Source organism: Oceanibaculum pacificum (genome assembly GCF_001618175.1).
GTDB lineage: Bacteria > Pseudomonadota > Alphaproteobacteria > Oceanibaculales > Oceanibaculaceae > Oceanibaculum > Oceanibaculum pacificum.
Window position 1 is genome coordinate 1 of the sequence record NZ_LPXN01000095.1, and the last position, 47,873, is coordinate 47,873.

Consider the following 47,873-nt stretch of genomic DNA (forward strand, 5'->3'; position numbering starts at 1 on the left):
GCCCGGCGTTTGCTTTTGAAGGCTGTCAGGAGCGCGTGGCCAGGGCGGCCAGAAGGGTGCGCGCGGTTTCCGTCGAGGAAGCCGGGTTCTGCCCGGTGATCAGGCGTCCGTCGGTGACGGTGTGAACGCCCCAATCCTTGACCTTCGAGAAGATGGCGCCCTGGTCGACCAGTTCGTTCTCGACCAGGAACGGCACCACCTGGGCGAGGCCGACGCCTTCTTCCTCGCTATTCGTGAAGCCCGTGACGCGCCGGCCCTGGACGAAGGGCGTGCCGTCGGGATTCTTGACCCGGTGCAGGACACCCGGCGCGTGACAGACAAAAGCGATGGTCTTGCCGGCCGCCCAGAAGGCCTCGATCAGGGCGATGGAGGCCGGATGCTCGGCTAAATCCCACATCGGGCCGTGGCCGCCGGGGTAGAAGACCGTGTCGAAATCCCTCTGGTCGATGCTGTCCAGCCGCACCGTATCGGCGAGCTGCGCGTTCGCCGCCGGGTCGGCGACGAAGCGCCGCGTCGCATCCGTCTGGAAACCGGGCTCGTCGCTCTTGGGGTCGAGCGGCGGCCGACCGCCCAAGGGCGAGGCCAGCGTGATCTCGGCGCCCGCATCCTTGAAGACATAGTAGGGGGCGGCCAGCTCCTCCAGCCAGAAACCCGTCTTCCTGCCGGTATCGCCCAGCGTGTCGTGCGAGGTGAGAACGATGAGAACCTTCATGGGTTTAACTCCTTTAAAAGCTGCCGGGCTCCCGTGGCCCCGCTGATGAAAGGAATATGGCGGGCCTACAGATATTTAAAAAATTTACTTCTAGAACATCAGATATTCAGGTTATCAATATATTATGAAGTATGACCTGAACCTGTTTCCGGCCTTCATGGCGCTGATGGAGGAGCGCAACGTGACGCGCGCGGCCGACCGGTTGGGAATTACCCAGCCGGCGCTGTCGAACGCGCTGAACCGTCTTCGCGAGACGTTTCGCGATCCGCTCTTCATCCGGCAGAGATACGGCATCGCGCCGACGGAATTCGCGGAGGGCATCGCCCCCACAATCGCTGCCGCCTTGCAGCAGTTCGACGATCTGGTCCTGCCGCAGCAGGAGTTCCGGCCCGAGCAGGCGGACCGCCTGTTCACGATTGCGCCGAACAGCTATGTCGAGCTCGTTCTGATGCCGCTTCTGGTGGCCCGGATTCGCGAGCAGGCGCCGGGCATACGCTTGCGGATGACCCCGTTCGGCAGCGATCTGACCGAGGCGGGCGTGATGTCCGGCATGACCGCGCTGGCGCTCGGCCGCATGGTCGATCCGCCGGACAATGTCGTTGTGCAGCATTTGATGGACGAAGGCCTGGCCTGCGTGGTGCGCGCCGACCATCCGGATATCCGGGACAGCATCGACCGCGCGCAGTATGAACGCCTGAAGCACGTGAACGTGCTGCCGCCGGGCCGGTTGCGCGCCGGCCTGTTCCAGGCGCTGGACCGGCAGGGGATACGGCGCGAGGTGGCTGTGTCGGTAACCCATTTCCTGGCCGTGCCGGAGATGATCGCCGTCACCGATTATTGCGCCACGCTGCCGCGCCTGATCTGCCACGGGCTGCGGCGCGACCCGCGTTTCAAGGTTCTGCCGGCGCCCGTCGATCTCGGCACCTTCCCGGTCGAGATGGCCTGGCATGTGCGGTATCGTCAGGATGCCGCGCATCGCTGGCTTCGATCCGTCGTCGCGGATATCGGGAAGGAGCTTCTACAGCGGAGCCTCGAACCATGACAGAAACGATCAACAAGGATTGATGCCATGCCGACCTTCAAGATCGCAATCGTCGGGTTCGGGGGCGTGGGACGCGCCACGGCTGGCCTGCTGCTGTCCCGGCGCGCGCGCTATCGCCAGATCTACGGCGCGGATGTTCGTCTGGTCGCGGTCTGCGGATCGCGGGCCGGGGTTGCGGATGCCGGCGGGCTGGAGTCAGACCGTCTGACCGCGCTGGAGGCGGGGTTGTCGGGAGCGGGCTTTGTGGAGGCAAGCGGCGCGGATATCCTGATCGAAGCGGGGCCGAGCGACTTCCGCACCGGCGGGCCGGGGCTTGCCTATATCCAGTCATCCCTGTCGCGCGGCTGCGACACCATCGTCATCTCGAAGGGTGCGCTGGTTCATAGCGGTCGCCAATTGCGCGCCACCGCGCAGCAGTCGGGCGCGATCCTGAAGCTCAGCGGTGCCGCCGCCGCCGCCCTGCCGACGCTCGACCTTATCGATCACAGCCTGAAGGGCGCCGGGGTGATCAGCCTTGAGGGCAGTCTGAACGCGACGGCGAACTACCTGCTCGACGCCATGACGGCGAAGGGGCTCGGCTTCGACGCGGCGCTGCGGGAGGCGCAGGCCGGGGGCTTCGCCGAAGCCGATCCGCGCAACGATACGGAAGGCTGGGATACCGCCTGCAAGCTGTTGCTGATCGCCAATTTCGGCCTCGGCACCGATATGACGATGGATGATCTGACCGTCGAGGGCCTGCATTCTGTCACGCCCGACCGTATTGAGGCCTGGCGCGCGGAAGGCGTCGTGCCGAAGCTTATCGGCAGCCTTACCCGCGAAAATGGCGGATTCCGCGCCAGCGTCGGCATCAGGACCTATCCGCTCACCGATCCCTTCGCGCAGGTGCGGGGAAAGGCCAAGGCGATCCGCATCACCACCGATGCGATGGGGGAGACGATGGCGATCGCCCACGGGGCGGAGCCTCTGGCCACGGCGGCCGCCGCGCTTAAGGATCTCGAACATATCCTCGCTGTCAGGACGGCCTGAGCGGTAGTTCGGCCGGGTGGTCAGCCGAACATGTCCAGCGTCAGCCCGGCGTACCAGCCGGCCGAGTCTTCGTAATTGGCGCGGCGCGTCGCGGCGCTGTCCTCCAGGGTGGAGATGTCGCTGGCGACCTGCTCGATCTTGTCCGGCCCCGGCCGATACGCGCCGCCGACGAAGACGCTGTCGTTGGCGGCGATGAGGCTCCAGCACCGGTTCAGATAGGCGGCCTCACCGTCGGTCCCGCCCAACAGCTCGTGACCGATGATGGCGGCCACTCTTTGCGCCTGGCTATTGGCGGCGAAAGCGGATTTCGGCATGTCGCCGGCGATGGCCGCATCGCCCAGCACGAATACCGCCGGGTCGGCCCGTGACTGCATGGTGAGCGGGTCTATCGGGCAATAGAGGTGGTCCCCCGCCAGCCCGGCCTCGATGGCGATGCGTCCGGCGGTCTGGCGCGGGATGACATTGACGAGATCGGCGTTCCGATAGGTCTCGAACCCGGTTTCGACCGTCATGGAGGACGGATCGACAGTCTGGATACCGGCATGGATGGCCGGCGGCATCCATTCGATCATGCCGGGATAATGCTTCTCCCAGCCTTGCTGGAACAAGGGCTGCTTGGAGAATCTGTCCTTCGGATCGAGAATCACGATGCGGGCCCGGCTGCGCCCGGTCGCTGTCAGCGCATGCGCCATCATCGATACCCGCTCATAGGGGCCAGGCGGGCAGCGATACGGATCCGGCGGGGCGATCACCAGGATCAGGCCGCCATCCGGCACCGCGTCGAGCTGGCGCTTCAGAATCTCGGTCTGGCGGCCGGCCTTCCAGGCATGCGGCATTCGTTCCTCGGCCTCGCGCGACCAGCCGGGCACCGAGCCATAGTCGAGGTCGATCCCCGGCGACAGCACCAGCCGGTCATAGGAAAGCACGCTGCCGCCGGCGAGGGTCACCCGCCGCTGCGCCAAATCGACGGCGCGCGCGGCGTCCCTGGCCAATGTCACGCCCGGCAGCTTCGCAATCGCCCCATAATCATGGCGCAGAACGTCCAGCGGCTGGAATCCGCCTAGAAACAGGTTGGAATAGAAGCAGGAGGTATAGGTGGCCTGCGGCTCGACCAAAATGATGTCCAGCGCATCGTTGCCCCGCTCGACCAGCCGCCGCAGCACCGACGCCCCGCCGGCGCCGCCGCCGACGATCACCACCTTCGGCCTAGCCTGCCCGATGGCGGGCATCGGCAAGCCGCCCGCAGCGGCGGAGAGGCCGGCGGCCCCGGCGAGGAAGTGCCTGCGCGTCAACATGGAAACCTCCCTTATCTGCGGATGGCGGGCGTTTCGATGGCGACGCCCTGCGCGCGCTTCGCCAGATACAGCTCCAGGGCGAGATAGTCGGGCGAGCCGTAGTCGAACTGCACGGCCCGCACCCCGAACGAGCAGGATCGCAGCCGGCGCTGCAGGGAGCCGAGCGATTGCCATTCCAGGCGGTAGGCCGGATAGCCGTTGCCAAGCCCATGGCTGATCGTGTCGCCGCGCAGCGACCGTCCGGCATTGTCGTCGTGGCACTGGGCGCAGGATAGGTTTAACTGGCCTTGCCGGCGATGGAAGAACGCTTCGCCGGCCGCGTAGAACGGCGCCGCCGCGCCGCCTGTCTCGACGTCCATCGGCAGACCGAGCGATTGCCGGGCGACATAGGCGGTCAGGCCCAGCAGCGGATCGGACTCATAAGGGTACGGCTCGGCTTTCTGATGCCGGGTCCGGCAGAGATTGATCCGATCTTCCAGGTTAAGCAGCGCGCCGCTTGTCGCATCGACGGCCGGGTAGCGCGTCGCGATGCCCCGCATGCTTGTCGTCGCGTCGCCATGGCAGGAGGCGCAGCTCGCGCCGGTCGCCCCTTGCGGGCTCTGCCACAGGCGCGCGCCCTCATCGACCCACAGCATGCCGGGATTGGCCGCCTCATCCGCCTGCCGGGCCTGCAAATCCTCGCTGAGGAAACCGGTGCCGGAAGGCAGTGGATCGGCATGTGTGGGCAGGGGCGTGATCAGGGGCGTGATCAGGGAGGCGATCATAACCATCAAAGCGAGGGCGCGACCGCGACTCATCCCGTGACCGTCAGGCTCTTGCGGACCGTGACGACCTCGCCGCGATCATCCTCCCAGGTGAACACCAGCTCGCCGGTTCGGGTGGCCACCGTGCTGAAGGCGATGAAAGGATTGGCGGCGACTCCCTGGGTCAAATCCATGCGGAACACCTCCTCGCCATCATAGGCGACGGAGAAGCGCCGCACGATATGCCGGGGAATCGGCTGCCCGCGCGAATCCACGCGGTAGCCGGTTTCCATCGGGTGCCGGATCAGGGCCTTGATTTCCAGTATCTCGCCCTGCCGGGCTTCGGCGGGCATCGAGACCCGTGCCGGGGGAAGCGCCATGGGTCTTCTCCTATCCGCCGTCGATGCAGGCGGCGATGGTGACGATCACCGTCTTGCTGTCCCGCCAGAATGAGCCGTCGCTCATCTCCACGAGGGCCGTGACCTGTTGCGAGGCGCCCAGGCGAATATTCGTCGAGACTTTCGCCACGCCGGCGCGTGGGCCGAGATGCCAGGTCAGCAGATGCGCGATCGGATTTTGTTCCGAAAGAAGATGGACCGCTTTGACGTGATCGCCGGCGGTCATCGGGCTGTCGACGGAGACGGTGGTATAGACCGACAGCCCGTTCTCGGCGACCGACGGGATTGTCAGCGTCACCCGCCCGTCCTGGATCGCGGCCCCCTTGGTGAGGGCGGCCGCCGCCTCGTCGCGCATCTGCGGCGTCGCCTGTCCCAGGCGCGGCAGCAGGGCCATGCCACCGGCCAGACCGGCTCCGACGATGATCTGTCTGCGTGTCGGCATGGGTCAATCCGTCAGGGTTCTGAGATAGGCCACCATATCCTCGATCTCCTGGGCGTCGAGCGCCGGCCTGTCCCGGTATGCCGGGTCCACGTCGCGCAGGCCCTCGATGCGATAATAGGGCGGCATGATCGTGCGCGGGCTGATCCGGCTCTGATCGATCAGCCGCAACCTTATCTGTCCCGCGTCGAGCCTCGATCCGACGCCGGCCAGGGGCGGGCCAAGCTCGCCCTGGAACGGTTCGCCCGCGACCGGGGCCGAATGGCAGATCAGGCAATTGCCGCGCCGCCGGTCGAGCACAATGTCCCTTCCGCGCCTGGGATCGCCGCTCAGCCCGCCGAGTGGAGCGGGAACCGAATCGTTGCGCACAGTATAGGGCAACAACTCCGCCCCCGAAGCGTTCTGGCTGCCCAGCGCGGCAAGCAGCCAGAACGCACCGGAAAGAAGTTTGCCGCCCAGCCTCACGCCGCGCCCAGGTCGTGCTTCGTCAGCGGCAGGTCGCGGATGCGCTTGCCGGTGGCCGCGAAGATCGCGTTCAGCACCGCCGGCGCCGCCACCGCGATGGTCGGCTCGCCAACCCCGCCCCAGAAACCGCCGGAGGGCATGATGATGGTCTCGACCTCGGGCATCTCGGCGATCAGCATGACCTGGTAGCTGTCGAAATTCTGCTGCTCGATCCGGCCGTCCGCCACCGTGCACTCGCCATACAGCATCGCCGACAGGCCATAGACGAAGGAGCCTTCGACCTGGGCCTCGACCTGCTGCGGGTTCACCACGTACCCGCAATCGGTGGCCGCCACGATTCGGTGGATTTTCACCTGTCCGTTGGTCACCGATACCTCGGCGCAGGCCGCGGTATGGCTGCCGAAGGCAGTGCAGTGCGCCAGCCCCCGGAAGATACCGTCGGCTGCCGGCTTGCCCCATCCGGCCCTCTCGGCGACGGCGCGCAGCACCGCCGCGTTCTTCGGATGGTTGCCCATCAGCTTCAGGCGAAACTCCAGCGGATCCTTGCCGGCGGCGTGCGCCAGCTCGTCCATGAAGCACTCGGTGTAGATGGTGTTCTGGTTGGCGTTGACGCCGCGCCAGAAGCCCGGCGGGACATGGGGGTTGCGCATCGCATGGTCGACCAGCAGGTTGGGAAAGCTGTAGCCGATGGAATGCTCGCCCTGCGGCAGGTAGCACTGGAAGGCGACCATGTCGGCGCCGTTGCTGAGGCGCTGTGGCATGACGCCGGCCAGGATCGACTGGCCGGCGATGCGGACGCGAAAGGCGGTCACGTCGCCATTTGCATCCAACCCGGCGGTCAGCTTTGCCTGGGTGATCGGGTGGTACATGCCATGCGTCATGTCCTCCTCGCGCGACCAGAGCAGCTTGACCGGCGTGCCGGGAAATTCCCGGGCGATCCCGACCGCCTGGCGGACGTAATCGTGGAAAGCGCCGCGCCGGCCGAAGCCGCCGCCGAGATGCAGCTTATGCACGTCGCATTGCTGCAGCGGCAGACCGGCCGCCTCGGCCGCGGCCGCCAGGGCCGCTTCGCCATTCTGGGTCGGGCACCAGACCTCGCAGCGATCCTCGGTCCAGACCGCCGTGGCGTTCATCGGCTCCATGGTCGCATGGTTCTGGTAGGGGTAGGAATACACCGCCTCGACAGTGCGCTCCGCCTTCGCGAGAGCGGCCTCGGCGTCGCCGTTGCTGTTGCCGACGAACGCCTGCTTGGCGGTCAGCCCTTCCTCGATGAAGGCGGCGATCGATGCGCTGGAGACCTTGGCGTGCTCGCCCTCGTCCCAGACGATGGGCAGGGCGTCGAGCGCGGTTTTCGCCTGCCACCAATGGTCGGCGACCACGGCCACTGCATTGTCGTCCACCCGCACGATCTTCTTCACGCCGGGCATCGAGGCGACGGCGGCCTCGTCGAAGGAGCGGAGCGTGCCGCCGAACACCGGGCACTGCCGGATCGCGGCGTTCAGCATGCCGGGAAGCTTCAGGTCAGCGCCGTAGACCTGTTTGCCGGTGACCTTCTCGGCGGTATCCAGCCGCTTCACGGACTGACCGACGATGCTCCAGTCCTTCGGGTCCTTCAACTGCACGCCGGTCGGAACCTCCAAGCGGGAGGCGGCCTCTGCAACCTTGCCGAAAGTCGTGCTGCGGCCCGATGCGGCATGGGTGATCACGCCCTTGCTGGCCCGGCACTGGCCCGGCGGCACGCCCCATTCCCTGGCGGCCGCCAGGATCAGCATTTCGCGGGCCGTGGCGCCGCCCATGCGCACATACTCATGGGATTCGCGGATGCCGCGACTGCCGCCCGTGGAATAGCTCTGCCAGACCCGGCCCCGTTCGAGGTTGGTCGCTGGCGTCGGGTACTCGGTGGTCACGTTCGCCCAGTCGCATTCCAGCTCCTCCGCGACCAGCTGGGCGAGGCCGGTAAGGCTGCCTTGCCCCATCTCAGAGCGGGCGATGCGGATGATTACCTGCTCGTCCGGCCGCACCACCACCCAGGCGTTGATCTCTTCCGGATAGCCGGCCTGGGCGTGCGCGCGCCCGGTCAGGAACGGAACCTGGAAACCCAGGGCAAGCCCCGCGGTCGCGCTGCCGATCATGAAGCCGCGCCGGGTCACATCGATTGTCATGGTCATCGTGCGCTCCCTCCTCACGCCTTTTCGTTGGCGGCCTGATGGATACCGGCACGGACGCGCCGGTAGGTGCCACAGCGGCAGATGTTGGTGATCTCGGCGTCGATGTCCGCGTCGCTCGGCTGCGGGTTGCGCTCCAGCAGCGCCGCCGCGGCCATGATCATCCCGGTCTGGCAATAGCCGCATTGCGGCACGTCCAGATCGACCCAGGCCTTCTGCAGCGGGTGGCTGCCATCCTCTGACAGGCCTTCGATGGTCACGATTCGGTCGGTCTCGGTGATCGCGTCGAGCGGGAAGACGCAGGAGCGCTGCGCCTCGCCATTCACGTGAACGGTGCAGGCGCCGCACAGGGCGACGCCGCAGCCATATTTGGCGCCGGTCAGCTCAAGATGCTCGCGAAGCACCCAGAGCAGCGGGGTCGATCCGTCGGCATCGACCTCGACGGTCTTTCCATTGACGTTGATCCTGGCCATGAACCACACCTCATCTCTTATAGAAGCTATAAGAACCTTTCTAAGGGAGAGGTGTCGTCAAACTTTGTCTCGCGCATTGCGCTTTGTCGCGGATCATCGCGAACCGCCCCCATGACACATTCTGATACAGATAGGCCCCGCAACCCAGCTTAGGATTGCGACGCCACCCGTGCCGGCGGACCCTGAATCGTTGCCACCGCCGGCGTGCCGGCGGCGGCCGGCATGGTCCCGGAAGCGGGGGCCTGCGGCAGGCGGATGGCGGCGCGGAATCCGCCGCCGGGACGGTTCTCCAGAACCACATCGCCGCCATGGCTGCGCGCGATGGTGCGCGCCACGGAAAGGCCGAGGCCGACGCCGCCGGTCTCCCGGCTGCGCGATTCCTCCAGGCGAAAGAAGGGGGCGAACACCCGCTCGAAATCGGCGGCGGGAATGCCGCTGCCATCGTCGTCGACCGCGATCTCGATATGCTCCTCGCTGACCGCCATCGCCACGCGCGCGCGTTCGCCATAGCGTATGGCGTTCTCGATCAGGTTGCGTATCGCCCGGCGCAGCGATGCCGGCCGGCAGCGATACGGTATCCGGTCGCTATCGGCGAACGTCACGTCCCAGTCGAGATCGGCGAGGTCGCTGCACAGGCTCTCGGTCAGCGCGGCGAGATCGACCAGCCGGGTTTCCTCGCCGCCGGCCTCCTCGCGGGCGAAGGCCAGCGTCGCCTCGGTCATTGCCTGCATCTCGTCGAGCGTGGCGAGAATCTTGTCGCGCATCTCAAGGTCGGTGATGAACTCGGCCCGCAGCCTCAGCGAGGTAATGGGCGTGCGCAAGTCATGGCCGATGGCGGCCAGCATGCCGGTGCGGTCATTGACGAAGCGGCGAAGCCGTTCCTGCATGCGGTTGAACGCCTCGGTCGTGCGGCGGATATCCTCGGGCCCGTCCTCCGGCAGCCGGGCCGACGCTTCGCCCCGGCCGAACGCCTCGGCCGCCTGGGCCAGGCGGTTCATCGGCCGGCCGATCCGCCGCGCGGCAAGGATCGCGATCAGCGACACCAGCGCGGCGGAAATCGCCAGGGACAGGGCCGACTGCGACATCCATACCGGCTTCTGGCTTTTCGCCATCGCCGCGTTCAGCCAGGTCCCGCCGTCAAGCTGGACGACAAGCCCGACCCCGAAGGCGTTATCCAGCCGCACAAAGCGCGCCGAACGATCGAGCGGCCATTCATTGTCCGACAGCGAATCCCAGCAGCTATCGGACTTGGCCGAGCATTCCTGCCGATCCGCCAGGGCGACGGCGATGGCCTCGGAGATCGGCTCCTTCTCCGGATCGCGGTCCTTCAGGCGGCGCCATGCCGATTGTTTCCAGGCCGTCACATCCTCGGGCATCCGGTCGGTAACCCAGAAACGGGAATAGATGGTGTCGACCGCTTTCAGCACGTCGGCATGGTAGGCCGGCGGCGTGGTCTCCAGCAGCCGGGCCGCCGAGGCGCTGCGGACCAGGAATTCTTCCTTCAGCGTGTCGCGCAGCGTCTGGCCATGCTCGTCGTAATAGACCAGGAAGCTGATGCCCTGCGACAGGATCAGGGCGACCAGCATGAACCCGACCAGCTGGCCGGCAAGGCTGCGATTCCAGATGCTGCGCTCCCAGAGCAGCCGCATCACAGCGTCACCTCCGCGGCGAAGCTGTAGCCGCCGCCCCAATGGGTCTTGATCAGCATGGGATTGCGGGGATCGGTCTCGATCTTCCGCCGCAGCCGGCTAACCTGATTGTCGATGCTGCGGTCATAGACGTCGGCGGCGCGGCCGACAGTGAGATCGAGCAGCTGGTCGCGCGTCAGCACGATGCCGGGATGATCGATCAGGACAGACAGCAGCCGGAATTCAGCGGTGCTCAGCGGCACGGCCACGCCGTCGCCGCTCAGCAGTTCCCGGCGCCCGACATCCAATGTCCAGCGGTCGAACTTGATCGTCTTGCTGCGCGGTCCCGCCTGGCGCGGCGGCAGGCTGTTGGCGCGGCGCAGCACCGCCTTGATGCGGGCCAGCAATTCCCGGGGATTGAAGGGTTTGGTGATGTAATCGTCGGCGCCCATTTCCAGGCCGACGATGCGGTCGGTATCCTCGGCGACCGCGGTTAGCAGGATGACGGGCAGGTTGGTGGTCGACCGCAGATCCCGGCACACCGACAGACCGTCCTCGCTGGGCATCATGATGTCGAGTACGACCAGGTCGAGGGCGCTGCGCTGCAAAAGCCGGCGCAAGGATGCGGCGCTGTCGGCGGTGCTGACACGATAGCCATGCTGGCCGAGATAGCGCGCGACCAATTCGCGGATATCGGCATGATCGTCGACGATGGCGATGTGCGGTGTCGGTTCCATGGGATTTGCCTTTATCGGTTCGATACCATGACACATGCTCCCGCAGCCCCGGAAATCCGCACCGCTCGATCGTCTTTTTTGCATCAAATTGTGTCAGCCGGCGCGCTTGCGACATTTCGCGATGATTCTCCGCCGGAGCGGACAAATTTCTGCGACAGCTCGCTGTCAGCCTCTCTGGGCTGCTAGCGCCGTCTACGGGCCTGTAGCGTCTTCTCCATCCCTGTGCGCCTCCCCGGTTGCGATAAATCACGCCAAACAGCGCATCATCACGAAGAAGCCAAAGAAGGATGAGTCCCGATGCCCTTTGACCGCGTTGCGGCGCTTGTCGTGACTGTCTTGGCGACGGCTGTTTCCCCGTCGGCATTTGCCCAGGACGCCGCCGAGGGCGAGCGGCAATTCCGGACCCGGTGCGCAAGCTGCCACAGCACGGAGGCGGGCCAGAACCGCGTCGGTCCGCATTTATCCGGCATTCTCGGCCGCACCGCCGGCGCGGTGGAAGGGGCGCGTTATTCCGCGGCGATGAAAAGCTCCGGCATCGTCTGGGACGCGCAGCAGATCGACGCCTATCTCGCGAACCCGCGCCAACTTGTCCCCGGCACCAGCATGCCGGTCGGCTTGCCGAACGCCGGCCAGCGCGCGCAGGTGATCGAGTATCTGCGCAGCTTGTCCGGCGGCAACGGGTAATTCGCCGAATGCCGCCATCGCCCTCGCGCGTTGCTCCCGTCGCCGAAACTTCTCCGACGCCCAGGGAGGCAACCCTATCGGTCTTCGATGCCGTAATGATCATGGTCGGGCTGGTCATCGGGATCGGTATCTTCCGAACCCCGTCCCTGGTGGCGGCGAGCGTCGACAGCGAGATCGCCTTCGTCGCCGTCTGGGTGGCGGGCGGCATCGTCACGCTGATCGGCGCGCTGTGCTATGCGGAGCTTTCGGCCGCGCAGCCGGATGCCGGCGGCGAATATCATTTCCTGTCGCGTGCCTATGGCAAGCCAACGGCCATGCTGTTCGGCTGGGCGCGCGGCTCGGTGATCCAGACCGGCGCCATCGCCGGCGTGGCCTTCGTGCTGGGCGATTACGCCGCGCAGATCCTTCCGCTCGGCCCTTACGGGCCGGCGCTTTACGCCGCCATCGCGATCATCGTCTTCACCGGCGTCAACGTCATCGGCACGGTCCAGGGCAAGAAGCTGCAGATGGCGATGACCTGCATCGAGGTCGGCGCCATCGCCGCCATCATCGCCTTTGGCCTGCTCGGCTCGCCGGATGCGCCGCCGGCGGCCCCGGCCATTCCCCAGGGCACCGCCGCGCTCGGCATGGCGATGATCTTCGTGCTGCTGACCTATGGCGGCTGGAACGAGGCGGCCTATCTGACCGGCGAATTGAAGGACGCCCCGCGCAATATCGCCAAGGTGCTGGTGCTGGGAACGGTGATCCTGGTCGCGCTCTATCTGCTGGCGAATATAGCGTTGCTGGCGATTCTGGGCCTCGACGGGCTGCGCAATTCGGACGCCGTCGCCGCCGACATGATGCACCGGGTCGCCGGGCCGGCCGGCGCCACGCTGGTCAGCATCGCTATCCTCGTCGCCGCCGTCTCGACGCTGAACGCCACGATCTTCACCGGCGCGCGCGTCTATTACGCGATGGCGCGCGACCTCACGCTGCTGCCCAGCGTCGGCGTCTGGAACGAGCGCGGCAAGACACCTGCCAACGGCCTTATCCTGCAGGCCATCGTGGCGCTGATCCTGGTGGCGATCGGCGCGGCGACGCGCGATGGCTTCAAGGCCATGGTCGATTATACCGCGCCGGTCTTCTGGGGCTTCCTGCTGCTCACCGGCATCGCGCTGTTCGTGCTGCGCATCCGTGAACCGGACCGCGTGTTGCCCTTCAAGGTGCCGTTCTATCCGTTGACGCCGATCCTGTTCTGCCTGACCTGCGCCTACATGCTGCATGCCAGCATCGCCTATACCGGCGTTGCGGCGCTGGTCGGCCTTGCCGTGCTTGTCGCCGGCGCGCCGTTGCTGCTGTTCCGTCGCAAGCCGCCGCCGGACGCCAAGATGGCCTCCACGGCGGCGATAGCCGATGTGTCCGATTGACGATCCTTTCCAACAGGAGATTCGCCATGAGAAGCTTTCGCACATTCACCCTGGCCTGCGCTGTTTCCGTGTTGGCCCTGAACGGCGCGCTGGCGCAGAGCGCCCCGGCGACCTCCGCCGCCCCCGCCGCTGCCGAGTACAGCCCGTCATCCGGCCAGGCCGGCAAGGATGTGGTGTGGGTGCCGACGCCGCAGGCGCTGGTCAACCGCATGCTCGACATGGCCAAGCTGACGAAGGAGGATTACCTGATCGACCTCGGCTCCGGCGACGGGCGCACGGTCATCACCGCCGCCAAGCGCGGCGTTCGGGCCCATGGCATCGAATATAATCCCGACATGGTGGCGCTGGCGCAGCGCGCCGCCAAGGCCGAGGGCGTCGCCGCGACCGCGACCTTCGAGCAGGCCGACATCTTCGAGACCGATTTCTCCGACGCCACGGTCGTCACGCTTTTCCTGCTGGATACGTTGAATGTGAAACTGCGCCCCACACTGCTGGACATGAAGCCCGGCACCCGGGTGGTCTCCAACACCTTCGACATGGATGACTGGCAACCCGACGAGCGGATTGACGCCGGCGGCGACTGTTCGTCCTGGTGCACGGCCTATAAATGGGTGATCCCGGCCAAGGTCGGCGGGGAGTGGCGTCTGGGCGACGGCAGCCTGACGCTCACCCAGACCTTCCAGATGCTTTCCGGCGCGTTGACCCGCAACGGCAAGTCGCTACCGATCAGCGACGCCAAGATGGATGGCGACCGCATCGCCTTCACCGCCGGCGGCCAGCGCTATTCGGGCCAGGTGACCCAGGCGGGCATGAGCGGGCGGGTCGAGGGCGGCGGCGCCTGGCGCGCAACGCGGTCAAACTGAGCCAATTGATGGATCAGGTGCCGCTCTCCAGCCGGAAGACCAGGGCCTGGGCCGTCCCGTCCGCCGCGCGGATGCGGAGGTCGCCGCCCGCCTGGCCTTCGGCCGCGAAGGTCTCTTCGCGCGCCACGGCATGGCGGATGCCGTCCGGCGTCGCGATGGCGAGATCGCCTTGGAGGCAATGGATCAGCGTAACGCCGACGCCGAGGGCCAGGGGGCTCTCGGCGTCGGTGAAAGCGGCTGTCGACACGGCGTAATCCAGCCCGTCGGCGACCATGACGTTGATCACCGACGCTGTGTCGCCGAGCAGGCGGCAATAGGCCGGCCAGCCGCCGGAGAAGCGGCATGGCCGATATTGCTCGACCCTGGCGGCGGGGGCATGCCCGCCGAATTCAAGCTGGAACGGTCCGCCGGCCAGAAGCGTGATGGTGCGGTCGTAGCCCTGATAGTCGGAGAAATCGCAGCTCTGCCGTATCTTGGTCGTCGACAGCCGCCAGAGCAGCGCCCCGGCCTCATGGCGGGCGATTATTTCCCGGCTGACATCGATGCCGTTGCCCCAGGGCACTTCCCGGCCCGTGGCGTCGAGGACGGAAAATTTCATCGCCATTGGGTCCGTGGTCATGCAGCGGCCGCCTTGTCCTTGAGCCGGAAAATGAAAGTCTCGCACAGGGCGATCAGGTGAGTTTGTCCTGCGTTCGGGTGTCGAAATCGCTGGAATCGTGGCGCTCGTGCAACTGGCTCGACGGATCGCCCGAGGTGCGATTCACCTTGCGGCCGCGCGTGACGGCGGGGCGCGCGAAAATCTGATCGGCCCAGCGGACGACGTTCGTATACTCCTGCACCGCGAGGAAGTCCGCCGCACCATACAGCCAGCCCTTCACGAGACCGCCATACCAGGGCCAGATCGCCATGTCGGCGATGGTGTATTGATCGCCCGCGATGAATTCATTGTCGGCCAGACGGCGGTTGAGCACGTCGAGCTGACGCTTCGCCTCCATGGCGTAGCGGTTGATCGGGTATTCGAACTTGACCGGCGCATAGGCGTAGAAATGGCCGAAGCCGCCGCCCAGGAAGGGCGCGGAGCCCATCTGCCAGAACAGCCATGACAGCGTCTCGGCCCGCGCCGCCGGCTCCGTCGGCAGGAACGCGCCGAATTTTTCGGCCAGATGCATCAGGATCGCGCCGGATTCGAACAGCCGGATCGGCGTCGGGCCGCTGCGGTCCAGCAGCGCGGGAATCTTCGAGTTCGGATTGATCTCGACAAAGCCTGAGCCGAACTGCTCGCCATCGCCGATCTTGATCAGCCAGGCGTCGTATTCCGCTTCCTTATGGCCGGCCGCCAGCAGCTCCTCGAACAGGATGGTCACCTTCTGCCCGTTCGGCGTGCCGAGCGAGTAGAGTTGGAAAGGGTGCTTGCCGACGGGAAGCGCATGCTCATGCGTGGCGCCGGCGATGGGCCGGTTGATATTGGCGAAGGCGCCGCCGCTCGCCTTGTCCCACGTCCAGACTTTGGGCGGAAGATAATCGGTATTGTCGGTCATAGAATCCTCTTCGGGTTTGGGTCAGGCGGCAGGCGGAAAATTCGACGGGAACAGCGCGCGCTTGGTGTCCTCGTCCGTGGTTCGCTTGAAGGGATGGTCCTTGCCCACCGCGCGCGCCCGGGACACCGCCGGCCGGGCGTCCACCGTCTCGAACAGGCGCTTCAGGTTCGGGAAGGGTGCTAGCGGGTCTTCGGCGCCCTTGCGCACCCGAGAGGCGCGGTCGAGCCAGCCCCAGGCGGAAATATCGGCGATCGTGTAGGTCTCGCCGACGATATAGGTCCGGCCCTCCAGATGGTCGTTGAGCACCTGATAGTGGCGCTCGGCCTCACGACGATAGCGGTTCACGGCGTATTCCAGGCCTTCCGGCGCAGCGAATTGAAAATGTACGGCCTGACCCGAGAACGGGCCGAGGCCGGAGGCGATAAACAACAGCCAGGAGAGCAATTCCGGCCGATCCTCGGGCACGCCAAGCAACGTGCCGGTCTTCTCGGCAAGATAGAGCAGGATGGCGGTCGAATCGAAGACCCGCATCTCCCGGCCCCCGGGGCCATCGGTGTCGACGATGGCCGGCACCTTGCCGTTGGGATTTATCGCTCGAAAGGACGGTGCGTGCTGCTCTCCCTTGCTGGTGTCAACGGGGATGGCCTCGTAAGGCATGCCTGCCTCTTCCAGAAACAGCGCGATCTTAGCCGGGTTCGGCGTCGGGTGGAAATAGAAGCGGATCATGAATCTCTCCGTTGGGCTTGGGGCGGATTGGCGATGTCGGAAGCGGGCCGGCGGGACGCCAGCAGAACGCCGACGACGATGATCGCGATCGCGGCGCATTCGACTCCGGACGGGATTTCGCCGAGAACGGGCACGGCGAGGAGCGAGGCGACGGCGGGCAGGAGCGCGATGATCGCCGTGGCGGCGGAGGAGCCGAGCAGCGAGACGGCGCGGTTGAAGGTGAAGATCGCGACGCCGCTCATCAGGACGCCTTGATAGACCGATTGCAGGGCGATTTCGCTTGCCGAGGCCTGGCTCAGGCGGCTGAGGCCCAGAAGGAGATAGGCGGGCAGGAAGATCGTGGCCGACCAGAAACAGATCAGCGCGGCGGATTCAATCGGCGTCAGCCCGCTCTTCCGGAAGAGCAGTGTGTAGACCGCCCACATCGCCGCGGCAGCGGCGAGCGCGCCAAGCCCCGCCGCGCTGGGCGGTCCATGGGCAGCGGCTCCCGCCAGTATCAGCAGGCACAGCCCGGCAAAGATGGCGGCATATCCGGCCCAGCGGTGCGGACCCTGGCGCTCTCCCAGGAAGGCCCAGGCGAAGATGCCGGCGAATAGCGGCATCAGGGTCGGCGCGATGGATGCGGCTTGCGCCGCCGAGGTCAGGCTTAGGCCCAGGGCGACGAGCAGCACGAAAGGCGTGCCCCAAAGCAGGGCGAACGCCAGGCCCTCGCGCCAGGCGGCGGGGGGAAGGGTGGCGCGCCGCCGAATCAGGACTGGGGCGAGCAGTATAGCGCCGATCCCGAAGCGCAGCGCCGTGATATCCCAGATGCGCAGCTCGCGCGTTACGCTGAAGCGTGTAATGACGAACCAGCCGGCGAATATGAGGACGGCGAGGGCCGCCCATAACAGGCCGGCGAAACGTTTGCGGGGACTGGCGAGCGCTGCGCCGGTGGAACCGGCCAGCTCCTGGTCGAGGCCCATGATGGACTTTCCTTCGGGCGCATGCGGGCGATTCGGGGGCTCGCCTTGCGTTTTAGTGCATTCGTTCTAAAATGCACGGCGCCGCGTTTGATGACAAGATGATTTCCTGGCGCGGACTAAAGGGAGCAGGGATGGCGAGGCCACGGGAATTTGACGAGGACGCCGTGCTTGATGCGGCGGTGCAATGCTTCTGGAGCCGCGGCTACGAGGCAACGTCGATCCGTGAGCTAATCGAGAAGACAGGGCTGACCGGCGCAAGCCTCTACAATGCGTTCGGGGACAAGAGCGCCTTTTATCAGCGTGCCCTGGACCATTATGTGGAAGGCAGCATCAGTGCGCGCATCCGGCGTTGCGAGGCGATGGGGCCTCGCGAATCGATCGAGGCGTTTTTCGCGGAGATCGTGAAGCGATCGCTGGATGACACGGAGCGCAAGGGCTGCATGCTGGTGAACGCCGCGCTGGATGTCGCCCCCCACGATCCGGCGTTTCAGAAGGTCGTCGCCGGCGTGCTGTCGAGCATCGAAGCGTTCTTTCTGCGCCGGATCAGCCAAGGCCAGGCGGATGGCACGGTCACCCTATCGCACAGGGCCGAGGATTTGGCGCGCCATTTGCTGGGCGTGCTGATGGGGGTTCGTGTGCTGGCGCGGGTGCGGCCGGACCGGGCGCTTCTGGAAGGGGCGGTGAAGCCCGCGCTCGCGCTCCTGGCCGCCGACCAGTAACTCTCCTTCCGGCGTGATCATCGAGGTCGCCGGGCCAGCCTCACCCTCATTCCGCCGTCATCAGCCGGTAGCCGACGCCGATCTCGTTCACGATCAGCTTCGGCTCGGCGGCATCGTCGCCCAGCTTCTGGCGCAGATGGCCGATATAGACGCGCAGATATTGCGTGTCGTGCAGATGCGCCGGTCCCCAGACCTCGCGCAGCAGATGGTCGTGCGTCAGCACCCGGCCGGCATGGATGACCAGCAGGCGCAACAGGTCGAATTCCTTGCGGCTCAGCTTCACCGGCGCGCCGGCCAGCGTGACCCGGTGGGCCGCCAGATCGACTTCCAGATCGCCGATCCTGTGCAGCGCCTGGGCGGCCCCTTCCTCGGCCGGGCGGCTGCGCAGCGCGGCGCGCAACCGGGCCATGAACTCGGCGATGCCGAAGGGCTTGGTCATATAATCATTGGCGCCGCTATCCAGCGCGGCCACCTTCTCCGCCTCCGCCGCGCGCACCGACAGCACGATGATCGGCACCGGCGACCAGTCGCGGATGCGCCTTACCACCTGCTGCCCGTCGAGGTCCGGCAGGCCCAGATCGAGCACCACCAGATCGGGCGTCCGGGTGGCGCAGAGATCGATGCCCTGCTTGCCGGTCGCCGCCTCGATCACCTCGAAACCGTTCGCCTCCAGGCTGATGCGCAGGAATTTCCGGATCTGCGGCTCGTCGTCGATGACGAGGATACGGGCGATGCCGCTCATGGGGTGTCTCCCGCCTCGGCCGGCGCGGCGGGGACGGCCGGGCAAGGCAGCGTCACGACAATCGACGCGCCGCCGTCCGGCCCGTCCTCGACCCGGATCGAGCCGCCATGCGCCGCGACGATGCCGCGGCAGATGGCGAGGCCGAGGCCGGTGCCCGCTTTCTCCCGGTCGCCGCCGCGAACCCGGTAGAACATGTCGAACACCGCGGCGCGGTCAGCCGGCGGAATGCCGGGGCCACGATCCGAGACGCGAAGCTCCACCATCCCGTCCGATGGCCGGGCGGCTATCGTTATCGGCGTGCCGGGCGGCGCGTATTTAGCGGCATTGTCGAGCAGATTGGCCATCACCTGTTCCAGCAGCACGGCATCGGCGTGAAGCAGCGGCAAATCCTCCGCCAGCTCGACGGAAAGCCGAAAGGCGGCCAGCGGTTTCTTCAGCCGCTGGCGCGCCCGGCCGATCACATCGCGCAGATCGATCCAATCGCGCTTCGGCGTCAAGGCCCCATAGCCGAGGCGCGTCATATCCAGCAGATTCTGCACGAAACGATTCAGCCGCTCGGCCTCGTCCTGGATGGTTTCCAGCAATTCCGCGCGCTGCGCCGGCGGGATGCGGTCGCCATAGCTTTGCAGGCTGCCGGCCGAACCGAGGATGGAGACCAGCGGCGTGCGCAGATCGTGCGAGATGGAGGAGAGCAGGGCGGCGCGCAGGCTCTCGGTCTCGGTCAGCAGCCGCTTCTCCTCGATGTCGCGGGCGAGATTGGTGCGCTCCACCGCCAAGGCCGCCTGATCGACGACGGCGGAGAGCAGCCGGCGCTGCGCCATCGTCAGCGGCCGGGTTCGATCCGCGAAGCAGACGCCGACCAGCCCGACCGGCCCGTTCGGCGTGTCCATCGGCAGGAACAGCCAGTCCGAGCCGGGCAGGGTTTCCGAGGCCCAGCCCGCCGGCTTGTCATGCTGCCAGGCCCATTCCGCCGCCGCCCAATTGGCGGTGGTCAGATGATCCTCCGGGGGAAAGCCGGCGGCGATCTCCAGCCCGCCGGCCTTCGCCTCCCTGGGCAGCAGGATCACCGCCTGGCATTGCAGCGTGTTGGCGACATGCGAGACCACGGCCCAGGCGACATCGTCGATTTCCGCGGCACTCGCCACCCGCCGGCTGAACTCGTACAGATTGGCGATGCGCCGCGCGGTCTGGCGCGTATGGTCGGCCCGCTCGCGCAGCCGACCGGCGAGATTGCCGGTCAGCGTGGCGATCACCAGAAAGAAGAAGATCGTCAGCAGATCCTCGGTCTGATGGACCGCGAATGTGTGATAGGGGACGGTGAAGAAGAAATTATAGGCGAAGAAGCTGAGCAGGCTGGCGAGGATCGACGGCCAGAGCCCCAGCCGGATCGCCACCACCAGCACGCCGGTCAGGAAGATCAGCGACAGGTTCGGCACATCGAGGAAGAAGTCGGCCACGAAGGCAAGCGCGGTGGACAGCGCCACCGCGCCGGCCACCAGCAGCCCGTCGCGCAGGCTTATCGGGCGCTGAGTCTCGTCCGCGCGGATTGTCGGCGGGCTCGGTGCCTCCATGCTGTCCGCCGCAACGATGGTGACGTCGTAATGCCCCGCGCGGCGCGCCAGCCGCTCCGTGATCGAGGCGCGCAGCCGGGGCAGCAGGTGGGGGAGCCGGCGAGCGCGCGGCCGGCCGACCATCAGCCTCGTGACGTTGCGGCCGGCGGCGTAATCCAGAATCTCGTCGACCGTGTCGGCGGCCGAGGGCAGCGTCACCGCCTCGCCGCCAAGCTGCTCGGCGAGCTGCAGGGCCGCCGCCGCCTGGTCACGGCCCCGTTCGCTGGCCGATTCGGCGCGCAGCACATGCAGGGCGATCCAGGGCATGCGCTGGCGGTCGGCGGCGCGCTTGGCGGCGCGCACCAGCGATTCCGCCCCCGGCCCGTCGCCGACGCAGGCCAGCAGCCGGTCGCTGGCCGGCCAGGGGCCGGGGATCGCATGGGCGCGCATATAGCTGATCATCTGCGAATCGACGCGCTCCGCCGCCGCCCGCAGCGCCAGCTCGCGCAGCGCGGTCAGGTTGCCCCGGCTGAAGAAATGGTTCACCGCCCGGTGCGCCTGGTCGCGCAGATAGACCTTGCCGGCGCGCAGCCGCTGGATCAGCTCATCCGGCGGCAGGTCGATCAGCTCGATCTCGTCGGCCAGTTCCAGCACGCTGTCGGGCAGCGTCTCGCGCACCCGGATGCGGGTGATGCGGGCGACGATGTCGTTCAGGCTTTCCAGATGCTGCACGTTCAGCGTGGTCATCACGTCGATGCCGGCATCCAGCAGTTCCTCGACATCCTGGAAGCGCTTCTCGTGCCGGCTGCCGGGCACGTTGGTGTGCGCCAGCTCGTCCACCAGCACCAATGCCGGGCGGCGCGCCAGCACGGCGTCGAGGTCGAGTTCGGACAGCAGCCGGCCGCGATAGCTGAGCAGCTGGCGCGGAATCGCCTCCAGCCCGCGCATCAGCGCCTCGGTCTCCAGCCGCCCGTGGCTCTCGACGATGCCGATGACGATGTCGGCCCCTTCCTTGCGGCGGCGCTGGGCGTCTTCCAGCATGGCGTAGGTCTTGCCGACGCCGGGGGCCGCGCCGAGGAAGATCTTCAGCCGCCCGCGATGCTCGCGGGCGGCTTGTTCCAGCAGGGCCTCGGGTTGCGGGCGGTCTTCGCCTTCCATGGATCGCCTTATGGTTTCGTCTGGTCGAGCGCCAGGTTCAGCAGCAGCACATTCACCCGCGGCTCCCCGATGAAGCCCAGGATACGCTGCTCGGTGCGGGACTGCACCAGGGCGCGCACGGTCTGTTCCGGCAGGCCGCGGGCCTGGGCGACGCGCGGAATTTGCGCCCGCGCCGCCGCCGGCGAGACATGCGGGTCGAGCCCGCTGCCCGAGGCGGTGACCAGATCGACCGGCACCGCGCCCTCGATCCCGGCGGCCGCGACGCGCGCGCCGACGGCCTCGATCAGCGCGCCGGAAGTGACGCCCAGATTGGACGCGCCGGACAGCGCGGCGTCATAGCCCTCGCCGGCCAGCGAGGGGCGGGGATGGAAGTAACCGGGTTCGCTAAAGCCCTGGGCGATCAGGCTGGAGCCGATCACCGTGCCCTCCCTGTCGATCAGGCTGCCGGCGGCCTGGGCGGGAAACACCGCCTGGGCCAGGCCGGTCATCGCCAGCGGATAGGCCAGGCCGGTCAGCAGCGTCATCACGAATGTCAGCACCAGGGCCGGGCGGATAAGGTTGGACATGGGTTCTCTCCCTCTCAGAGCAGGCCGACGGCGTTGATCAGCAGATCGATGGCCTTGATGCCGACGAACGGCACGACCAGCCCGCCCAGGCCATAGACGGCCAGGTTGCGGCGCAGCAGGGCGGCGGCGCCGGACGGGGCGTATGTCACGCCGCGCAGGGCCAGCGGGATCAGAGCGACGATGATCAGCGCGTTGAAGATCACCGCCGACAGGATGGCGCTGCCCGGACTGCCGAGACCCATCACGTTCAGCGCCTGAAGCTGCGGGTAGATGCCGACGAACAGCGCCGGGATGATGGCGAAATACTTGGCGACATCGTTGGCGATGGAAAAGGTGGTCAGCGCCCCCCGGCTGATCAGCATCTGCTTGCCGACCATGACCACCTCGATCAGCTTGGTCGGATCGCTGTCCAGATCGATCAGATTGCCGGCCTCCTTCGCCGCCGGGGTGCCGTCATTCATCGCCACGCCGATATCGGCCTGGGCCAAGGCGGGGGCGTCGTTCGAGCCGTCGCCGCACATGGCGACCAGCCGTCCGTCCGCCTGTTCCTGGCGGATCAGCTCCAGCTTCTTCTCCGGCGTGGCCTCGGCCAGGAAATCATCGACGCCGGCCTCGGCGGCGATGGCGGCGGCGGTCAGCGGGTTATCGCCGGTGACCATGATCGTGCGGATGCCCATCGCCCGCAGTTCGGCGAAGCGCTCGCGGATGCCCGGCTTGATGACGTCCTTCAGATGGATCACGCCGGCCGGCTTGCGGTCGACCGAAACCACCAGCGGCGTGCCGCCGGACCGGGCGATATGCTCGACCGCCGCCGCCAGATCGCGCGGGGTTCTGGCCTTCGCCTCCTCGCCCAAGGCATCGGCCAGCACCGCGTCGGCGGCGCCCTTGCGGATGCGCCGCCCTATGCGCCACCCGTCCGGCAGATCGACGCCGCTCATCCGGGTCTGGGCGGTGAAGGGCACGAATTTGGCGTCCGGGCCGGCGGCCAGGTTAAGCGCGTATTTGCGCCGCGCCAGCTCGACGATGGAGCGGCCTTCCGCCGTCTCGTCGGCCAGCGAGGCCAGCAGGGCCATTTCCGCCAGCGCCCGCTCCGAGATGCCGGCGACCGGAATGAAGCCATCGGCCATGCGGTTGCCGAAGGTGATGGTGCCGGTCTTGTCCAGCAGCAGCACATCGACATCGCCCGCCGCCTCGACCGCGCGGCCCGACTTGGCGATGACGTTGGCCTTCGCCAGCCGGTCCATGCCGGCGATGCCGATGGCCGACAGCAACCCGCCGATGGTGGTTGGGATCAGCGTGACCAGCAGCGCCACCAGGAAGACGACCGGGATCAGCGCGCCGGAATAATGCGCGAAGAATTCCAGGCTGCCGACGACGATCAGGAAGATCAGCGACATGCCGACCAGGAGGATGGTCAGCGCGATCTCGTTCGGCGTCTTCTGCCGCTGCGCGCCCTCGACTAGGCCGATCATGCGGTCGAGGAAGCTTTCGCCCGGCTTCTGCGTCACGCGAACCACGATCCAGTCGGAGACGACCCGGGTGCCGCCGGTGACGGCCGAGCGGTCGCCGCCGCTCTCGCGAATGACCGGCGCGCTCTCGCCGGTGATGGCGCTCTCATCCACCGAGGCGATGCCGACAACCACCTCGCCGTCGGCCGGCACGATGTCGCCGGCCTCGACGAGCAGTAAATCGCCCTGCGCCAGCGCGCGGCTGGAAACCTCCTGGTAGGCGCGGCTTTCGGTATCGCGCACGCGCTTCGCCAGGGTCTCGCGCTGGGTGGCGCGCAGCGAATCGGCGCGGGCCTTGCCCCTGCCTTCCGCCACTGCCTCGGCGAAATTGGCGAACAGCACCGTCAGCCACAGCCACAGCGTCAGCAGGGCGATCAGGACGGTGTTCTCCGTGCCGCCCTGCATGCCGCCCTGGGCGATATCCGCGCCGAGCAGCAGGGTGGACAGGCCGGCGACGACGCCGGTGACGAACATCACCGGATTGCGGATCAGCACGCGCGGGTCCAGCTTGGCCAGCGCGGCCAGGCTGGCGTTGCGGATGAGCGTCGCATCCAGCAACGCCTCCTTCTTGGCGGTCATGGCGCGGTTCCTTAGCCGAAGATGGCGCGGGCCACGCCCGGCATGGTGTCCGCCGCCGAGAGCAGGCGGATGGCGATGATTGCCAGCAGGATCGTCCCGGCGCCCAGTACGGCGCCCAGGCCGTATCCGACGCGGCGCAGGACCGCGCCGAGACGCGGCAGGGTGACGGAGGGGGTTGGGAAATGATGACCGGTGACGGACATCTCTGGTCTCCTTGGGTTAAAAGCGGGTGCCGGCCAGCATCGCCAGATGCTCGGCCACCGGGCCGAGGGCGAGGACCGGGAAGAAGGTCAGGCCGCCGACGATCAGGATCGTGCCGACCAAAAGGCCGACGAACAGCGGACCGTGGGTCGGAAAGCTGCCGGCCGAGGGCGGCGCGATCTTCTTCGCCGCCAGGCTGCCGGCAATCGCCAGCATCGCGGCGATGAAGGCGTAGCGGCCGAGGATCATCGCCAGGCCCAGCATCACATTCTGGTAGGGCGTGTCGGCCCCGTAGCCGGCGAAGGCGGAGCCGTTATTGCCGGTGGCCGAGGAGTAGGCATAGAGGATCTCGCTCAGCCCGTGCGGCCCGGCATCCTGCACCGAGGCCAGCGCCACCGGCAGCACGGCGGCCAGCGCGCCGAAGCCCAGAATGCCGACCGGCATGGACAGCATGCCCAGCACCGCCAGCTTCACCTCGCGCGCCTCGATCTTCTTGCCGAGATATTCCGGCGTGCGGCCGACCATCAGCCCGGCGATGAACACCGCCAGCACGACGAACAGCAGCATGCCGTACAGCCCCGCGCCGACGCCGCCATAGATGATCTCGCCCAGCTGGATGTTCAGCAGCAGCACCAGCCCGCCTAGCGGCGTGAAGCTGTCATGCATGGCGTTGACCGAGCCGTTCGAGGCCGCCGTGGTGGAAACCGCCCAGAGCACGGAATTGACGACGCCGAAGCGGGTTTCCTTGCCCTCCATATTGCCGGCCGCCTGATCCACCGGCAGCGACGCCAGCAGCGGATTGCCCTGCATCTCGGCCCAGTAGGTCACGGCAAGGCCGGCCAGGAACAGCACGCCCATCGCGGCGAAGATCGCCCAGCCCTGCCGCTTGTCGCCGACCATGTGGCCGTAGGTGAGCGCCAGGCCGGCGGGGATCGCCAGAATCGCCACCATCTGGATCAGGTTGGAGATCGGTGTCGGATTCTCGTAAGGATGGGCGGAGTTCACGCTGAAGAAACCGCCGCCATTGGTGCCGAGCTGCTTGATGGCGATCTGAGAGGCTGCCGGCCCCTGCGCCAGAATCTGCTGCGCGCCCTCAACGGTCGAGGCATCGACATAGGCGGCGAGGTTCTGCGGCACGCCCTGCCAGACCAGCGCCAGCGCCACCAGGATCGACAGCGGCAACAGGATGTAAAGTACGCCGCGCGTCAGATCGACGGTGAAGTTGCCAAGCGTCCGGGCCTGCCGGCGGGCGATGCCGCGGGTGATCGCCACGGCGACGGCGATGCCGGTGGCGGCGCTGACGAAATTCTGCACCGTCAGCCCGGCCATCTGGCTGAAATAGCTCAGCGTCGATTCGCCGCCATAGGCCTGCCAGTTGGTGTTGGTGACGAAACTGACCGCCGTGTTGAAGGCCAGGTCCCAGTCCAGCGCGGTCATGCCGGCGGGGTTCCAGGGCAGCCAGTGCTGGGTCAGCAAGAGTGTGAACAGCAGCGCGAAGCCGGTCAGGTTGAACAGCAGCACGGCGCCGAGATAGCGGCCCCAGGATTGTTCCTCGGAGGCATCCGTGCCGCAGGCGGCGTAGATTGCGCGCTCGGCCGGGGCCAGAAAGGCGACGCGCCCCTCGAATACCTTCGCCATATAGGCGCCGAGAAACGGAGCGAGGGCCAGGATCAGCGCCAGGAACAGCAGGATCTGCAGCAGGTCGGTGGGAGACATGATGCTGCAGCCTCCCTAGAAGCGCTCTGGGCGCATCAGCGCGTACAGCAGATAGGCCAGCAACCCGGTCAGGATCGCCGCGCCGGCCAGAAATTCGAGAAGCATGGTTCGACTCCGCTGTGAAATGTCAGCGGTGCGAATGTCGGCCCTAAGGCCGTAAAGCTTCGATGCGGGATTCGGCCGGCGCGTGTAAAAACGGCGTAAACGCGCCGGCGGCGGCGCTAATAGCCGGCGGCGCGGTCGACCAGGTTTGGGATCGGCTCTCCCCGGCGCGCGCGCCGCAGCCCGTCCATGACGATACGGGCGGCGGTTTCCGGCACCGTCATGCTGGCGACATGCGGTGTTATGGTCACGCCGGGATGGGTCCAGAAGGGATGGCCGGGCGGCAGCGGCTCCTCCGCGACCACATCCAGCACGGCATGGCCGAGCCGCCCTGACTCCAGCGCGGCGATCAGCTCGGCCTCCCGCACCAGACCGCCGCGCCCGGCATTCACCAGCGACGCCCCTTCCGGCAGGGTGGCGAACAGGGCGGCATTCAGGATGCCCGCCGTGTCCGGCGTCAGCGGCAGCAGGCTGACCAGTATGTCCGAGCGGGCCGCGATCTCCGCCAGGCCCGCCGCGCCATGCAGGCAGGCAATGCCGTCCGCCTGCTTCGGCCGGCGCGACCAGCCCAGCACCGGGAAGCCGACCTGCCGCAGCAGCGCGCCCGCGGCCAGCCCCAGCACCCCCAGCCCCAGTATGCCGACCGTGCGCTGCGGCGGGTCGCGGCGCGTCAGCCCGCGCCAGAGCTGCTGGCGCTGCTGGGCGGCATAGCGGTGGAAGTCGCGGTGCAGGAACATCGTCGCTGCCAGCACATATTCCGCCATGCTGCGGGTCAGCGTTTCGTCCACCAGCCGCATCAGGGGCAGGCTTGCCGGCACTGCCTCCGGATGTTTCAGGAAAGCATCGACGCCGGCCCCTGTGGTCGCCAGGAACCGCAGATTGGGGAACATGTCCAGCGGCACGGGCAGCGGCGACATGGCGACGACGATCTCGATATCGGCAAGATTGCCGGCCTGCGGCCAGAGATGCACGATTTCGCCGGAAGCCTGGGCCAGCGCCGCCGCCCAGCGGGCCTGCCGGTCGGCCTGGCAATGCAGCAGGATCGCCATGGAGCAGCCTCCTCAGTCGCGATGCACGCGGGGCATGCGGCCGCTCATCATCAGCAGGATGTCGCTGCCGTTGGTCGCCTGCCAGCCGGCCAGGTCGCCCAGCGTGATGGCATGATTGCCGGCGCGGCCCAGGATCACCACCTCGTCGCCGACGCGCGGGTTCGGCACCTCCGAGAGGTCGAGCACCGCATGTTCGGAGGAGACGCCCAGCACCGGGGCGACGCGGCCATTGACCAGCATATGGGCGGTCCGCCCGGCGATGGGCGCGCGGTTGCCGTCGGCCCGGCCGAACGGCACGACGCCGGTGGCGCCGGTGACTTTGAAGGCGTGCTTGCCGTGCAGGCCGGGCGTCTTGTCCGCCGCATCGGGCGAGACATGGATCAGCCGCGAGCGGACGGATTTCAGCACCGGCTGCATGACGGACGGGTCGACCATGTCGGCCGGCAGCGGCGATTTGCCGTAGAGCAGCCCGCCGGGGGCCACCGCGTTGCAGCGGTCCTCGATGCCGGCCAGGATGCCGGCGCTGGAACGGGCCTGGGTGACCGGGATGGCGAGGCCTTCGGCACGCAGGGAATCGACGAAATCGTCGAACAGGTGGGTGCGGGCCTGCGCCCACTCGCGTTCCTCGGCATTGGTGAAGGGCAGGTGGGTGTATAGCCCTTCCAGCACGATGTTGGGCAGCGCCGTCACGGCATGGATGAAGGGCCGCGCATCCTTCAGCGCCATGCCCAGCCGGCCCAGGCCGCAATCCAGCTTGATGTAGATCTTGGTCGGTTCGCTGGCGGTGGCCGAGATTGCCTGCGCCAGTTCGATATTATGCACCGTCGGGATCAGCCGCTGCTCCAGCAGATCCGGCACGCCGCCGGGCAAAGTGCCGCCGAACATGACGATCTCGCAGTCCAGCCCGGCCCGGCGGATTGCCAGCGCATCCTCGAAGGAGCCGGTGGTCAGCGCCGGCGCGCCCAGCGCCAGCAGCCGCTTCGACACCGCCTCAATGCCGAGGCCATAGGCATTGCCCTTGACCGAGGCGATGACCCGGGTGCCGGGCGGCAGCAGGCCCTTCAGATAGCGGTAATTCGCGTCGAGCGCGGCGAGGTCGATTTCCATGAAAGTCGGGCGCGTGGGGGTCGGGGCGGTCGCGGTCATCGTCGGGTTCCTGAGCGGGAGAGGCGGGGTGGGGCGCATATCTCGCAAATGCGAAATTTAGCGTTGACGGGCAGCATGTCATCGCTAATGTATGGAGACCAGACAATTATTGTCTATAAAGCAGTCAATAAGGCGTAAGCCACAGCGAATAGGGGACTTTACGGATGAAGGTTGCCATTCTCGGCGCCGGCAATGTCGCGCTCGCGACCGCCTATTATCTCGCCAGCACCGGCCATTCAGTGCAGCTATGGTCGCCCTTTCCGGAAGAGCGCGCGGCCCTGTCCGGCGGCCTGCTGACGGCCGAGGGCGTGCTGTCCGGCACGGCGGATATTGTCGTGGCGGCGCAGGCGGAGAGCTGTGTGGCGGATGCCGGCCTGATCGTGATCGCCGCCCCGGCCTTCGGCCACGAGCCGCTGATGGCGGCCATCGCCCCGCATGTGACGGCGGCGCAAACCGTGCTGATCCACCCGGTGACCGGCCTCAGCTCGCTGCTGCTCTCGCGCCTGATGGCGGAGCGTGGCGTGGCCCCCACCATCGTCGACGCCTCGACCAGCCTGTTCACCACCCGCCGCATCACGGCGAATTCGGTGCGCATCCTGAAGGTGAAGGACGTGATCGAGATCGCGGCCATTCCGGCGGCGCGGGGGCCGCAGGCCCTGGCTCTGCTGGAGGGGCTGTTCGGCAAGCGGTTCCGGCTGGAGCCGAACGCGTTGACCGTCTCGCTGAACAACCACAACCCGGTCTATCACGTGCCGCCGCTGCTGTGTAACCTCAGCCGCGCGGAACTCCAGGAAGACTGGATGATCTGGAAGGGCATCACCCCCGGCGTCGCCCGGCTGGTGAAGCTGGTCGATGACGAGCGGCTGGCGGTGGTGCGCCGCTACGGCACCAAGGAAGTTTCGGTCGCCGATTATTTCCGCCAGGCGCATGGCGCCATCGGCGCCGATCTGCCGGCGATCTTTCTGTCGGTGGCGGAGAAGCTGAAGGGCCCGATCGGCCCGCAGAGCTTCGAGCACCGATTCATGACCGAGGACGTGCCCTACGCGCTGGTCTTCTTCCTGTCGCTGGGCGAGGCCGCCGGCATCGACATGCCGATCACCCGCAATTTTATCGAGCTGACCTCGGCGCTGTACGAGCGCGACTTCATGGCCGAGGGGCATACGCTGGACCGCCTGGGCCTTGGCGGGCTGACGCCGGACGCCATCGTCGCGCGCAGCATGAGCGGCTTTTCGGCTCCCCTGGCGGCGGAGTAAGCCGATGACCGCAAGCAATCTCGCCACCGCCGCGTCGCCGGTCTCGCTGGCCAGCAAGCGCCCCGCCGCCGCCATCAAGATGCGCGGCGTGGTGAAGCGCTTCGGCGCGCTGGAAGTGCTGCGCGGCATCGACCTCACCATCGAGCGTGGCGAGGTGGTGGTGCTGTGCGGGCCCAGCGGATCGGGCAAGAGCACGCTGCTGCGCTGTATCAACGGGCTGGAGGCCATCGCGCTGGGCGAGGTGATCGTCGAGGGCGAGCATGTGCGCTCCAAGGGCTCGAAGCTGGATACGCTCAATCCCCGCATCGGCATGGTGTTCCAGGCCTTCAACCTGTTCCCCCACCTCACCATCCTGCAGAACCTGATTCTGGCGCCGACCATGGTGCTGAAGGTGCCGCGCGCCGAGGCCATCGAGCGCGCCCGCGCGCTGCTGGCGCGCGTCGGCATCGAGCAGAAGGCCGACGCCTTCCCCGACATGCTGTCCGGCGGCCAGCAGCAGCGCGCCGCCATCGCCCGGGCGCTGGCGATGAATCCGGAGCTGATGCTGTTCGACGAGCCGACCTCGGCGCTCGATCCGGAGATGATTCACGAAGTTCTCGATGTGATGCGCGACCTCGCCCATGAAGGCATGACCATGGTGATCGTCACGCACGAGATGGGCTTCGCCCGCGAGGTCGCCAGCCGCGTCGTCTTCATGGACGAAGGGCTGATCGTCGAGCAGGCGAAGCCGGATGCGTTCTTCTCGAAACCCCGGGAAGAACGGACCAAGCAATTCATCGGGAAGATTCTAGCCCGTTGAAAAAGAACAAGAAAAACACCCGTCAATCAACAACAAGCACGATGAACAGGAGGCCATGATGATACGCAAATTACCCTTTGCCGCGGCACTGCTGGGGGCGGTTCTCTTCACCGGCGCCGCCATGGCGCAGAGCATGATCGAGGAGGTCAAGGAGCGCGGCGTGATCCGCGTCGGCGTGAAGAACGACGCGCCCTATCTGGGCTTCACCGACGATAAGGGGCAGTTGGACGGCTTCGAGATCGACCTGGCCAAGGACATCGCGAAACGGCTGGGCGTGAAGATCGAGTTCGAGCCGGTGAAGGCCTCGAACCGCGTGCAGCTGCTGCAACAAAAGCGCATCGATCTGATCATCGCCACGGTCAGCCATTACCGCAACCGCGACAAGGTGGTCGATTTCACCATCCCCTACCTCTACACGCCGCAGACTTTGCTGGTGAAGAAGGGTAGCGGCATCAAGACCGTGGCCGATCTTGAGGGCAAGCGCGTCGGCCTCGACGCCGGTTCGGGCAGCGTGAAGAAGCTGCCGCTGGTGCAGCCCAAGGTGACGATCCAGACCTACCAGAACTGGCCGGAAGCCTTCTTTGCCCTGCAGCGCGGCCTGGTCGACGCGGTGGCGACCGACAACATCCTGCTGGCCGGCCTGCGCGCCGCAGCCCCCAATCCGGAGGAGTTCGAGCTGCTCGGCAAGGCGGGCTTCTATGGCGGCGGCTTCTACGCGGCGGCGGTGCGCGAGGATGATTCCAAGTCCCGCGACGCCATCAACTTCCTGCTGCAGGATCAGTGGCGCGACGGCACCTGGATGACGCTGTTCAACAAATGGCTGGGCAGCGAGTCGAAGCTGAAGATGACCCTGGCCGATTTCGGCGACTTCACCGTGCCCGACTGGGACGATTGACCATGCGGCGGCCGGGGCTTCGCGCCCCGGCTATCCGCCCTTGCCCTTTCGGCTGGAGATAGGCCGTGAATACCGATTTCAGCATTCTCTGGGGCGATCCTGGCACTCTCATCCTCTCCGGGCTGGTGGTGACGGTGAAGCTGGCGCTGTGCGCCTTCGCGCTGGCCATCATCATCGGTGTCGTCATGGGCACGCTGCGCTGGATCGGCTGGCGCGCGGTGGAGCCGTTCTGCTGGGTCTATATCGAATTCTGTCGCAACACGCCGCCGGTGGTGCAGCTGCTGTTCTGGTATTTCTCGGCCTCCTTCGTGCTGCCGATGCCGGTCTTCATGTTTCTGCGCGACTTCGGCTACGAGTTCGGCGCGGCGGTCATAGCCCTGGCCTTCTATCACGGCGCGTTTTACGCCGAAGTGGTGCGCGCCGGCCTGAACGCGGTGCCCAAGGGCCAGTTCGAGGCGGCGCGCGCGCTGGGGCTGGGCTTTTTGCAATCGCTGCGCCGGGTGGCTTTTCCGCAGGCGATCCGCGTGCTGGTCCCGCCGCTGGTGAACGAGACCACGGCGCTGATCAAGAACACCTCGCTGGCGATGGCCATCGGCGTGGCGGAAATGACTTTCCAGTACCGCGCCATCGATAATTTCATGTTCCGCGGGATCGAGGCGCTGACCGTCATCACCGTGCTGTACGTCATCCTGTGCCTGATCGCCGCCTGGCTCGGCCGGCTGATGAACGGCTATCTCTCCAAGCATCTGCACGCCCGCAACGCGACGGCCATTGCCGACCGCCAGATCGTCGGCGGGGAGATCATCCGATGATGGATAATTGGGCCCGCGTCTGGACCCCCGCCAACTGGGAAAGGCTGCTGGTCGGCGATTTGTTCAACCGGGGCGAGATCGGCGGCCTGGCGCTGACATTGTGCATCGGCCTGCTGGCCATTGCCGGCTCGACGGTGATCGGCGCGGTGGTCGGCATCATGCGCGCCTCCGACCGCAAGGCGCTGAACCTGCCGGCGACTTTGTATGTGCAGAGCTTCCGCAACGTGCCGCTGCTGATCCTGGTGTTCTGGGCGTACTTCCTGCCGCCGGTCTTCGGCATCCAGACCTCCAAATTCCTCAGCGTGCTGGTGGCGCTGACGCTGTTCACCGGGGCCTATATCGCCGAGATCGTGCAGGGCGGCATCCGCTCGGTCGCGGCGGCGAATCTGGAGGCGGCGCGGGTGCTGGGGCTGACGCCCCGGCAGATCCAGTTCTGGGTCGTGCTGCCGCAGGCCTTCTTCAACATGCTGCCGGCCCTGGCCGGCCGCTACGTGGTTTCGATGAAGAACACGTCGCTGGCCTTCCTGATCGGCCTGATGGATCTGACCGAGATCGGCAAGCAGATCGGCGCGCGGCTGATGACCTCCCCGGTCGAGGTCTATCTGACCATCCTGCTGATCTATTTCGTGGTGAATCGCGGCCTCGTCATGTGCCTGAGGCTGCTGGAGAACAGACAGAGTTTCAACCGACTGTTTCTGCGCATCTAGCGCCGGAAGACGGCCTTGAAAAGCCGCGAGCCGCCATCCCGGCGCTTCGCGGCGCGGAGAAGTGCGCTCTACGCACGGCTTAAGAAAGCATGAGGAGTACCTGAAAATGGATCGCAGCCAAGCAAAGCAGATCGTCACGGACTGGGTGTTTCCGACCGTCAAGTCCAGCTATATGGGCGGTCTCGAAGACCGGCCCATCCTGGCCAAGTCGGAAGGTCAGACCGTCACCGACACCGACGGCAAGACCTATCTGGATTTCCAGTCCGGCCAGATGGGCGCGGCCCTGGGCCATCAGCATCCGCGGATCGTGAAGAAGATCACGGAGACGATGAAGACCCTGTTCCACGCCTCCAACACCATGCTGAACGTGCCGCGCCTGAAGCTGCACGAGACGCTAGGCAAGGTGCTGCCGAAGCCGCTGAAGCGCTCGCTGTTCCTGGTCAGCGGCAGCGATTCGATCGAGGCGTCGATCGACCTGGCGCGCAAGGCGACCGGCGGCATGGACATGCTGGGCTTCCATTCCGGCCTGCACGGCTCGACCTCCTACCTCACCCGGTCGATGTCCTTCGCCTGGAGCCGCCGCAAGCATACCGTCGTTGCCCCGGCGACCTCCTCGATCATGACGCCGAACTGCTATCGCTGCCCGCTGAAGCTGGAGCATCCGACCTGCGAATTCGCCTGCATGAAGATCAGCCTGGAACTGGCGGACGCCAATTTCACCTCGCAGCCGGCCGGCTTCATCGGCGAGCCGGTATTGAGCGCTGGCGGCGTCATCGTGCCGCCCAAGGGCTACTTCAAGGCGCTGCGCAAGGAGCTGGACAAGCGCGGCATGCTGATGATCTTCGACGAATCGCAGACCGGCCTCGGCAAGATGGGCCATATGTTCGGCTTCCAGCTGCATGAGGGCGTGACGCCGGACATCATGACCCTGTCGAAGCATTTCGGCGGCGGCCTGCCGATCAGCGCCGTGGTCACCTCCGACGAGATCGCCCAGAAGGCGGTGAATAATGGCTATTTCGCCACCCGTTCGCACGCCACCGACCCGCTGCTCTGCGCCGCCGGCGAGGAGAGCGTGAATATCGTCGTGGAAGAGGATATGCCCGGCAAGGCGCTGCGCATCGAGAAGCGCATCAAGGCCGCGCTGGAGGAAATGGCGAAGGAGATCGATCTGATCGGCGACATTCGCGGTCATGGCGTGCTGATCGGCATTGAGCTGGTGACCGACCGGGCGAAGAAGACCCCGGCCGACGCCGCGACCGAGCAGGTGGCGCAGGCCTGCCTGGATGCCGGGCTGATCTTCCAGGTGCGCGGCTATCAGGGCACCAAGAACATCATCCGCCTGGTGCCGCCGATGACCAGCACCGATGCCGAGGTCGACCGCGCCATGTCGATCATCCGCGACGCGCTGCTGGTGGCCCAGAAATCCACCGCCGCGGCAGCCTGAGGGAGAGGGCGATGAAAGCAGCGACGCAAGAGAAACCCGCCCTTCGCACGGACCGGTTCGGCAATGTCGTCGATCCCACGGTCGGCTATGCGCGCGGCGCGATCCTGACGGGCGAGCTGGCGGAATCGCTCCGCCAGCAGCGCGCCTACGGCATCGTGCGCGAGCGCTACGCCCGGCTGGGGGATGCGGGCATCTTCAACCTGACCGGTTTGATCCGCGCCTTCCCGCTGGAGGATTCGGACGACGAGGCGATGCGCTCCTACGTGCATTTCATCGCCCGCTCGCAGAACGAGCTGGAATCGCTGGCGCTGGCCCGGATGGGCGGGGGCGTGGAAACCCATGCCGGCTTCCTGGCCACGCGCATCACCGCCGGCATGCTGGCGGTGATGCTCACCCTGCTGAAGCCGGGGGATCGCGTGCTTTCCCTGGTCGCCGACGACAGGTCGCATCCGTCGGTCCGCCAGGCGGTGGTGCTGGCCGGCGGCCGGTTCGAGGAGTTCACCGATCCCGACGCCTATGCCGAGGCCATCGCCACCGGCGATGCGCCGCGCATGGCGGTGTTCACCGCCATCTCGCCCTCGAAGAAGCATCTGGTCCAGCCCATCGTCGAGAAGGCGGCGGCGCTGGCCAAGGCGAAGGGCGCGCTGATCGTCATTGACGATGCGCATATGGCGGCGCGCATCTCGCTCTATGACGAATCGCCGGGTCTGGCCCTGGCCGGGGCGGATATCGCCGTCTGGTCGCTGGACAAGCATCTGGGCGGGCCGCGCTCCGGCTTCGTCGCCGGCAAGCAGGCGCTGATCGCGCCGATCAAGGCGCGGGCGCTGGCGCTGGGCGTCGAGGCCCAGCTTGGCCAGTATCTGGCCGCCGTGCATGCGGTGGAACGGTTCGATCCGGAACCGATCCGCGCCGCCGCCCGCATGTCGGAAACCATCCTGGAGGCGCTGCGGCCGGAGCTGGGGGACAAGGTCTATCTGGCCGGGGCCGGCATTGCCGTGGGCGGCGAGGATATGCTGGAGCTGGCCATGCGCCGCTCCAACATGCAGGCCAGCGCCCTGGTGCCCATCGAGGCGGTGGCCTATGCCTCCATGCGGGTGCTGGCGGAACATGGCGGGGTGATGATCCCGGCCGTCGGCATGCCGGGCGCGGCCTGCACCTTCCGCATCATGATGTATCCCGACGGGATGCGCATGGGCGAGCAGCGCATCCTGGCCGCCTGGCGCACCGCCATCGACGGGCTGAGCGCCGCCCTCGACGACCGCGCCCAGGTCGCCGCCTGGCTGCAATCCTAGGAGGCCAGCTTCAGCGAGTAGTAATACCGGTCGGCGCGGTAGTGGGATCGGAACAGGACCACGGAATGTCCCGCCTCATCCAGGAAATGCCGCATGATGTAGAGCAGCGGCGCGCCGACCGCGATATCCAGCATTTCCGCCAGGCCGGTATCGGCCACCTGGGCCTCGATGCGCTGGTAATCCTCCCACACCTCCAGGCCCAGCGTGCCGCGCAGCTCGCGCAGGACCGAGGTATGGCTGAGGTCGAGCTTGGCGATCTGCACCCCCAGCTCCAGCGACATGAAGGCCTCGTGATGGGCGAAGGGCGTGCCCTCGTAATGCCGCAGCCGCGCGATGCGGTAGATCATCTCCGTCGGCGCGGGGCGCAGCATCTGCTCCACGGCCGGCGGGGCGACGATGGGGCCTTTCTCCAGCACCGTGGCCTCGGTGTTGAATTTCAGGTCGCTGAAATCCTCCGACATGCCGGTCAGCCGGTGTTCGGTCAGCGCCGGCGGCAGCTTGGACACGAAGGTGCCCTGACCGCGCTGGCGAGTGATCATGCCGTCTTCCTCCAGCCCCTTCAGCGCTTCGCGGATGGTCTCGCGGCTGACGCCGAATTCGCTGCTCAGCCTGGTCTCGGTGGGAAGCTGGCTGCCGACGCTCATCTCCCGCTCGATCCGCCGGACCAGCATTTCACGGACCTGCAGATATTTCGGATAGGGGTTGAAGAAGCGTTTGCTCATGCGGTGTCGTCTCCCGTCTCAGGCCATCTTACACGCGTGGCGCTTGAAGTCGGGGTTATATGGCGCGGAATACCGCCGGAGTCTAGCCGACCAGACAAGCAATTGCCTGTGCGGCCAGGATCAGGCGGGCGTTCCGATATCGAGTGCCGCGGAAATTTTCTGCGACGCCTTGCGCAGGATGGGGATGAAGCGCTCGATCTCCTCGAAGCTGAGATGCGCTTCCGGCACCGAGGTGCCGAGGCCGGCGATCATGTTGCCGAAGGAATCGAAGATCGGCACGGCGCAGCCGACCACCCCCATGGTCAGCTCGCCGCGCGTCGACGCCCAGCCCTTGTCGCGCACCGTCTCGATCTGCGCCAGCAGGGTCTTGGCGTCGCAGATGGTGGTCGGCGTGAAACGCTCGAACGTCACGTCGCGCAGGAAACGGAACAGCTCCGCATCCTCCATGCCGGCCAGATAGAGCTTGCCGATGGAGGTGCAGTAAAGCGGGGCGGAGTGGCCCGGCTCGAACTGCAGGCCGACCGAGCGCACGATGCGCGCGGCGTCGATATAGACGATCCGCCCCTCGGACATCACGCCGATCTGGCAATGTTCCTTAATCTCCTGGGCCAGCGCCAGCAGGATGGCGTGCGGCCCGTCCGCCGCGAAGGCGGCGCCGACGATGCTCAACCCAAGCTCGGTCAGGCGCGGGCCGGGCACGAAGCGCTTGGAGCCCATCGCGCGCTTCAGGTAGCCGCGCTCTGCAAGCTGGGTGGCGATGCGGTGCACCGTCGGGTTGGGCAAGTCCAGGCGGCTGGCGATCTCGGTGATCGAGACCGGGCCGCGATTGCCGACCACGCAGTCGATCACCGCGAAAATCCTGTCCGATGGGGCCTCGCCGGCCGTCTTCTCCCTGTCCGTCGCGTTCATTGCGCCCTTTCTCGTTGCATGGCGGAGCATGGCTTTATCGCACTGACGAAAGATAGGCAATTAATTGCGTTTCTCGCTTGACGACTCTTTTCTAATTTAAAATAATAGAAAAAATAATTCCAGAAAATGGAATTCATAGGAACAAGGACGAATCACGCATCGTCCCGAAGGCGGAAAATGCCGCGTTCCACAGTCAGGTTGGTTTTCACGTCCCAGGGCGCCGTTCCCGTACGCGGCGACCCTTCAGGTCAATCAAGGGGGACTTTCATGTCACTATCGATATTCCGCGCCGCGAGGCTGTTCGCCGTCATGCTGCTGCTGGCGGCCGCGATGCTGCTCTCCGCGCCGCAGAGCCATGCCCAGGGGTCGCGCCTGGACGAAATCATCAAGCGCGACAAGCTGATCGTCTCCACCTTCAGCACCGCGCCGCCGCTCTGCTTCACCGACGAGAAGGGCGAGCTGGTCGGCTTCGACATCGACATTGCCCGGCTGATCGCCAAGGGGCTGCTGGGCGACCCGAACAAGATCGAGTTCGTCACCGTCACCAGCGAGGGCCGCTGGCCGTCCGTTCTCTCGGGCCGGGCCGATTTCGGCATCGCCTCGACCACGGTCTATCCGGACCGCGCGATCCGCGTGGCGTTCAGCTACCCCTACATGGATTCCGGCATCTCGGTGCTGGTGCGCAAGGATGCGGCGGTGAAGTCGCTGGCCGAGCTGAACAGCGACAAATTCACCCTGGCCAACCTGTCCAACCCGCAGATGGCCGACCGCGCCAAGCGCTTCATGCCGAACATGAAGGTCATGACCTTCGACACGCCGAGCGCGATGTTCCTGGCGGTGAAGACCGGTCAGGCGACCGCCATGCAGATGGATACGCCGGTGGTCGACTGGTACGTCGCCAACAATGACGATCTGACGACTGTGCCGGAACTTCTGGGCAATGTGCAGAACAACGCGATCTTCATGAAGCCCGGCGACCATACGCTGTGGCTGTATATCAGCACGGTGGTCCAGGAGCTGCGTCACGGTTCGCGCTATGACGAATATTCCGAAGTGTTCAAGAAGTGGTTCGGCCGCACGCCGCCGCCGCAGCGCTTCTACATGAACACCGCCGCGACGAAGTAAGAGTCCGGCGTCCGGCGGGCGCGGGTGTGGCCCCGCCCGCCGGACACCCCTCCAACCCGCGCCCGCCGCTTTCGACCCTCCGAGCCAGCCGCGCTTCGGAAACGGTCGCGCGCGTCCGGATCCGGGCTTCCTGGAAGGCTGACATGTCGTTCGACGTCAATTTCATCCTGCGCAACCTGCCGGTCTTCCTGGAAGGGTTGACGGTGACGGTGCAGATATCGGCGCTGGCCATCGCCTTCTCCCTGATCTGGGGGCTGGTGGTGGTGATCGCCCGGCTGTCGCGCGTCAAGGCGCTGCGCGGCCTGGCCGCCGCCTATGTCGAGCTGGTGCGCAACACCCCGGTGCTGGTGCAGATGTATTTCATCTTCTTCGGCTCCGCCGTCGCCGGCTATCCGATCAGCGGCTTCATGGCCGGGCTGATCGCGCTGTCGGCGCAGAATGGCGGCTATGTGGCCGAGATCTACCGCGCCGGCATCCAGTCGATCAGCCAGCGCCAGGTCGAGGCCGGCATGGCGCTGGGCATGCAGGGGCGGCAGGTCTTCTCCATCGTTGTGCTGCCGCAGGCGATCCGACGGGTGATCCCGCCGATCAGCAACCAGGGCATCGTCATCATCAAGGACACGGCGCTGGTCTCCACCCTGTCGGTGGCGGAGATGACCTACCACGCCCGGCTGCTGACCGACCGCACGGCGGCGGCCTATGAGGTGTTCTTCACGCTGGCCTTGTTCTACCTGCTGGTCACCACGGTCTTCTCCGGCGTCATGCGCCTGCTCGAATGGCGCTTGCGCGTGGCGCAGTAGGAAGGGGCCGGACATGTTCGACATATTGATCGCAAACGGCCACCTGCTGCTCGCCGGCGCGGTGGTCACGCTCTACCTCTCGGCGGGGGCGGCGGCGATGGCCGCCGTGCTGGGGGCCGGGCTGGCGCTGTTGCAGCTCTTCGCCTTCTGGCCGCTCCGGCTGCTGGTGGAGGCCTATCTCTACATCATGCGCGGCGTGCCGCTGCTCGTGCTGCTGTTCGCCATGTACTACATGCTGCCCTATGCTGGCGTGAACGTGAATCCGACCGCCGGCGGCATGGTGGTCATCGCGCTGTATTTCTCCGCCTTCATGAGCGAGGTGTTCCGCGGCGCGATCCTGGCGGTGCCGAAGGGCCAGTGGGACGCGGCGCGGGCGCTGGGCATGTTCGGGCGCACCATGATGGTCATCGTCGTCGCTCCGCAGGCGCTGCGACTGGCCGGGCCTCCTTTCGTCAATACCTGCATCATGCTGGTGAAGGGCACCTCGCTGGTCTCCATCATCGGCCTGCTTGAGGTCACCATGGCCGGCCGGCAGATCGTCGAGCGCACCCTGGCGCCGTTCCAGATCTTCACCGGCGTGGCCGTCATCTACTTCCTCATCTGCTACTCGCTGTCGGTCTATGGCCGCTACCTGGAAAGGCGGACCAGCTATGTCCACTAAGCCAAACCCCACGCCCGCAATCGCCGTCGACGGCGTGTCGAAATGGTTCGGCAAGCTGAAGGTGCTGGATGAGGTCTCGACCGCCGTCGCCCCCGGCGAAGCGGTGGTCGTGATCGGCCCCAGCGGTTCGGGCAAGACCACGCTGCTGCGCTGCATCAACCTGCTGGAGGAATTCCAGGAAGGCGAAATCCGCATCGACGGGGAGCCGATCGGCTATTCCGGCAGCGGCGGCCAGCGCATCCGCCGGCCGGAGCGCGAGGTGGCGCGCATGCGCGCCCAGCTCGGGATGGTGTTCCAGAGCTTCAATCTGTTCCCGCACATGAACGTGCTGAAGAACGTCATGGTCGCCCCGGTGCGCATCAAGGGCGTGCCGCGCAAGGAGGCGGAGGCCATTGCCGTCGACCTGCTGGAGCGGGTCGGCCTGGGCGACAAGCTGGCGTCGATGCCGGCCAAGCTGTCCGGCGGGCAGCAGCAGCGCGTCGCCATCGCCCGGGCGCTGGCGATGAATCCGGAGCTGATGCTGTTCGACGAGCCGACCTCGGCCCTCGACCCCGAACTGGTGGGCGAGGTGCTGGGCGTCATGCGCCAGCTGGTGGAGGAGGGGATGACCATGGTCATCGTCACCCACGAGATGCAGTTCGCCCGCGAGGTCGCGCACCGCGTGGTGTTCATGGCCGAGGGCAAGATCGTCGAGCAGGGGCCGCCGGACGATCTGTTCGGCAACCCGCAATCCGAACGGCTCCAGACATTCCTGAAACGCTTCCGCGAAGGCTACATGATATGAGCGGGATTCCCGAACGCACCAGCGGCGGCCGGCCGCTCTGGGCCGAGATCGACCTGGACGCGGTGGCCGATAATTTCCAGGCCTTGCGCGCCATGGTCGGCCCCGATGTGCGGATTTATGCGTGCCTGAAGGGCAATGGCTATGGCTGCGGCGTGGAAGCGGTCGGGCTGCGGCTGGCGGCGGAGGGGGCGGAGGCTTTCGCGGTCGGCAATATCGACGACGCGCTGCATCTGCGCGCCGCCGGCATAAGCCAGCCGATCCTGCTCTACCCCACCTGCCTGCCGGATGCGCTGGAGCTGGTGACCGGCCATGACCTCACCATCACCATCTCCAGCATCGAGGAGGCGGAGGCCTGGGCCGCGGTGGCGACCCGGCCGCTCGACGCCTTCATCAAGCTGGATGTGGGCGCCTTCCGCGCCGGCGTGGCGCCGCATGAGGCGGCGGCGCTGGGCCGGCGCATGCGGGAGCTGAATTGCTTTCGCCTGGCGGGCATTTACGGCCATCTGAACCTGCCCGATCCCACCGGCATGGAGCCCTATGCCGCCTGGCAGTTCGACCGCTTCAAGGACTCGGTGGCGGCGATGCAGGCCGACGGCACGGCGCTGCCGGTGCGCATGGTCTCCGGCACTGCCGCCGTGATGCATTACCCGGAGATGGATCTGAACGCGGTCGATCCCGGTCGCATCCTCTATGGCATCGGCTTTGCCGGAACCCGGCGGCAGCCTGACCTGAAGCCGGCGCTGAAGGCGCTGAAGGCCCGGCTGATCCTGTGCAAGTCGCTGGCCGGGGAGGATATGGGCGGCTACGCCCCGCCCTTCGCCGTGCGGCCCGGCATGCGCCTGGGCATCATCCCGCTGGGCTGGGGCGACGGTTTTCCCCGGCCGCTGCCGGAAGGGGCGCTGGCGCTGGTGCGCGGCAAGCGCGTGCCGCTGGTCGGCCCGACCCATTTCGAGCATCTGCGCATCGACCTGACCGACGTGCCCGAGGCAGCACTGGGCGACGAGGTGGTGCTGATCGGCAGCCAGGGCGACGAGACCCTGCCGGTGGATGAGGTCGCCCAGCGCTGGGGCCTCACCGCGCTGGAGCTGGTCGGCACGCTGCGCGCGCATATCCATCGCCGCTATGGCGGCCTTCCATCCTCACGCAAGGAGACTGCGGCATGAGTGTCGCCACGCCCTGGTCGGCCGATTTCGCCGCCGACCTCACTACCGCCGATCCGCGCATCCAGCGGCTGATCGCCGCCGAGGAGACCCGGAACAACGGCACCGTCAACCTGATCGCCTCGGAGAGCTATTGCCCGAAGGCGACGGTGGAGGCGGAAGCCTCGATCCTGGTGAACAAGAACGCGACCGGCTATCCGGCCGAGCGCAACGTGGCCGGTTGCCAGGTGATCAACGAGATCGAGGAACTGGCCTGCGCCCGCGCCCTGGCGCTGTTCGGGGCGGAGCACGCCAACATCCAGGCGCTCAGCTCCACCATCGCCAACATCGCCGTGCTGCGCGGGCTGCTGAAGCAGGGCGACACCATCCTGTCGCTGCGCGAATCGGCCGGCGGCCATCACAGCCACGGCGCGCGCTATCACGTCTCCGGCCAGGACTACAAGGTGGTCGGCTTCGGCGTCGACGAGGCGGTCGGCGCCATCGATCTGGAGGCGGTGCTGAAGAAGGCCAGGGCCGAGCGCCCGGCGATGATCGTCGCCGGCTCGACCGCCTATCCGCGCGCCATCGATTTCAAGGGCTTGCGGCGCATCGCCGACGAGGTGGGGGCGCTGTTCTTCGCCGATATCGCGCATGTCGCCGGGCTGGTGGTGACCGGGCTGCACGAGAATCCGGCCCCCTATGCCGACGTTGTCACCACCTCGACCCACAAGACCTTCTGCGGCCCGCGCACCGGCGGGCTGATCCTGTCGCGCAAGGCGCATGCGGCGGCGGTGGACGATGCGCTGTTCCCCGGCATGCAGGGCGCGCCCGGCGCGCACATCATCGCCGGCCGGGCGGTGCTGTTCGACATCGTCTCCCGCCCCGGCTTCAAGGCGCTGATGACCCGCGTGCTGGAGAATGCGCAGCATCTGGCGAAGGCGGTGCTGGATACCGGCATCCCGCTCTATCTGGGCGGCACCGACACGCACATGGTGGTCGCCGACCTGCGCAAGCTGGACGTCTCCGAGGTGGCGCTCGACCGGGTCCTGGAGGAGCACAACATCCTGTGCAACCGCATCACCCTGCCGATCCGCGACGGCGATGCCAGCCGCGTCGGGCTGCGTCTCGGCTCCAACGCCATGACCATTCGCGGCATGGATGCCGAGGGGCTGGCCACCGCCGCCCAGGCCATCGCCAGCATCGTCCGCCGCCCAGACCGGGCGCTGGACGCCGGTCTGGCCAAGCGCATGCGCGCCCTGGGCGATGCATATCCGGTGCCGCTGGGCTTCCTGCCGCAGCAGGCGGCGGCTGCCTGAATTTTCAAGAAAACACCCGTACCGCACGAGGAAACATGTCCGCTCAACAGAATACGGCCGCTTCGGGCAAGGGGCCCCTGGCCGGCCTGCGCGTGATCGATGCCGGCACCATGATCGCCGGCCCGCTGGGGGCGACCCAACTCGCCGATTTCGGCGCCGACGTGATCAAGCTGGAGCAGCCCGGCATCGGCGACCCGATGCGCCACTGGACGCCGATGAAGGATGACAAGTCGCTGTGGTGGAAGGTGATCGGCCGCAACAAGCGGCTGATCACGCTGAGCCTGTCGAAGCCGGAAGGGCAGGAGATTTTCCGCGAGCTGGTGAAGACCGCCGATGTGGTGATCGAGAATTACCGCCCCGGCACCTTCGAGAAATGGGGGCTCGGCTATAAGGAGCTGGCCAAGATCAATCCGCGCCTGGTGCTGGTGCGGGTGTCGGGCTTCGGCCAGACCGGCCCGTACAGCCATCGCGGCGGCTATGGCACCATTGCCGAGGCGTTCAGCGGCATCCCGTCCTTCACCGGCTTTCCGGACCGGCCGCCGACGCTGCCCGGCTTCCCGATGGCCGATTCGGTGGCCGCCACCTTCGCCGCCATGTCGGCGATGTTCGCGATCTATCGCCGCGACCAGGGCGGGGCCGGCCACGGCCAGGAGATCGATGTCAGCCTGTTCGAGCCGATCTTCCGGCTGACCGAGGCGCAGGTGATCGGCTTCGACCAGCTCGGCATCGTGAAGACCCGCCAGGGCAACCGGCTGGCCGAGGATTCGCCGCGCAACACCTACGAGACGCGCGACGGCAAATGGGTCGGCATCTCCGCCAGCTCGCAGAAGACCTTCGAGCGGCTGGCCGCCGCCATCGGCCGGCCGGACATGATCACCGACCCGCGCTTCACCAGCAACGCGGCGCGCTGCGAGCATGCCGACTATCTGGACGGCATCATCGCCGACTGGTTTCGCCTGCATGACGCCGCCGAGGTGTCGCGCATCTTCGACGAGGCTGATGTGGTGGCCGGGCTGGTCTACGACATCCAGGACATCGTGAACGACCCGCATTACCAGGCGCGCCAGAGCATCGTCGACGTGCCGGACGCGGATTTCGGCTCGGTCCGGATGCAGAACGCCATCCCGCGCTTCGTCGAGACGCCGGGCGAGGTGCGTTTCGCCGGCGCGCATCTGGGCGCGCATAACCGCGACATCTATCTGGGCGAGCTGGGATTGACCGAGGCCGATCTGGCGCGCCTCGCCGAACAGCAAGTCATCTGAGGGGCAGGGATCATGACGGACCATCCTTTCGACGGCGTGCGCATCGTCGGCGTCGGGCAGACGCTCTACGAGAAGCGCTCGCAGAAGCCGATCCACCGCATCCTGTGGGAGGCGGCCGACCTGGCGCTGAAATCGGCCGGGCTGAAATGGCGTCAGGCCGACGGGCTGGCGCTGACCAGCTTCGTGCTGCCGCCGGACAATGTGGCGACGGTGGCCGAGCATTTCGGCCTGGAGGCCCGCTTCCTGTTCCAGGGCCTGTATGGTGGGGCCAGCGGCATCATCGGCATGATGCATGCCGCTCGCGCCATCCGCGACGGCGATGCGGAGGTGGTGATCTGCCTGGCCGGCGACGCCTTCGACGTGGCGGCGCATAACGAGATGCTGGACCGCTTCAACGGCTCGGTGCGCGACTATCTCTCGCCCTACGGCTTCGGCGGGGCGAACGGCATGTTCGCGCTGCACACCCGGCTCTATATGGAGCGCAACGGGGCGACGCGGGAGGATTTCGGCCGGCTTTGCGTCGCCCAGCGCGAGAATGCGCTGCGCAACCCGAACGCGTTGTTCAAGGAGCCGCTGACGATGGACGCCTATCTGAACGCCCGCGAGATCGCCGATCCGCTGCGGCTCTACGATTGCGTCATGCCGTGCTTCGGGGGCGACTGCATCATCCTGGCCAGCGAGAAGGTGGCGCGCACGCTGAAGGGCCCGCAGCTGCGCATCCTGGGCGGCGGCGAATACCATAATTTCCCGGCCAACGACGTCTATTCGCTGAGTGCGGGCTGGGAAGGCTTCTCCGACCGGATGTACAGCCGCGCCGGCATCGGCCCGAAGGATCTGCATTTCGCGCAGCTCTACGACGATTACCCGGTGATGGAATATATCCAGCTCGAAGGCATGCAGATCAGCCCGAAGGGCAAGACGCATGAATGGCTGCGCAAGACCGACGTGACCTGGAAGGGCGAAATGCCGATCAATACCGGCGGCGGCCAGCTTTCCGCCGGTCAGGCCGGGGCCAGCGGCGGCATGATCGGCGTGGTCGAGGGGGTGCTGCAGCTGCGCGGCGAGGGCGGCGAGCGCCAGGTGAAGTGCCAGCGCGGCGTCGTCTCCGGCTACGGCATGGTCGCCTATGGGCGCGGCCTGTCGGCCAGCGCCGCCATTCTCGAACGCATCGATTGAGGGAGCCGATCATGAGCAAGCCGATGCCCCGCATCACGGCGGTCAACCGTCCCTATTGGGAGGGCTGCAACGCCGACAAGCTGATGCTGCAACGCTGCACCGCCGCCGATTGCGGCCAGTACATCTTCTATCCGCGCGTCTGCTGCCCGCATTGCGGCGACGGCGATCCGGTGTGGGAGCAGGTCTCCGGCCGGGGCCAGGTGCTGTCCTACACGCTGGTGCAGCGCCCGCATCACGAAAGCTTCTATGCCGAGGCTCCCTTCGTGTTCGCGGCGGTGACGCTGGAGGAGGGGCCGCTGATCTATGGCCGCATCGAGATCGACGCCGCCGAGGCCGAGGGGCTGAATGGCCGGCCCGTCGCCATCGTGTTCCGCGACGACCAGCTGCCGGGCCAGAAGCTGCCCTTTTTCCGCCTGACCGCCTGACCGCCTGACCCTAGCGGCTGGCCAGCAGGGCCAGGATGCCGAGTACGATGAGGGCGATGCCGGCCAGCTCCGACAGGCGCGGCCGCTCGCCGAAGGCCAGGCGGGAGACCAGAACGGTGAACACCAGCTCGATCTGGCCGACCGCCTGCACCTTGGCCGGCGTCTCCAGCGTCATCGCCAGGTACCAGCCCATCGAGCCGGCGATGCTGGTCAGGCCGATCAGCAGGGCCTTGGGCGCGTTCGCCAGCATCAGCGCGAATTGCCGGCGTTCGCGCGCCACGACATAGACCGTCATCAGCACTGTCTGGATCGCCGACATGACCGTCAGCACGGTCAGCGCGCGCAGCAGCGGGTCCTGATCGCCCAGCGATTGCGCCCCGGCGCGGATCGTCACCGCGCAGACCGCGAACAGGAAGCCGGCGGCCAGGCCGATCCGCGTCGCCGGGGCGGACAGGTCGCGCAAGCGGCCGCGCCAGCCCGCGCCGCTGGCCTGCGGCATCAGCGACAGCAGGAACACGCCGGCCAGGCTGACCAGCACGCCGAGCCAGGACATCAGCCCCAGCGCCTCGCCCAGGATCATGCTGCTCAGCAGCGCCACCTGCACCGTCTCAGTCTTCGCGAAAACGGTGCCGACGGCGAAATTGCGCAGCCGGAAGGCGATCAGCAGCAGCCAGGTGCCGATGATCTGGCAGGTCCCGCCCAGCAGGCACCACAGGAAGAAGCTGCCCGGCAGCGACGGCATGTCCCGCTCCGGCCCCAGCAGCAGGATCGCCAGCAGCACGCCCGCCCAGGGCGCGCCGAACAGGTAGCGCACATAGGTCGCGCCGATGGCGCTCATCGTGCCCGACAGGCTGCGTTGCAGGGCCGTGCGCACGCATTGCAGCGCCGCCGCCACGACCGTTACCGCTATCCAGGGTTCGAGGAAGGTCACACGCGATCTTTCCGCTGCGCGGCGTGGACGCCACGATCCAGAATCTCGTTTAGCTGTATCGGATGCCGCCGTGTCTTTGAAGCTAATTGTATGTCGTCGGCGGCGATGGCCGGGTGCCGTCGTCATCGCCGGAACAGCCGGTCGCGCAAGGCGTTATGAGACTATCGAATAGCGAAGGATGGGCATGTGCCGCGATCGTTCTGGAAGGGCTATCTGAAGCTGTCGCTAGTCACCTGCCCGGTGGCGATGACGCCGGCGACGACCGAGCGGGAAAAGCTGCGATTCCACACGCTGAACCGCGAGACCGGCAATCGCGTCGTCAGCCGCTACCTCGATTCCGTGACCGGCAAGCCGGTGAAGGAGAAGGACGAGGCCAAGGGATATCCGCGAGGCGAGGATGAGCATGTGGTGCTGGAGGATGACGAGCTGGACGCCGTCGCCCTGGAAAGCACGCGCACCATCGATATCGACATGTTTGTGCCGGCCGATTCCATCGAATGGATCTGGTACGACACGCCGCATTACCTGACGCCCGACGACGCGGTCGGCGAGGAGGCCTTCGCCGTGATCCGCGAGGCCATGGCCTCGACCGGCACGGTCGGCATCTCCCGCCTGGTGATGTATCGCCGCGAGCGCGCGGTGATGTTGCAGCCGCGCGGCAAGGGCATCGTGCTCTGGACCCTGCGCTATGGCGACGAGGTGCGCCCGCCCGGCGATTATTTCGGCGATATCCCGGCGGAAAAGCCGGATGCGAAGCTGCTGAAGCTGGTCGCCACGCTGATCGAGGAGCGCAGCAAGCCCTGGGATCCCGCCATGGTCGGCGACCCGGTGCAGGACAAGCTGCACGACATCATCGCGGCGAAGAAGAAAGGCCGCAAACGCCCCGCCCGCAAGAAGCCGGACGCGGCCGAGGCGGAGGAAGCGCCCAGCAACGTCGTCAACATCATGGACGCCCTGCGCAAGAGCCTGTCCGCCGAATCCAAGGCCGGCAAGACGAAGCGCTGAGCGCCCCGCTGCCTCCCGCGAGTTCCGCCCCCCGTACCCTTCGAGACGCCAGCTAACGCCGGCTCCTCAGGGCGAGGG

General features: G+C 66.8%; 49 protein-coding genes. 23 read left to right on the top strand and 26 right to left on the bottom strand.

Annotated features, from left to right (window positions below; genetic code table 11):
* Positions 1–25 precede the first annotated feature (25 nt).
* On the bottom strand, positions 26–712 hold the full coding sequence (locus AUP43_RS07240; protein ID WP_067554437.1) for a type 1 glutamine amidotransferase domain-containing protein: 687 nt from the start codon (positions 710–712) through the stop codon (positions 26–28).
* 124 nt (positions 713–836) lie between these two features.
* Between AUP43_RS07240 and AUP43_RS07245 the strand changes: the two genes are divergently transcribed.
* On the top strand, positions 837–1,754 hold the full coding sequence (locus AUP43_RS07245; protein ID WP_067554440.1) for a LysR family transcriptional regulator: 918 nt from the start codon (positions 837–839) through the stop codon (positions 1,752–1,754).
* 27 nt (positions 1,755–1,781) lie between these two features.
* Entirely contained in the window at positions 1,782–2,780 is a 999-nt protein-coding gene (locus tag AUP43_RS07250) for a homoserine dehydrogenase (RefSeq protein WP_067554443.1), read from the top strand.
* 20 nt (positions 2,781–2,800) lie between these two features.
* Here the strand turns inward: AUP43_RS07250 and AUP43_RS07255 are convergent, their stop codons facing one another.
* The 9 genes from AUP43_RS07255 to AUP43_RS07295 form a co-directional block, all read right to left on the bottom strand.
* A complete protein-coding gene (locus AUP43_RS07255) occupies positions 2,801–4,075 on the bottom strand; it encodes an NAD(P)/FAD-dependent oxidoreductase (protein ID WP_067554446.1) in 1,275 nt (424 codons plus the stop codon).
* Positions 4,076–4,086: 11 nt separating this feature from the next.
* The gene (gene soxA, locus AUP43_RS07260) at positions 4,087–4,839 is read right to left on the bottom strand and encodes a sulfur oxidation c-type cytochrome SoxA (protein ID WP_067554450.1); all 753 of its coding nucleotides are present in this window, start codon (positions 4,837–4,839) and stop codon (positions 4,087–4,089) included.
* A 29-nt stretch (positions 4,840–4,868) separates the two neighbouring features.
* Positions 4,869–5,198 (bottom strand): thiosulfate oxidation carrier complex protein SoxZ, encoded by a 330-nt coding sequence (soxZ, locus tag AUP43_RS07265; RefSeq protein ID WP_067554453.1) that lies wholly within the window; start codon positions 5,196–5,198, stop codon positions 4,869–4,871.
* 10 nt (positions 5,199–5,208) lie between these two features.
* Positions 5,209–5,658, bottom strand: a complete 450-nt coding sequence (locus AUP43_RS07270) for a thiosulfate oxidation carrier protein SoxY (RefSeq protein ID WP_067554456.1) — start codon at positions 5,656–5,658, stop codon at positions 5,209–5,211.
* Between the two features lie 3 nt (positions 5,659–5,661).
* On the bottom strand, positions 5,662–6,120 hold the full coding sequence (soxX, locus tag AUP43_RS07275) for a sulfur oxidation c-type cytochrome SoxX (RefSeq protein ID WP_198154842.1): 459 nt from the start codon (positions 6,118–6,120) through the stop codon (positions 5,662–5,664).
* On the bottom strand, positions 6,117–8,288 hold the full coding sequence (locus AUP43_RS07280; RefSeq protein WP_067554459.1) for a xanthine dehydrogenase family protein molybdopterin-binding subunit: 2,172 nt from the start codon (positions 8,286–8,288) through the stop codon (positions 6,117–6,119). The genes soxX and AUP43_RS07280 overlap by 4 nt, the downstream gene beginning before the upstream one ends.
* Positions 8,289–8,302: 14 nt before the next feature.
* Positions 8,303–8,758, bottom strand: coding sequence for a (2Fe-2S)-binding protein (locus AUP43_RS07285; protein WP_067554462.1), 456 nt, complete (start codon positions 8,756–8,758; stop codon positions 8,303–8,305).
* Between the two features lie 149 nt (positions 8,759–8,907).
* Positions 8,908–10,407 (bottom strand): ATP-binding protein, encoded by a 1,500-nt coding sequence (locus tag AUP43_RS07290; protein WP_067554464.1) that lies wholly within the window; start codon positions 10,405–10,407, stop codon positions 8,908–8,910.
* Positions 10,407–11,123 (bottom strand): response regulator, encoded by a 717-nt coding sequence (locus tag AUP43_RS07295; protein WP_067554467.1) that lies wholly within the window; start codon positions 11,121–11,123, stop codon positions 10,407–10,409. Before AUP43_RS07295 ends, AUP43_RS07290 begins: the two co-directional genes overlap by 1 nt.
* Positions 11,124–11,420: 297 nt before the next feature.
* Here AUP43_RS07295 and AUP43_RS07300 point away from each other — a divergent pair, with 297 nt between their 5' ends.
* Genes AUP43_RS07300 through AUP43_RS07310 form a run of 3 tightly spaced genes read left to right on the top strand, consistent with a single transcriptional unit; the run spans position 11,421 to position 14,076 of the window.
* Positions 11,421–11,807 (top strand): c-type cytochrome, encoded by a 387-nt coding sequence (locus tag AUP43_RS07300; RefSeq protein ID WP_067554470.1) that lies wholly within the window; start codon positions 11,421–11,423, stop codon positions 11,805–11,807.
* Between the two features lie 8 nt (positions 11,808–11,815).
* Positions 11,816–13,213 (top strand): APC family permease, encoded by a 1,398-nt coding sequence (locus tag AUP43_RS07305; RefSeq protein WP_067554473.1) that lies wholly within the window; start codon positions 11,816–11,818, stop codon positions 13,211–13,213.
* A gap of 26 nt (positions 13,214–13,239) precedes the next feature.
* Positions 13,240–14,076 (top strand): SAM-dependent methyltransferase, encoded by an 837-nt coding sequence (locus AUP43_RS07310; protein WP_067554476.1) that lies wholly within the window; start codon positions 13,240–13,242, stop codon positions 14,074–14,076.
* Positions 14,077–14,089: 13 nt separating this feature from the next.
* Here the strand turns inward: AUP43_RS07310 and AUP43_RS07315 are convergent, their stop codons facing one another.
* From AUP43_RS07315 to AUP43_RS07330, 4 genes are read right to left on the bottom strand one after another with little or no spacing between them, the layout of a single operon-like run.
* Positions 14,090–14,695, bottom strand: coding sequence for a HutD/Ves family protein (locus tag AUP43_RS07315; protein WP_067554479.1), 606 nt, complete (start codon positions 14,693–14,695; stop codon positions 14,090–14,092).
* A gap of 52 nt (positions 14,696–14,747) precedes the next feature.
* Complete coding sequence (gene yghU / locus AUP43_RS07320; protein WP_067554482.1) at positions 14,748–15,614, bottom strand: glutathione-dependent disulfide-bond oxidoreductase; 867 nt, start codon at positions 15,612–15,614, stop codon at positions 14,748–14,750.
* A gap of 21 nt (positions 15,615–15,635) precedes the next feature.
* Positions 15,636–16,340, bottom strand: coding sequence for a glutathione S-transferase family protein (locus tag AUP43_RS07325; protein ID WP_067554484.1), 705 nt, complete (start codon positions 16,338–16,340; stop codon positions 15,636–15,638).
* Positions 16,337–17,302, bottom strand: coding sequence for a DMT family transporter (locus AUP43_RS07330; RefSeq protein ID WP_067554488.1), 966 nt, complete (start codon positions 17,300–17,302; stop codon positions 16,337–16,339). The genes AUP43_RS07325 and AUP43_RS07330 overlap by 4 nt, the downstream gene beginning before the upstream one ends.
* Positions 17,303–17,466: 164 nt before the next feature.
* On the opposite strand from AUP43_RS07330, the gene AUP43_RS07335 reads away from it, so the two are divergent.
* Positions 17,467–18,021, top strand: coding sequence for a TetR/AcrR family transcriptional regulator (locus tag AUP43_RS07335; protein ID WP_232314910.1), 555 nt, complete (start codon positions 17,467–17,469; stop codon positions 18,019–18,021).
* Between the two features lie 46 nt (positions 18,022–18,067).
* Here AUP43_RS07335 and AUP43_RS07340 read toward each other — a convergent pair whose 3' ends face one another.
* The 9 genes from AUP43_RS07340 to alr (AUP43_RS07380) all read right to left on the bottom strand — a co-directional run bounded on the left by AUP43_RS07340 (position 18,068) and on the right by alr (AUP43_RS07380) (position 28,338).
* Complete coding sequence (locus AUP43_RS07340; protein ID WP_067554493.1) at positions 18,068–18,763, bottom strand: response regulator; 696 nt, start codon at positions 18,761–18,763, stop codon at positions 18,068–18,070.
* Positions 18,760–21,471 carry a sensor histidine kinase gene (locus AUP43_RS07345; RefSeq protein WP_067554496.1) on the bottom strand — a complete coding sequence of 904 codons (2,712 nt, stop codon included), beginning with the start codon at positions 21,469–21,471 and terminating at the stop codon, positions 18,760–18,762. Before AUP43_RS07345 ends, AUP43_RS07340 begins: the two co-directional genes overlap by 4 nt.
* Before the next feature lie 8 nt (positions 21,472–21,479).
* A complete protein-coding gene (gene kdpC, locus AUP43_RS07350) occupies positions 21,480–22,037 on the bottom strand; it encodes a potassium-transporting ATPase subunit KdpC (RefSeq protein WP_067554499.1) in 558 nt (185 codons plus the stop codon).
* A gap of 14 nt (positions 22,038–22,051) precedes the next feature.
* Positions 22,052–24,124, bottom strand: a complete 2,073-nt coding sequence (gene kdpB / locus AUP43_RS07355; protein ID WP_067554501.1) for a potassium-transporting ATPase subunit KdpB — start codon at positions 24,122–24,124, stop codon at positions 22,052–22,054.
* 11 nt (positions 24,125–24,135) lie between these two features.
* A complete protein-coding gene (locus AUP43_RS07360; protein ID WP_067554504.1) occupies positions 24,136–24,327 on the bottom strand; it encodes a hypothetical protein in 192 nt (63 codons plus the stop codon).
* Between the two features lie 16 nt (positions 24,328–24,343).
* Positions 24,344–26,041: a potassium-transporting ATPase subunit KdpA gene (gene kdpA, locus AUP43_RS07365; protein WP_067554507.1), complete on the bottom strand. Its 1,698-nt coding sequence runs from the start codon at positions 26,039–26,041 to the stop codon at positions 24,344–24,346.
* A 15-nt stretch (positions 26,042–26,056) separates the two neighbouring features.
* Positions 26,057–26,146, bottom strand: coding sequence for a K(+)-transporting ATPase subunit F (gene kdpF / locus AUP43_RS07370; protein ID WP_067554510.1), 90 nt, complete (start codon positions 26,144–26,146; stop codon positions 26,057–26,059).
* A 116-nt stretch (positions 26,147–26,262) separates the two neighbouring features.
* Entirely contained in the window at positions 26,263–27,192 is a 930-nt protein-coding gene (locus AUP43_RS07375) for a 2-hydroxyacid dehydrogenase (RefSeq protein WP_067554513.1), read from the bottom strand.
* A gap of 12 nt (positions 27,193–27,204) precedes the next feature.
* On the bottom strand, positions 27,205–28,338 hold the full coding sequence (gene alr / locus AUP43_RS07380; protein ID WP_067554515.1) for an alanine racemase: 1,134 nt from the start codon (positions 28,336–28,338) through the stop codon (positions 27,205–27,207).
* A 164-nt stretch (positions 28,339–28,502) separates the two neighbouring features.
* On the opposite strand from alr (AUP43_RS07380), the gene AUP43_RS07385 reads away from it, so the two are divergent.
* The 7 genes from AUP43_RS07385 (at position 28,503) to AUP43_RS07415 (ending at position 35,540) form a co-directional block, all read left to right on the top strand.
* Positions 28,503–29,591: an NAD/NADP-dependent octopine/nopaline dehydrogenase family protein gene (locus AUP43_RS07385; RefSeq protein WP_067554517.1), complete on the top strand. Its 1,089-nt coding sequence runs from the start codon at positions 28,503–28,505 to the stop codon at positions 29,589–29,591.
* A 4-nt stretch (positions 29,592–29,595) separates the two neighbouring features.
* Positions 29,596–30,390 carry an amino acid ABC transporter ATP-binding protein gene (locus AUP43_RS07390; protein ID WP_084462628.1) on the top strand — a complete coding sequence of 265 codons (795 nt, stop codon included), beginning with the start codon at positions 29,596–29,598 and terminating at the stop codon, positions 30,388–30,390.
* A 55-nt stretch (positions 30,391–30,445) separates the two neighbouring features.
* Positions 30,446–31,285 (top strand): transporter substrate-binding domain-containing protein, encoded by an 840-nt coding sequence (locus AUP43_RS07395; RefSeq protein WP_067554520.1) that lies wholly within the window; start codon positions 30,446–30,448, stop codon positions 31,283–31,285.
* Positions 31,286–31,350: 65 nt separating this feature from the next.
* Positions 31,351–32,097 carry an amino acid ABC transporter permease gene (locus AUP43_RS07400; RefSeq protein WP_067554523.1) on the top strand — a complete coding sequence of 249 codons (747 nt, stop codon included), beginning with the start codon at positions 31,351–31,353 and terminating at the stop codon, positions 32,095–32,097.
* On the top strand, positions 32,094–32,804 hold the full coding sequence (locus AUP43_RS07405; RefSeq protein ID WP_067554526.1) for an amino acid ABC transporter permease: 711 nt from the start codon (positions 32,094–32,096) through the stop codon (positions 32,802–32,804). Before AUP43_RS07400 ends, AUP43_RS07405 begins: the two co-directional genes overlap by 4 nt.
* A gap of 106 nt (positions 32,805–32,910) precedes the next feature.
* Positions 32,911–34,248, top strand: a complete 1,338-nt coding sequence (locus AUP43_RS07410; RefSeq protein WP_067554529.1) for an aspartate aminotransferase family protein — start codon at positions 32,911–32,913, stop codon at positions 34,246–34,248.
* Between the two features lie 11 nt (positions 34,249–34,259).
* Positions 34,260–35,540, top strand: a complete 1,281-nt coding sequence (locus tag AUP43_RS07415; protein WP_067554532.1) for an aminotransferase class I/II-fold pyridoxal phosphate-dependent enzyme — start codon at positions 34,260–34,262, stop codon at positions 35,538–35,540.
* Here AUP43_RS07415 and AUP43_RS07420 read toward each other — a convergent pair.
* Together AUP43_RS07420 and AUP43_RS07425 are read right to left on the bottom strand one after the other, a co-directional pair.
* Positions 35,537–36,262: a GntR family transcriptional regulator gene (locus tag AUP43_RS07420; RefSeq protein WP_067554535.1), complete on the bottom strand. Its 726-nt coding sequence runs from the start codon at positions 36,260–36,262 to the stop codon at positions 35,537–35,539. The genes AUP43_RS07415 and AUP43_RS07420 overlap by 4 nt on opposite strands.
* A 120-nt stretch (positions 36,263–36,382) precedes the next feature.
* Positions 36,383–37,171, bottom strand: coding sequence for an IclR family transcriptional regulator (locus AUP43_RS07425; protein ID WP_067554538.1), 789 nt, complete (start codon positions 37,169–37,171; stop codon positions 36,383–36,385).
* A 267-nt stretch (positions 37,172–37,438) separates the two neighbouring features.
* Here AUP43_RS07425 and AUP43_RS07430 point away from each other — a divergent pair, with 267 nt between their 5' ends.
* From AUP43_RS07430 to AUP43_RS19215, 9 genes are all read left to right on the top strand, one after another.
* Positions 37,439–38,296, top strand: coding sequence for a transporter substrate-binding domain-containing protein (locus tag AUP43_RS07430; RefSeq protein WP_198154844.1), 858 nt, complete (start codon positions 37,439–37,441; stop codon positions 38,294–38,296).
* A 143-nt stretch (positions 38,297–38,439) separates the two neighbouring features.
* Positions 38,440–39,096 carry an amino acid ABC transporter permease gene (locus tag AUP43_RS07435; protein WP_067554544.1) on the top strand — a complete coding sequence of 219 codons (657 nt, stop codon included), beginning with the start codon at positions 38,440–38,442 and terminating at the stop codon, positions 39,094–39,096.
* A 13-nt stretch (positions 39,097–39,109) separates the two neighbouring features.
* Positions 39,110–39,757: an amino acid ABC transporter permease gene (locus AUP43_RS07440; protein ID WP_067554547.1), complete on the top strand. Its 648-nt coding sequence runs from the start codon at positions 39,110–39,112 to the stop codon at positions 39,755–39,757.
* Positions 39,747–40,541: an ectoine/hydroxyectoine ABC transporter ATP-binding protein EhuA gene (gene ehuA, locus AUP43_RS07445; protein WP_067554550.1), complete on the top strand. Its 795-nt coding sequence runs from the start codon at positions 39,747–39,749 to the stop codon at positions 40,539–40,541. The genes AUP43_RS07440 and ehuA overlap by 11 nt, the downstream gene beginning before the upstream one ends.
* Positions 40,538–41,704: an alanine racemase gene (gene alr, locus AUP43_RS07450; protein ID WP_067554553.1), complete on the top strand. Its 1,167-nt coding sequence runs from the start codon at positions 40,538–40,540 to the stop codon at positions 41,702–41,704. The genes ehuA and alr (AUP43_RS07450) overlap by 4 nt, the downstream gene beginning before the upstream one ends.
* Positions 41,701–42,996 carry a serine hydroxymethyltransferase gene (locus tag AUP43_RS07455; protein WP_067554556.1) on the top strand — a complete coding sequence of 432 codons (1,296 nt, stop codon included), beginning with the start codon at positions 41,701–41,703 and terminating at the stop codon, positions 42,994–42,996. Before alr (AUP43_RS07450) ends, AUP43_RS07455 begins: the two co-directional genes overlap by 4 nt.
* 35 nt (positions 42,997–43,031) lie before the next feature.
* A complete protein-coding gene (locus AUP43_RS07460; protein ID WP_067554559.1) occupies positions 43,032–44,258 on the top strand; it encodes a CaiB/BaiF CoA transferase family protein in 1,227 nt (408 codons plus the stop codon).
* A 12-nt stretch (positions 44,259–44,270) separates the two neighbouring features.
* Entirely contained in the window at positions 44,271–45,434 is a 1,164-nt protein-coding gene (locus AUP43_RS19210; protein ID WP_067554562.1) for a thiolase family protein, read from the top strand.
* Between the two features lie 11 nt (positions 45,435–45,445).
* A complete protein-coding gene (locus AUP43_RS19215) occupies positions 45,446–45,859 on the top strand; it encodes a Zn-ribbon domain-containing OB-fold protein (RefSeq protein ID WP_067554565.1) in 414 nt (137 codons plus the stop codon).
* A gap of 10 nt (positions 45,860–45,869) precedes the next feature.
* Here the strand turns inward: AUP43_RS19215 and AUP43_RS07475 are convergent, their stop codons facing one another.
* The gene (locus AUP43_RS07475; protein ID WP_067554568.1) at positions 45,870–46,790 is read right to left on the bottom strand and encodes a DMT family transporter; all 921 of its coding nucleotides are present in this window, start codon (positions 46,788–46,790) and stop codon (positions 45,870–45,872) included.
* A gap of 186 nt (positions 46,791–46,976) precedes the next feature.
* Between AUP43_RS07475 and ku the strand changes: the two genes are divergently transcribed.
* Complete coding sequence (gene ku, locus AUP43_RS07480) at positions 46,977–47,795, top strand: non-homologous end joining protein Ku (protein ID WP_067554571.1); 819 nt, start codon at positions 46,977–46,979, stop codon at positions 47,793–47,795.
* Positions 47,796–47,873: the final 78 nt, after the last annotated feature.

Coding starts and splice junctions, on each gene's coding strand:
- AUP43_RS07240 (WP_067554437.1), bottom strand. CDS start 712: ATGAAGGTTCTCATCGTTCTCACCTCGCACGACACGCTGGGCGATACC.
- AUP43_RS07245 (WP_067554440.1), top strand. CDS start 837: ATGAAGTATGACCTGAACCTGTTTCCGGCCTTCATGGCGCTGATGGAG.
- AUP43_RS07250 (WP_067554443.1), top strand. CDS start 1,782: ATGCCGACCTTCAAGATCGCAATCGTCGGGTTCGGGGGCGTGGGACGC.
- AUP43_RS07255 (WP_067554446.1), bottom strand. CDS start 4,075: ATGTTGACGCGCAGGCACTTCCTCGCCGGGGCCGCCGGCCTCTCCGCC.
- soxA (WP_067554450.1), bottom strand. CDS start 4,839: ATGATCGCCTCCCTGATCACGCCCCTGATCACGCCCCTGCCCACACAT.
- soxZ (WP_067554453.1), bottom strand. CDS start 5,198: ATGGCGCTTCCCCCGGCACGGGTCTCGATGCCCGCCGAAGCCCGGCAG.
- AUP43_RS07270 (WP_067554456.1), bottom strand. CDS start 5,658: ATGCCGACACGCAGACAGATCATCGTCGGAGCCGGTCTGGCCGGTGGC.
- AUP43_RS07280 (WP_067554459.1), bottom strand. CDS start 8,288: ATGACCATGACAATCGATGTGACCCGGCGCGGCTTCATGATCGGCAGC.
- AUP43_RS07285 (WP_067554462.1), bottom strand. CDS start 8,758: ATGGCCAGGATCAACGTCAATGGAAAGACCGTCGAGGTCGATGCCGAC.
- AUP43_RS07290 (WP_067554464.1), bottom strand. CDS start 10,407: ATGCGGCTGCTCTGGGAGCGCAGCATCTGGAATCGCAGCCTTGCCGGC.
- AUP43_RS07295 (WP_067554467.1), bottom strand. CDS start 11,123: ATGGAACCGACACCGCACATCGCCATCGTCGACGATCATGCCGATATC.
- AUP43_RS07300 (WP_067554470.1), top strand. CDS start 11,421: ATGCCCTTTGACCGCGTTGCGGCGCTTGTCGTGACTGTCTTGGCGACG.
- AUP43_RS07305 (WP_067554473.1), top strand. CDS start 11,816: ATGCCGCCATCGCCCTCGCGCGTTGCTCCCGTCGCCGAAACTTCTCCG.
- AUP43_RS07310 (WP_067554476.1), top strand. CDS start 13,240: ATGAGAAGCTTTCGCACATTCACCCTGGCCTGCGCTGTTTCCGTGTTG.
- AUP43_RS07315 (WP_067554479.1), bottom strand. CDS start 14,695: ATGACCACGGACCCAATGGCGATGAAATTTTCCGTCCTCGACGCCACG.
- yghU (WP_067554482.1), bottom strand. CDS start 15,614: ATGACCGACAATACCGATTATCTTCCGCCCAAAGTCTGGACGTGGGAC.
- AUP43_RS07325 (WP_067554484.1), bottom strand. CDS start 16,340: ATGATCCGCTTCTATTTCCACCCGACGCCGAACCCGGCTAAGATCGCG.
- AUP43_RS07330 (WP_067554488.1), bottom strand. CDS start 17,302: ATGGGCCTCGACCAGGAGCTGGCCGGTTCCACCGGCGCAGCGCTCGCC.
- AUP43_RS07340 (WP_067554493.1), bottom strand. CDS start 18,763: ATGAGCGGCATCGCCCGTATCCTCGTCATCGACGACGAGCCGCAGATC.
- AUP43_RS07345 (WP_067554496.1), bottom strand. CDS start 21,471: ATGGAAGGCGAAGACCGCCCGCAACCCGAGGCCCTGCTGGAACAAGCC.
- kdpC (WP_067554499.1), bottom strand. CDS start 22,037: ATGTCCAACCTTATCCGCCCGGCCCTGGTGCTGACATTCGTGATGACG.
- kdpB (WP_067554501.1), bottom strand. CDS start 24,124: ATGACCGCCAAGAAGGAGGCGTTGCTGGATGCGACGCTCATCCGCAAC.
- AUP43_RS07360 (WP_067554504.1), bottom strand. CDS start 24,327: ATGTCCGTCACCGGTCATCATTTCCCAACCCCCTCCGTCACCCTGCCG.
- kdpA (WP_067554507.1), bottom strand. CDS start 26,041: ATGTCTCCCACCGACCTGCTGCAGATCCTGCTGTTCCTGGCGCTGATC.
- kdpF (WP_067554510.1), bottom strand. CDS start 26,146: ATGCTTCTCGAATTTCTGGCCGGCGCGGCGATCCTGACCGGGTTGCTG.
- AUP43_RS07375 (WP_067554513.1), bottom strand. CDS start 27,192: ATGGCGATCCTGCTGCATTGCCAGGCCGACCGGCAGGCCCGCTGGGCG.
- alr (WP_067554515.1), bottom strand. CDS start 28,338: ATGACCGCGACCGCCCCGACCCCCACGCGCCCGACTTTCATGGAAATC.
- AUP43_RS07385 (WP_067554517.1), top strand. CDS start 28,503: ATGAAGGTTGCCATTCTCGGCGCCGGCAATGTCGCGCTCGCGACCGCC.
- AUP43_RS07390 (WP_084462628.1), top strand. CDS start 29,596: ATGACCGCAAGCAATCTCGCCACCGCCGCGTCGCCGGTCTCGCTGGCC.
- AUP43_RS07395 (WP_067554520.1), top strand. CDS start 30,446: ATGATGATACGCAAATTACCCTTTGCCGCGGCACTGCTGGGGGCGGTT.
- AUP43_RS07405 (WP_067554526.1), top strand. CDS start 32,094: ATGATGGATAATTGGGCCCGCGTCTGGACCCCCGCCAACTGGGAAAGG.
- AUP43_RS07410 (WP_067554529.1), top strand. CDS start 32,911: ATGGATCGCAGCCAAGCAAAGCAGATCGTCACGGACTGGGTGTTTCCG.
- AUP43_RS07415 (WP_067554532.1), top strand. CDS start 34,260: ATGAAAGCAGCGACGCAAGAGAAACCCGCCCTTCGCACGGACCGGTTC.
- AUP43_RS07420 (WP_067554535.1), bottom strand. CDS start 36,262: ATGAGCAAACGCTTCTTCAACCCCTATCCGAAATATCTGCAGGTCCGT.
- AUP43_RS07425 (WP_067554538.1), bottom strand. CDS start 37,171: ATGAACGCGACGGACAGGGAGAAGACGGCCGGCGAGGCCCCATCGGAC.
- AUP43_RS07430 (WP_198154844.1), top strand. CDS start 37,439: ATGTCACTATCGATATTCCGCGCCGCGAGGCTGTTCGCCGTCATGCTG.
- AUP43_RS07435 (WP_067554544.1), top strand. CDS start 38,440: ATGTCGTTCGACGTCAATTTCATCCTGCGCAACCTGCCGGTCTTCCTG.
- AUP43_RS07440 (WP_067554547.1), top strand. CDS start 39,110: ATGTTCGACATATTGATCGCAAACGGCCACCTGCTGCTCGCCGGCGCG.
- ehuA (WP_067554550.1), top strand. CDS start 39,747: ATGTCCACTAAGCCAAACCCCACGCCCGCAATCGCCGTCGACGGCGTG.
- alr (WP_067554553.1), top strand. CDS start 40,538: ATGAGCGGGATTCCCGAACGCACCAGCGGCGGCCGGCCGCTCTGGGCC.
- AUP43_RS07455 (WP_067554556.1), top strand. CDS start 41,701: ATGAGTGTCGCCACGCCCTGGTCGGCCGATTTCGCCGCCGACCTCACT.
- AUP43_RS07460 (WP_067554559.1), top strand. CDS start 43,032: ATGTCCGCTCAACAGAATACGGCCGCTTCGGGCAAGGGGCCCCTGGCC.
- AUP43_RS19210 (WP_067554562.1), top strand. CDS start 44,271: ATGACGGACCATCCTTTCGACGGCGTGCGCATCGTCGGCGTCGGGCAG.
- AUP43_RS19215 (WP_067554565.1), top strand. CDS start 45,446: ATGAGCAAGCCGATGCCCCGCATCACGGCGGTCAACCGTCCCTATTGG.